Origin of the sequence: Ectopseudomonas composti (assembly GCF_001567565.1) — a bacterium.
GTDB lineage: Bacteria > Pseudomonadota > Gammaproteobacteria > Pseudomonadales > Pseudomonadaceae > Aquipseudomonas > Aquipseudomonas composti_A.
Genome location: NZ_LSSW01000032.1, coordinates 114,543 through 157,459 on the forward strand (window position 1 = coordinate 114,543; position 42,917 = coordinate 157,459).

Annotated in this window: 38 protein-coding genes (1 of these 38 only partly in view); 19 read left to right on the plus strand and 19 right to left on the minus strand. The window is 62.8% G+C overall.

Annotated elements, in window-relative coordinates:
* Both PCLY_RS23190 and PCLY_RS23195 read right to left on the minus strand, forming a co-directional pair.
* Nucleotides 1-349 carry the 5' portion of a glycine cleavage system transcriptional repressor gene (locus tag PCLY_RS23190; RefSeq protein WP_061242747.1) on the minus strand. 170 nt of this gene lie to the left of the window's left edge, so only the first 349 of its 519 coding nucleotides appear in the window; it begins with the start codon at nucleotides 347-349; the stop codon falls past the left edge of the window.
* Nucleotides 350-383: 34 nt separating this feature from the next.
* Nucleotides 384-833, minus strand: coding sequence for a GNAT family N-acetyltransferase (locus tag PCLY_RS23195; RefSeq protein ID WP_061242749.1), 450 nt, complete (start codon nucleotides 831-833; stop codon nucleotides 384-386).
* Between the two features lie 302 nt (nucleotides 834-1,135).
* Here PCLY_RS23195 and PCLY_RS23200 point away from each other — a divergent pair, with 302 nt between their 5' ends.
* Nucleotides 1,136-3,313 carry a malate synthase G gene (locus PCLY_RS23200; RefSeq protein WP_061242751.1) on the plus strand — a complete coding sequence of 726 codons (2,178 nt, stop codon included), beginning with the start codon at nucleotides 1,136-1,138 and terminating at the stop codon, nucleotides 3,311-3,313.
* Between the two features lie 56 nt (nucleotides 3,314-3,369).
* Here the strand turns inward: PCLY_RS23200 and PCLY_RS23205 are convergent, their stop codons facing one another.
* A complete protein-coding gene (locus tag PCLY_RS23205) occupies nucleotides 3,370-5,433 on the minus strand; it encodes an LTA synthase family protein (RefSeq protein ID WP_061242754.1) in 2,064 nt (687 codons plus the stop codon).
* A gap of 165 nt (nucleotides 5,434-5,598) precedes the next feature.
* Here PCLY_RS23205 and PCLY_RS23210 point away from each other — a divergent pair, with 165 nt between their 5' ends.
* Nucleotides 5,599-7,530, plus strand: coding sequence for a putative nucleotidyltransferase substrate binding domain-containing protein (locus tag PCLY_RS23210; RefSeq protein WP_061242756.1), 1,932 nt, complete (start codon nucleotides 5,599-5,601; stop codon nucleotides 7,528-7,530).
* A complete protein-coding gene (locus PCLY_RS23215) occupies nucleotides 7,527-8,228 on the plus strand; it encodes a 3'-5' exonuclease (protein ID WP_061242758.1) in 702 nt (233 codons plus the stop codon). The genes PCLY_RS23210 and PCLY_RS23215 overlap by 4 nt, the downstream gene beginning before the upstream one ends.
* 48 nt (nucleotides 8,229-8,276) lie before the next feature.
* On the opposite strand, the gene trhP is transcribed toward PCLY_RS23215, so the two are convergent.
* The 4 genes from trhP to PCLY_RS23235 all read right to left on the minus strand — a co-directional run bounded on the left by trhP (nucleotide 8,277) and on the right by PCLY_RS23235 (nucleotide 12,370).
* The gene (trhP, locus tag PCLY_RS23220) at nucleotides 8,277-9,584 is read right to left on the minus strand and encodes a prephenate-dependent tRNA uridine(34) hydroxylase TrhP (RefSeq protein WP_061242760.1); all 1,308 of its coding nucleotides are present in this window, start codon (nucleotides 9,582-9,584) and stop codon (nucleotides 8,277-8,279) included.
* Between the two features lie 152 nt (nucleotides 9,585-9,736).
* Entirely contained in the window at nucleotides 9,737-10,243 is a 507-nt protein-coding gene (locus PCLY_RS23225) for a hypothetical protein (protein WP_061242762.1), read from the minus strand.
* A gap of 91 nt (nucleotides 10,244-10,334) precedes the next feature.
* Nucleotides 10,335-12,104, minus strand: a complete 1,770-nt coding sequence (locus PCLY_RS23230) for a sodium:solute symporter family protein (RefSeq protein WP_061242765.1) — start codon at nucleotides 12,102-12,104, stop codon at nucleotides 10,335-10,337.
* Nucleotides 12,105-12,109: 5 nt separating this feature from the next.
* Complete coding sequence (locus tag PCLY_RS23235) at nucleotides 12,110-12,370, minus strand: DUF4212 domain-containing protein (RefSeq protein ID WP_061242767.1); 261 nt, start codon at nucleotides 12,368-12,370, stop codon at nucleotides 12,110-12,112.
* Nucleotides 12,371-12,617: 247 nt separating this feature from the next.
* On the opposite strand from PCLY_RS23235, the gene PCLY_RS23240 reads away from it, so the two are divergent.
* Nucleotides 12,618-14,753, plus strand: a complete 2,136-nt coding sequence (locus PCLY_RS23240; RefSeq protein ID WP_061242768.1) for a TonB-dependent siderophore receptor — start codon at nucleotides 12,618-12,620, stop codon at nucleotides 14,751-14,753.
* Between the two features lie 110 nt (nucleotides 14,754-14,863).
* Here the strand turns inward: PCLY_RS23240 and PCLY_RS23245 are convergent, their stop codons facing one another.
* Genes PCLY_RS23245 through creD form a run of 4 tightly spaced genes read right to left on the minus strand, consistent with a single transcriptional unit; the run spans nucleotide 14,864 to nucleotide 17,494 of the window.
* Nucleotides 14,864-15,652 carry a PA3715 family protein gene (locus PCLY_RS23245; protein ID WP_061242770.1) on the minus strand — a complete coding sequence of 263 codons (789 nt, stop codon included), beginning with the start codon at nucleotides 15,650-15,652 and terminating at the stop codon, nucleotides 14,864-14,866.
* Complete coding sequence (locus tag PCLY_RS25085) at nucleotides 15,588-15,800, minus strand: hypothetical protein (protein ID WP_197432232.1); 213 nt, start codon at nucleotides 15,798-15,800, stop codon at nucleotides 15,588-15,590. The genes PCLY_RS23245 and PCLY_RS25085 overlap by 65 nt, the downstream gene beginning before the upstream one ends.
* Nucleotides 15,797-16,099 (minus strand): hypothetical protein, encoded by a 303-nt coding sequence (locus PCLY_RS23250; RefSeq protein WP_061242772.1) that lies wholly within the window; start codon nucleotides 16,097-16,099, stop codon nucleotides 15,797-15,799. Before PCLY_RS23250 ends, PCLY_RS25085 begins: the two co-directional genes overlap by 4 nt.
* A 51-nt stretch (nucleotides 16,100-16,150) precedes the next feature.
* Complete coding sequence (creD, locus tag PCLY_RS23255; protein WP_061242774.1) at nucleotides 16,151-17,494, minus strand: cell envelope integrity protein CreD; 1,344 nt, start codon at nucleotides 17,492-17,494, stop codon at nucleotides 16,151-16,153.
* Nucleotides 17,495-17,664: 170 nt separating this feature from the next.
* Between creD and PCLY_RS24935 the strand changes: the two genes are divergently transcribed.
* The 8 genes from PCLY_RS24935 (at nucleotide 17,665) to PCLY_RS24700 (ending at nucleotide 25,329) form a co-directional block, all read left to right on the plus strand.
* Nucleotides 17,665-18,228, plus strand: coding sequence for a hypothetical protein (locus tag PCLY_RS24935; RefSeq protein ID WP_061242776.1), 564 nt, complete (start codon nucleotides 17,665-17,667; stop codon nucleotides 18,226-18,228).
* 233 nt (nucleotides 18,229-18,461) lie between these two features.
* Nucleotides 18,462-20,093, plus strand: a complete 1,632-nt coding sequence (locus tag PCLY_RS23265) for a VRR-NUC domain-containing protein (RefSeq protein ID WP_061242778.1) — start codon at nucleotides 18,462-18,464, stop codon at nucleotides 20,091-20,093.
* Complete coding sequence (locus PCLY_RS23270) at nucleotides 20,090-22,390, plus strand: ATP-dependent DNA helicase (RefSeq protein ID WP_061242780.1); 2,301 nt, start codon at nucleotides 20,090-20,092, stop codon at nucleotides 22,388-22,390. The genes PCLY_RS23265 and PCLY_RS23270 overlap by 4 nt, the downstream gene beginning before the upstream one ends.
* A 291-nt stretch (nucleotides 22,391-22,681) precedes the next feature.
* Complete coding sequence (locus tag PCLY_RS24940; RefSeq protein WP_156458651.1) at nucleotides 22,682-23,188, plus strand: hypothetical protein; 507 nt, start codon at nucleotides 22,682-22,684, stop codon at nucleotides 23,186-23,188.
* Between the two features lie 88 nt (nucleotides 23,189-23,276).
* Nucleotides 23,277-23,705, plus strand: a complete 429-nt coding sequence (locus tag PCLY_RS25480) for an LIC_13387 family protein (protein WP_463440387.1) — start codon at nucleotides 23,277-23,279, stop codon at nucleotides 23,703-23,705.
* Nucleotides 23,706-23,783: 78 nt separating this feature from the next.
* Entirely contained in the window at nucleotides 23,784-24,197 is a 414-nt protein-coding gene (locus tag PCLY_RS24945) for a hypothetical protein (protein ID WP_156458652.1), read from the plus strand.
* A 100-nt stretch (nucleotides 24,198-24,297) separates the two neighbouring features.
* Nucleotides 24,298-24,663: a VOC family protein gene (locus PCLY_RS23275; RefSeq protein WP_061242782.1), complete on the plus strand. Its 366-nt coding sequence runs from the start codon at nucleotides 24,298-24,300 to the stop codon at nucleotides 24,661-24,663.
* Between the two features lie 315 nt (nucleotides 24,664-24,978).
* Nucleotides 24,979-25,329, plus strand: a complete 351-nt coding sequence (locus tag PCLY_RS24700) for a VOC family protein (protein WP_082768143.1) — start codon at nucleotides 24,979-24,981, stop codon at nucleotides 25,327-25,329.
* Between the two features lie 169 nt (nucleotides 25,330-25,498).
* On the opposite strand, the gene creC is transcribed toward PCLY_RS24700, so the two are convergent.
* The 6 genes from creC to PCLY_RS23305 form a co-directional block, all read right to left on the minus strand.
* The gene (gene creC / locus PCLY_RS23280) at nucleotides 25,499-26,920 is read right to left on the minus strand and encodes a two-component system sensor histidine kinase CreC (RefSeq protein ID WP_061242784.1); all 1,422 of its coding nucleotides are present in this window, start codon (nucleotides 26,918-26,920) and stop codon (nucleotides 25,499-25,501) included.
* A gap of 12 nt (nucleotides 26,921-26,932) precedes the next feature.
* The gene (gene creB / locus PCLY_RS23285; RefSeq protein WP_061242786.1) at nucleotides 26,933-27,613 is read right to left on the minus strand and encodes a two-component system response regulator CreB; all 681 of its coding nucleotides are present in this window, start codon (nucleotides 27,611-27,613) and stop codon (nucleotides 26,933-26,935) included.
* A gap of 207 nt (nucleotides 27,614-27,820) precedes the next feature.
* On the minus strand, nucleotides 27,821-28,258 hold the full coding sequence (locus tag PCLY_RS23290; RefSeq protein WP_061242789.1) for a CBS domain-containing protein: 438 nt from the start codon (nucleotides 28,256-28,258) through the stop codon (nucleotides 27,821-27,823).
* Nucleotides 28,259-28,321: 63 nt separating this feature from the next.
* On the minus strand, nucleotides 28,322-30,352 hold the full coding sequence (locus PCLY_RS23295; protein ID WP_061242791.1) for a methyl-accepting chemotaxis protein: 2,031 nt from the start codon (nucleotides 30,350-30,352) through the stop codon (nucleotides 28,322-28,324).
* 162 nt (nucleotides 30,353-30,514) lie between these two features.
* A complete protein-coding gene (rloA2, locus tag PCLY_RS23300; protein WP_061242793.1) occupies nucleotides 30,515-31,024 on the minus strand; it encodes a retropepsin-like aspartic peptidase RloA2 in 510 nt (169 codons plus the stop codon).
* 122 nt (nucleotides 31,025-31,146) lie between these two features.
* A complete protein-coding gene (locus PCLY_RS23305; RefSeq protein ID WP_061242795.1) occupies nucleotides 31,147-32,385 on the minus strand; it encodes an HD-GYP domain-containing protein in 1,239 nt (412 codons plus the stop codon).
* 192 nt (nucleotides 32,386-32,577) lie between these two features.
* On the opposite strand from PCLY_RS23305, the gene PCLY_RS23310 reads away from it, so the two are divergent.
* From PCLY_RS23310 to aauR, 7 genes are all read left to right on the plus strand, one after another.
* Complete coding sequence (locus PCLY_RS23310; RefSeq protein ID WP_061242797.1) at nucleotides 32,578-33,468, plus strand: acyltransferase; 891 nt, start codon at nucleotides 32,578-32,580, stop codon at nucleotides 33,466-33,468.
* A 266-nt stretch (nucleotides 33,469-33,734) separates the two neighbouring features.
* Nucleotides 33,735-34,643, plus strand: coding sequence for a glutamate/aspartate ABC transporter substrate-binding protein (locus tag PCLY_RS23315; protein ID WP_061242799.1), 909 nt, complete (start codon nucleotides 33,735-33,737; stop codon nucleotides 34,641-34,643).
* 296 nt (nucleotides 34,644-34,939) lie between these two features.
* Nucleotides 34,940-35,686, plus strand: a complete 747-nt coding sequence (locus tag PCLY_RS23320) for an amino acid ABC transporter permease (RefSeq protein ID WP_061242801.1) — start codon at nucleotides 34,940-34,942, stop codon at nucleotides 35,684-35,686.
* Nucleotides 35,683-36,351 carry an amino acid ABC transporter permease gene (locus tag PCLY_RS23325; protein ID WP_197432234.1) on the plus strand — a complete coding sequence of 223 codons (669 nt, stop codon included), beginning with the start codon at nucleotides 35,683-35,685 and terminating at the stop codon, nucleotides 36,349-36,351. The genes PCLY_RS23320 and PCLY_RS23325 overlap by 4 nt, the downstream gene beginning before the upstream one ends.
* Entirely contained in the window at nucleotides 36,348-37,082 is a 735-nt protein-coding gene (locus PCLY_RS23330) for an amino acid ABC transporter ATP-binding protein (RefSeq protein ID WP_061242805.1), read from the plus strand. The genes PCLY_RS23325 and PCLY_RS23330 overlap by 4 nt, the downstream gene beginning before the upstream one ends.
* 100 nt (nucleotides 37,083-37,182) lie before the next feature.
* Nucleotides 37,183-39,051 (plus strand): sensor histidine kinase, encoded by a 1,869-nt coding sequence (locus PCLY_RS23335; RefSeq protein WP_061242807.1) that lies wholly within the window; start codon nucleotides 37,183-37,185, stop codon nucleotides 39,049-39,051.
* A complete protein-coding gene (gene aauR, locus PCLY_RS23340) occupies nucleotides 39,048-40,367 on the plus strand; it encodes a two-component response regulator AauR (RefSeq protein ID WP_061242809.1) in 1,320 nt (439 codons plus the stop codon). Before PCLY_RS23335 ends, aauR begins: the two co-directional genes overlap by 4 nt.
* Before the next feature lie 191 nt (nucleotides 40,368-40,558).
* On the opposite strand, the gene fdhA is transcribed toward aauR, so the two are convergent.
* Nucleotides 40,559-41,758, minus strand: a complete 1,200-nt coding sequence (fdhA, locus tag PCLY_RS23345) for a formaldehyde dehydrogenase, glutathione-independent (protein ID WP_061242811.1) — start codon at nucleotides 41,756-41,758, stop codon at nucleotides 40,559-40,561.
* A gap of 233 nt (nucleotides 41,759-41,991) precedes the next feature.
* Nucleotides 41,992-42,855, minus strand: coding sequence for a formyltetrahydrofolate deformylase (gene purU, locus PCLY_RS23350; RefSeq protein WP_061242813.1), 864 nt, complete (start codon nucleotides 42,853-42,855; stop codon nucleotides 41,992-41,994).
* Between the last annotated feature and the right edge of the window lie 62 nt (nucleotides 42,856-42,917).

Consider the following 42,917-nt stretch of genomic DNA (forward strand, 5'->3'; position numbering starts at 1 on the left):
CCAGGTTGACGCCCTGCTCTGCCAGCACACGGGTGATGTCACGAACGATGCCCGGCCGATCATTACCCACCAGCTCCAGGCGAATCGCGGTGAAGCGCCCACCCGGCTCACTGCCACTGGCCGCCAGCTGCACACGAATGCCCTGCGCGCTGAGGGCTTCGAGTTCCTTGATCAGGCCGCCATGGGCCTCGGCCGGCACATCCACTCGCACGATCCCGGCGAACTGCCCGGCCATGCGCGCCATGCGACTCTCCAGCCAGTTGCCGCCATGATTCGCGACACAGCCGGCCAGACGCTCGACCAGGCCGGCTTGGTCCTCGGCAATCACCGTCAGTACCAGATGATCCATGTACTACCTCACTCGTTCACAGGGTTCGAAAAGGTCAGCCGCGTAGCGACAACCAATAGGTGAAGAACTGTTCGTCACGCACGTAACCAAGTCGCTCATAAAGGCTCTGGCCGGCCAGGTTGGTTTTCGCCGTTTCCAGCTGCAGACCGCAGGCGCCGGCCGCCTCGGCAAACGCGCGAGCGGCATTCATTAGCGCCTCGCCAATGCCTGAGCGGCGCGCGTTTTCGTCGACATACAGATCACTGAGCAGCCAAGCCGGTTCCAGCGCCAACGACGACTGAAACGGATAGAGCTGCACGAACCCCTGGGCGGCGCCCTGCTCGTCTCGGGCGATGAACAGCTGCGAATCCCCGCGCTGCAGGCGTTGCTCGAGGAAGGCGGCAATGTCCGCCTCGTCCCTCGGCACCTGATAGAAACGCAGATAGCCGGCGAACAGACGAGTGAGATCAGCGAGGTCGGCAGCAACAACAGCGGATACCGGCATGACAGGCTCCAGGATGGCTGAAAGGCAGTATAGGCGAGGCGGCGTAGGCCATATCGCGGCGTTTGTCAGCAGCCAAATCAATTAATCGTGTACGTTTTTACGTATTTTATGGAACAATAGCGAACTTTTTTGAACACACAGCGTGCTTTATGTGACCGCAAATAGTCTTTTGGTCGCAGACTGACGCAACCCCGCTGCATTTCCCCAGGATCTTGATGTAGTATGCCGCGCTTTGGACTACAAGACGGAAAACCCGTCCCAAAGCGGCTATTGAGTAGAGCTCAGAGAGAGTGAGGCAAGTGATGACTGAACGCGTTCAAGTCGGCGGCCTGCAGGTCGCCAAAGCCCTGTACGACTTCGTGAACAACGAAGCCATTCCCGGTACCGGCCTCGCTGCCGACAAGTTCTGGGCCGGTGCCGCTGCGGTCATCAAGGACCTGGCACCGAAGAACCGTGCCCTGCTGGCCAAGCGCGACGAGCTGCAGGCGCAGATCGATGCCTGGCACCAGGCGCGCAAGGGTCAGGCTCATGACGCGGCTGCCTACAAAGCCTTCCTGCAAGAGATCGGTTATCTGCTGCCGGAGCCGCAGGACTTCCAGGCCACCACCGCCAACGTGGACGAAGAGATCGCCCGCCTGGCCGGCCCGCAGCTGGTGGTGCCGGTGATGAACGCGCGCTTCGCTCTGAACGCTTCCAACGCCCGCTGGGGCTCGCTGTACGACGCGCTGTACGGCACCGACGTGATCAGCGAAGAGGGTGGCGCCGAGAAGGGCAAGGGCTACAACAAGGTACGTGGCGACAAGGTCATCGCCTTCGCCCGCGCCTTCCTCGACGAAGCCGCGCCGCTGGCTGCCGGCTCGCACGTCGACTCTACCGGCTATGCCATCGTCGACGGCCGCCTGGTCATCGCCCTCAAGGGTGGCAGCAACAGCGGCCTGCTTGACGACGCGCAACTGGTCGGCTTCCAGGGCGAGGCCAATGCGCCGATCGCCGTGCTGCTCAAGCACAACGGCCTGCACTTCGAGATTCAGATCGACGCCTCCAGTCCCATCGGCAGCACCGACGCCGCTGGCGTGAAGGACGTGCTGATGGAAGCCGCGCTGACCACCATCATGGACTGCGAAGACTCCGTCGCCGCCGTCGATGCCGACGACAAGGTCGTGGTCTACAAGAACTGGCTGGGCCTGATGAAAGGCGACCTGGCCGAGCAAGTGTCCAAGGGCGGCCAGACCTTCACCCGCACCATGAACCCGGATCGCGTCTACACCCGCCCGGACGGCTCCGAGCTGACCCTGCACGGCCGTAGCCTGCTGTTCATCCGTAACGTCGGCCACCTGATGACCAACCCGGCCATCCTCGACGCCGAAGGCAACGAGATTTCCGAGGGTATCCAGGACGCGTTGTTCACCAGCCTGATCGCGGTGCACAACCTTAACGGCAACACCAGCCGCAAGAACACCCGCACTGGCAGCGTCTACATCGTCAAGCCGAAGATGCACGGCCCGGAAGAAGTCGCCTTCACCAGCGAAATCTTCGCCCGCGTCGAGGATGTGCTGGGCCTGGCCCGCAACACCCTGAAAGTCGGCATCATGGACGAAGAGCGCCGCACCACCGTCAACCTCAAGGCGTGCATCAAGGCCGCCAGCGAGCGCGTGGTGTTCATCAACACCGGCTTCCTCGACCGCACCGGTGACGAGATCCACACCTCCATGGAAGCCGGCGCAGTGGTGCGCAAGGCCGCCATGAAGAGCGAAGCCTGGATCGGCGCCTACGAGAACAACAACGTCGACGTCGGCCTGGCTACCGGCCTGCAGGGCCGCGCGCAGATCGGCAAGGGCATGTGGGCCATGCCCGACCTGATGGCCGCCATGCTCGAGCAGAAGATCGCCCACCCGCTGTCCGGCGCCAACACCGCCTGGGTACCGTCGCCGACCGCCGCCACCCTGCACGCCCTGCACTACCACAAGGTCGACGTGTTCGCCCGTCAGGCCGAACTGGCCAAGCGCACCCCGGCTTCGGTGGACGACATCCTGACCATTCCGCTGGCCAAGGACACCAACTGGAGCGAAGAGGAAATCCGCAACGAGCTGGACAACAACTCGCAAGGCATCCTCGGCTACGTGGTGCGCTGGATCGACCAGGGCGTCGGCTGCTCCAAGGTGCCGGACATCAACGATGTCGGCCTGATGGAAGACCGCGCCACCCTGCGCATCTCCAGCCAGCTGCTGGCCAACTGGCTGCGCCACGGCATCGTCAGCGAAGCGCAGGTGGTCGAAAGCCTCAAGCGCATGGCGCCGGTGGTGGATCGTCAGAACGCCGGCGATGCACTGTACCGCCCGATGGCCCCGGACTTCGACAGCAACGTCGCCTTCCAGGCCGCGCTGGAACTGGTGGTCGAAGGCAGCAAGCAGCCCAACGGCTACACCGAGCCGGTGCTGCACCGCCGCCGCCGCGAGTTCAAAGCCAAGAACGGCCTGTAACTCGCCAATGAAAAAACCGCCTCATCGAGGCGGTTTTTTATGCCCGGCGCCTGCCCTCAGTGGCTGCCCGCGGCCTGCCGCGCATGCGCGCCCGTGGTGTTGTTGATCAGGCTGTCGGTGGCGGTCTGCTCGAATGCCGAGAGCTTGTGCTCCAGCCCGCTGCGCAGTTGCGCGTCATCGATCACCTCGCCGCCGGCATCGCGCCCCAGCCAGTAACGGTACAGATGCGCGTCGCGATCACGCGGCTTGACCAGGATGTGCTCGCCACTGACCAGGGCCACGGTCGGATCGCTGCCCGACGGTTTGATCACCGCCACACCGGCATCGTCTTGCGGCAGGCTGAGCAGGTCACGGCCCCAGCATTGCTGCTGGGTCGGCTCGCCCAGACGACCCATGATGGTCGGCACCACGTCGATCTGACTGCCGACGATATCGCGGCTGTTGCCGAAGGTTTCCTGCACGCCGGGACCGATCATCAACAGCGGAATGCTGAAACGCGACAGGTCCATCTCGGTGATCTGCTCGTCGTTGCCGAAGCCATGGTCACCCAGAATCACGAACAGGGTGTCCTTGAAGTAGGGCTCCTGGCGCGCCTTGGCGAAGAACTGGCCGAGCGCCCAGTCGGCGTAGCGCATGGCGGTCAGGTGCTCGTCCAGCGAGCCGTGGCCGGTGACGCGCTCCACCGGCAGGTTCTCCGGCAGCGCATAGGGCGTGTGGTTGGACAGGGTCTGCAGTAGCGCATAGAAGGGCTTGCCCTGCTTGTCCAGGCTGGCCAGTTCGGTGGCCGCGCGGTCGAACATGTCCTGATCGGACACGCCCCAGGTCGGGTCGATGAACACCGGGTCGACGAAGTCCTCACGGCCGACGAAGTTGCGCATGCCCTGGTTGGCGAAGAAGCCCGACTGGTTGTCCCAGGCGAAACTGCCGTTGTAGACGTAGACGTCATCGTAGCCACGGGCGCTGAGTTGCTGCGGCAGCCCGGAGAACTGGTGGCCGCCCTCGGGCATGCGCATCAGGTACTCGAACCCTGGCAGGTTGGGGAAGCAGGCCATGGTGGCGAACATGCCCTGGTGGGTATGGGTGCCGTTGGAGAAGACGTGCTGGAACAGCAGGCCCTGCTTGGCCAGGGCGTCGAAGTTGGGGGTGATGCCGTCGGCATTGCCCATCGCGCCGATGTAGCGGCCGGCCATGCTCTCCATGAGGATCACCACCACGTTGCGCACCTGCGGCAGGCGCCCGGCGGCCGGTGGCGTGGTGATACGGCGGATCGCCGCCTGGTCGGCGTCGATCAGGCGGTCGTTCGGTGTCAGCAGCAGCGTGCGCGTCGCCTGCAGCGCCTCGGCATCCGGCAGCGTTGCCTTCCAGCGGTTGTCGCCCTGGTCGGAGAAGAAGTAGCTGGCGGCGCTTACCAGAGTCAGGGTGCCATTGAGACCGAGGTGGTTGGCGAACATCGACTCGGTGGTATAGGCATCGCCCCAGCGCAGCGGCGGGCCGGAGCGCAAGGTGCCACGCGCCGCCACCACGCTGACCAGCAGCACCACCACGAACACCGCGGTACGTGCCGGCCAGTGCGGTGCCTGCGCATTGCCCTTGGCCCGCGTGGCGCGCTCGATGCGGCGGAACAGCCAGGCCAGCAGCGCCGTGGCCAATGCCCAGGCCAGAAGCAGGCGCAGCACCGGAAAACCATTCCAGATCATGCTCGACACCGTGCCCAGGTCTTCCTGCATGTACTGGAACACCAGGCTGTTCAGGCGCTGGTGGAATTCACGATAGAAGTTCAGCTCGGCCACGGCGAAGAACAGGCAGAGACTGGTGGCAACCGTCAGCCAGGCCACATGCAGGCGCCGCGCGCGCATCGCCGTGACGCTGAGCAGTGACAGCGTCAGAGGAATGCACAGGTAGACGATCAGACGCAGGTCGAAGCGCGCGCCGTTGAAGAAGGCCTCGACGAAGGTACTGGTCGGCGTGTTGGCGATCAGCGCGTGGTTGTAGGCCAGCAGCCCCAGGCGGGCCAGGGCGAACAGCAGCAGCATGCACAGTGCGCTGCCGAGGATGAAAGCCAGGTGACTAGCAACACTGACCTGCGCCGCCTTGCGGGCGGCTGGTACGGATGACTGCATGGATATGCCTTGCTCTTTACGAAATAGGAGGGCCGGAGCAGTCTGCCTGGGTACAGGTCAAAATTTCGTCAAATGTCCGTTCCATGCACCCTACTTAGGTGCAATGGGCAACGCGGCCAGCCACAGACACACTGACAATATCCCGAAACTGCGAGGCGCAAGCCCATGAGCAAGGCCGACGCGATGGCCGACGCGGGCAAGACTGCGGTGCTTCAGAACATCCACGGCACCATGGAGTTCCTGCAGAAGTTCCCGCCTTTCAACCAGATGGACACCGCTCACCTGGCGTTTCTGGTCGAGCACTGTCAGCTGCGTTTCTATGCCGAGGGCGACTCGATCATCAAGCCCAGCGATGGCCCGGTCGAGCATTTCTACATCGTCAAACAGGGCCGCGTGCACGGCGAACGCCCGCACAGCGCGAGGCGCGGCACCGAGACCACCTTCGAGATCACCGCCGGCGAGTGTTTCCCCTTGGCCGCGCTGATCGGCGAGCGCGCCACGCGCACCGAACACCTGGCCGCCGAAGACACCTTCTGCCTGCTGCTGAGCAAGCTCGCCTTCGTCAAGCTGTTCGCCGTCTCCAACCCACTGCGTGACTTCGCCCTGCGCGGGGTCAGCAGCCTGCTCGATCAAGTCAACCAGCAGGTGCAGCTACGCGCGGTGGAAACCCTCGGCGCGCAATACTCGCTGGATACCCGCCTGGGCGAACTGGCCATGCGCCAACCTGTTGGCTGTGCACCGGACACGCCGGTGCGTGACGCCGTGCGGCTGATGCACGAACAGCATGTCGGCAGCATCGCGGTACTCGATGCGGCCGACAAACCGCTGGGTATCTTCACCTTGCGCGACCTGCGCCGGGTGGTGGCCGATGGTATCGACCTGACCCAGCCGATCGACAACCTGATGACGCGCAACCCCTTCCATCTGCCACCGGATGCCAGCGCCTTCGACGCCGCCATCGCCATGACCGAGCGGCATATCGCCCACGTCTGCCTGGTGCAGAACGAGAAGCTCTGCGGGGTGATTTCCGAGCGCGACCTGTTCAGCCTGCAGCGCGTCGACCTGGTGCACCTGGCGCGTACCATTCGCCACGCCGGCAAGGTCGAGACCCTGGCCGGGCTGCGCAGCGACATCCGTCTGCTGGTCGATCGCATGCTCGCCCACGGTGCCAGCTCGACGCAGATCACCCATATCGTCACCCTGCTCAACGACCACACAGTATCCCGGGTGATCGAGCTGACGCTCGAGCAACTGGGCGATCCGGGCATCCCCTTCACCTGGCTGTGCTTCGGCAGCGAAGGCCGCCGCGAACAGACCCTGCACACCGACCAGGACAACGGCATTCTCTTCGAGGCCGCGAACGCTAGCGAAGCCGCCGCCATCCGCGAGCGCCTGCTGCCAATTGCCCGCGAGATCAACCAGCGCCTGGCGCAGTGCGGCTTCACCCTGTGCAAGGGCAACATCATGGCCGGCAACCCCGAGCTGTGCCTGTCGCGTCAGGAATGGTCGCGGCGCTTCGCCGGTTTCGTGCTCGAAGCGACCCCAGAGAACCTGCTGGGCTCGTCGATCTACTTCGACCTGCGCACCATCTGGGGCCCTCACGAAGGCTGCGAGCAACTGCGCGAAGAGCTGCTTGGCCGGGTTGCCAGCAACAGCCTGTTCCAGAAGATGCTGGCCGAGAACGCCTTGCGTCAGCGACCACCGGTCGGGCGTTTCCGCGATTTCGTGGTGGCGCGCTCCGGCGCCGACAAGGACACCCTCGACCTCAAGGTGCAAGGCCTGACGCCTTTCGTCGATGGCGCGCGCCTGCTGGCACTGGCCAATGGCGTCCGCGCCGTCGGCACCCTCGAACGCCTGCGCGCACTGATCGGCAAAGGCGTGATCGATGCGCTGGATGGCGCCGCCTACGAAGAGGCCTACCATTTCATTCAGCAGACGCGCATGCAGCAACATCAGTTGCAGGCACGCGATGAGCTGCCCTACTCCAATCGGGTCGATCCCGACCACCTCAACCACCTGGACCGGCGTATCCTGCGCGAGTCGTTCCGCCAGGCGCAGCGCCTGCAGAGCAGCCTGGCCATGAGGTATCAGCTATGAGCAAGTTCACCTGGTTCAGCGGCCGCGGCCCGGCCCTGACCCAGCAGCAGTTGCAGCGCCGCCAGGCGCTGAGCGCCCCGGCAGCGTTCGACGAGCGCCCGCTGCATCAACAGCGCTTCGTCGTCCTCGACCTGGAAACCACCGGCCTGAACATGCGCCGCGATCAGGTGCTGGCCATCGGCGCGGTGGTGATCGACAACGGCGCCATCGACTTCGCCGAACAGTTCGAATGCACCCTGTGCCGTGCCGATCACCAGGCCAGCGCCAGCACCCTGATTCACGGCATCGCCCCCAGCGCAGTGGCGCGTGGCGTCGACCCGGCCGAGGCCTTGCTGGATTTCATGGAGTTCGTCGGCAGCAGCCCGCTGCTGGCCTTCCATGCCGGCTTCGACCAGCGCATGCTGGCCCGCGCCCTAAAGCAGAGCCTGGGTTATCGCCTGCAGCATCACTTCTTCGACGTCGCCGAAATCGCCCCCCTGCTCTGCCCACAGGCACGTGTGCGGCGGGGCGGGCTGGATGAGTGGATCGCCGAGTTCGGCCTGCAGGTGCACCAGCGCCATCATGCCAGCGCCGATGCCCTGGTCACCGCCGAACTGACGCTGATGCTGATGAGCAAGGCGCGCCGCCAGGGCATCGACAGCCTCGGCGAGCTGGAGCGTCAGCTGGCCAGCCGGCGCCGCCGCCAGCACGCCATGTGAGCAGGCGTCCCTGATGGATGGGTGAAGCATCATCCGCCCTACCGAAGCCTACAGATCACGCATCAGCAAACCGTACTCCGGCGACACATCCGCCGGCAGCGGCAGGTACAGGACGTGGCCGTCACCCGGCGCCACCTGTTGCGCCTGGCCCCGGGCGTTCTGCAGTTGCCCCAGGGTGAAGCGCAGGTTGCCTTGCGGGGTCATCAGCTCCAGGCCGTCGCCAACGGCGAAGCGATTCTTCACCCGCACCTCGACCTGCTCGCCACGGCGCTCGCCGGTCAGCTCGCCGACGAACTGCTGGCGCTCCGCAAGCGAGCTGCCGCGCTCGTAGTTCTGGTATTCGTCATGCACATGGCGGCGCAGAAAACCCTCGGTGTAGCCACGGTGAGCCAGTGATTCGAGGCTGCCCAACAGACTCGCATCGAAGGGTTTGCCGGCCAGCGCGTCATCGATGGCGCGGCGATAGACCTGCGCGGTGCGCGCCACGTAGAAATGACTCTTGGTGCGCCCCTCGATCTTCAGCGAGTGCACGCCCATGCGCACCAGGCGCTCGACATGCTGCACCGCACGCAGGTCCTTGGAGTTCATGATGTAGGTACCGTGCTCGTCCTCAAAGGCCGCCATTTCCTCACCCGGACGCCCTGCCTCTTCGAGGACGAATGCCTGAGTCGTCGGCGCGACCTGACCGAGAGTCGGATCGACCAGGCGCACGATCTGGCCCAGTTCGTTCTCGGCAGCCGGTGTCGCCTGGTACTGCCAGCGACAAGCATTGGTACAGGTGCCCTGGTTCGGGTCGCGGCGATTGATGTAGCCCGACAGCAGACAGCGCCCGGAATAGGCCATGCACAGCGCGCCGTGGACGAACACCTCCAGCTCCATGCCCGGCACCTGGGCACGAACTTCCTCGATCTCCTCCAACGACAGCTCGCGCGACAGGATCACCCGCGTCAGCCCCTGGCGCCGCCAGAACTCGACACTGGCCCAGTTCACCGCATTGGCCTGCACCGACAGGTGAATCGGCATGTCAGGGAAATGTTCGCGCACCAGCATGATCAGCCCCGGGTCGGACATGATCAGCGCGTCCGGGGCCATCTCGATCACCGGCGCCAGGTCCTTGAGAAAGGTCTTCAGCTTGGCGTTGTGCGGGGCGATGTTGACCACCACGTAGAACTGCTTGCCCTGCGCGTGGGCCTCGCCGATACCGAGGGCCAGGTTGGCATGGTCGAACTCGTTGTTGCGCACGCGCAGGCTGTAACGCGGCTGCCCGGCATACACCGCATCGGCGCCGTAGGCGAAGGCGTAGCGCATGTTCTTCAGGGTGCCGGCCGGCGACAGCAGTTCGGGAAAACGGGGCATGACCGCACGCTCGAAAAATCAGGGGCTGGCGATTCTATGCAGGTGGCGGGGGTGGGTATTGATCTGCGTCTATGAGGCGCCAAAAACGCCCTGGACGGGCAATGGTGCGCCAGGCGCACCATTGTTCCAGCACTCAGCGTGAGGGCTGCCGGTCAGCGACAGACCTGACGGTACAGCGCGTCATCCTTGTCGATGCGTTTGAGCTGAGCCACCTGCGGCTGCTGCTTGTCGTCCAGCGGCAGCAACTCGGCGGTGGTGCAGTTGAGCAGATGCGCCTGATGCGAAACGTGGTCGACGTGCTGCTTCTCGAAACGATAGAGCATGAATTCAGCCACTTGTGCATCCGCCACCTGCTTACGCACGACGCTCTTGCTGTCGAGCACGGTGAAGGCGGTGACCATCGGCACGAAGTAGCTCCACGGGCGCCAGAACACATGACCCGCTTCGGTCGCGACCACGACCGACTCCTGGGGCTGACGCGCCAGCTGATGCTCGAACCAGGAGTACTCGTAGAACACCTGATAACCCAGCATCCCCAGGCCACCGAACAGTGGCACGATCCACCTCGGCAGCTTGTTACGCATCAGTTTGCGCAGCAGCAGAGCGATACCGGCAGCGCCGAGCCCCGATACCACGATGGCAAGCAAAGTCCACAACATAAGGCGGTTCCCGAAAAAAGACGGGCCTCCAGTGGAGGCCCGTCTGTCAGACCCTGGACCATCGGCTGATGGTGTCAGGCCAGGATTATGCTCAGTGGCTCAGAGCGGCACCAGCACCTTTGGGGGTACGCACGCTTTCCACCAGGTCCTGGATTTCCTGCGGCGGTTCGGCGGTGACCATCGACACGGCGTAGGCCACGGCGAAGTTGATCAGCGCACCGACGGAACCGAAGGAAGCCGGGGAAATACCCATGAACCACTGGTCCGGGGTGTTGGCCAGCATGTTGGTGCCCGGAATGAAGAACCAACCCAGGTAGGTGAAGATGTACACCAGCGTGATGGCCAGACCGGCGATCATGCCGCAGATCGCACCCTTGTCGTTCATCCGCTTGGAGAAGATCCCCATCATCAACACCGGGAACAGCGACGCTGCCGCGATACCGAAGGCCAACGCCACCACCTGCGCGGCGAACCCTGGTGGATTCAAGCCCAGATAGGTCGCCAGTAAAATCGCGCAGGCCATCGATATTCGCGCCGCCCTCATCTCGTTCTTCTCGCTGATCTTCGGATTGATCAAGGTCTTGATCAGGTCATGACTGATGGCCGAAGAGATCGCCAGCAACAATCCCGCCGCCGTCGACAGCGCTGCCGCGATGGCACCGGCCGCGATCAGACCCACGACCCAGCCAGGCAGGTTGGCGATTTCCGGGTTGGCGAGAACCAGGATGTCGTTGTTGACGGTCAGCTCGTTACCGTTCCAGCCACGCTCCTGAGCGGTCGCGGTGAAGGCCGGTGCGGCATCGTTGTACATCTGGATGCGGCCGTCGCCGTTCTTGTCTTCCCACTTGATCAGACCGGTGGTTTCCCAGGTCTTGACCCACTCCGGACGCTCTTCATAGGACAGCGCCGGTGCCGAAGTACCTTCCGGGTAGATGGTGGTCATCAGGTTCAGGCGCGCCATCGAGGCCACGGCTGGAGCGGTGAGGTACAGCAGGGCGATGAAGATCAGCGTCCAGCCAGCGGACCAGCGGGCATCGGCCACGCGCGGTACGGTGAAGAAGCGAATGATCACGTGCGGCAGACCGGCAGTACCGATCATCAGCGACATGGTGAACAGCACCATGTTCAGCTTGTTGTCGACATCCGCGGTGTAGGCCGCGAAGCCCAGATCACGCACCACGGCATCGAGTTTCTGCAGCAGCGGCAAGCCGGACTCGACATGGTCACCGAACAGGCCCAGCGGCGGAATCGGGTTACCGGTCAGCTGCAGGGAGATGAAGATGGCCGGGATGGTGTAGGCGATGATCAGTACCACGTACTGAGCGACCTGGGTGTAGGTGATGCCCTTCATGCCGCCGAATACGGCGTAGGCGAAGACCACGGCCGCGGCGATCCAGATACCGGTGGAGTTGCTCACTTCGAGGAAGCGCGAGAAGGCAACACCGGCACCGGCCATCTGACCGATCACGTAGGTCACCGAGATGATCACCAGGCAGATCACCGCAGTCAGGCGTGCGCCACGACTGTAGAAGCGATCACCGATGAAATCCGGCACGGTGAACTTGCCGAACTTGCGCAGGTACGGCGCCAGCAACATCGCCAGCAGCACATAACCGCCGGTCCAGCCCATCAGGAAGGTGGAGTTGGCATAACCGCCGGCGGCGATCAGGCCCGCCATGGAAATGAAGGAGGCTGCGGACATCCAGTCAGCGGCCGTCGCCATGCCGTTGGTGACCGGATGCACACCACCGCCGGCGACGTAGAACTCCTTGGTGGAGCCGGCACGCGCCCAGATGGCGATGCCGATGTAGAGCGCGAAGGACGCCCCCACGAACAACATGTTGATTGCGAATTGGCTCATGACCACTACTCCTCGACGCCAAATTCTTTATCGAGTTTGTTCAGTCTCCACGCGTAGTGAAAAATGAGCCCGATGAAGAAGAGGATTGAGCCTTGCTGCGCGAACCAGAATCCGAGGTCGGAACCGCCGACGGCGATTCCAGCGACCATCGGACGCAGGATCATGGCGAACCCGTAGGAAACCAGCGCCCAGACGATCAGGCTCCAGGTGATGAGCCGCACGTTGGCCTTCCAATAGGCCGCGGCATTTGCTTTTTCAGAAGTCATAGACGCCTCCGGTTATTGTTATTCTGATGCACCTTCAAGCTAGCAGCAGGCCAGCACTCGCCGACAGATAGACATTGGTAGTAGCCGCATCGCGACGTGCCGGGCAGTGAGTGCAAAGGCTGAAAACCGTAGAAGAAAAATGGCGACGTTCAGGGCGAGCTCCGCAACAAGAATGCATTTGATAATGATTATCTAAAACACTAGAATCCCGGGCCCTCACCTACCATCCGCCCCAAGGATTCACGCCATGCGACGCCTGGTCGTACCGCTTCTCACCCTTCCTGCTCTCGCCAGTCACAGCGCCTTCGCCAGCAGCACCCACGAAACGCCGCTGGCCCTCGAAGAAATGCAGATCACCGCCCCGAGCGAGCGGGCCGACGGCCCGGTGGATGGCTACCGGGCAAGCCGCTCCGCCAGTGCCACCCGCACCGACACGCCGATTCACGAGATCCCGCAGTCGATCAGTGTGGTGCCGGAGCAGGTGGTGCAGGACATCGGCGCGGTACGCCTGGAAGATGCACTCGACTACGCCGGCGGCGTGGAACGCGGCAACAACTTCGGCGGCCAGGGCCTGACCGAGTTTCTGATTCGCGGTTTCAACAGCCAGGAGTTCTACCGCAACGGTTTCGCAGTGAACCGCGGCTACCCCAACATGCCCGACGCCAGCACCATCGAGCGCCTCGAAGTGCTACGCGGCCCGGCGGCGATGCTCTATGGCCGCAGCGACCCCGGCGGCACCTTCAATATCGTCAGCAAGCAGCCGCAGGCCGAACGCCGCACCGTGCTGGGCAGCCAGGTCAACAGTGAAGGCCTGCGTCGCGGCACGCTGGACACCACCGGCGCGCTGGATGAGCAGGCCGATTTCACCTACCGCCTGAATCTGGTGGCCGAAGGTGGCGACAGCTTCCGCGACGACGTCGAGAGCGAGCGCTACAACGTCGCCCCGGTGCTGCGCTGGCAGCTCAATGAAGACACGGCCATCACCCTCGAGGGCGACTACCTGCACAACCGCCACCCGCTCGACCGCGGCGTGACCCGCTATGCCAACCAGCAGCACAAGCTGCCGCGTGATCGCTTCCTCGGCGAGGAGTCGGCCGGCAAGCTGACCAACGAGAACGCCACCACCCAACTGCGCATCGAGCACCTGCTCAATGACAGCTGGACCCTGCGTGGCGGCGTGCAGTATCTCGATGGCGAGATCTACGGCGGCGCCGTGGAAAACAACAGCAACAGCTACCGCGGCGGCCTGGCCGCTGGCAGCAGCGTCGTCGGGCGCAACTACAACGAACGCTGGCTGAACTGGAACGACGTCAACGCCCAGATCAATGCCGAAGGCAACTTCGACCTCGGCGGCTTCGCCCACACCCTGCTGGTGGGCGTGGAATACGACAAGTTCAACTACAACTCGCTGATCATCCGCTCGGCAGGCGGCGGCGCTTACCCTATCGACCTGTACAACCCGGTGCATGGCCAGCCACTGCCGGCGCTGACCCGCACCACCACGCACGACGCCGAGACGCTGAAGTCCTACGCCTTCTACCTGCAGGATCAGATCGCCCTGACCGAACGCCTCAAGGCCCAGCTCGGCGCGCGCATCGAGCGTTTCGAGCAGAGCTACGTGGACAAGCTCAACGCCGGCGGCAACTGGGAGCAGGCGCACAACGCCGTCACCCCGCGCTTCGGCCTGATCTATGACCTGACCGACGAGCTGGCGGTGTTCGCCAACACCTCGCGCTCGTTCAAGCCCAACCGTGGCGCCGACCGTTTCGGCAGCGCCTTCGACCCGGAAAAAGGCGTCGCCCATGAACTCGGTATCAAGTACGACATGGCCGACCGCGACCTGAGCCTGACCGCGGCGCTGTTCCATATCGTCAAGGAGAACGTGCTGACCAGCGACCCGCTGGACACCACCCGCAGCGTCGCCGCTGGCGAAGTGCGCAGCCGTGGCTTCGATATCAATGTGGCCGGCAACATCACCCCACAGTGGCGGGTGATCGGCGGCTATGCCTATGTCGACGCCGAAGTGACCGAAAGCACCAGCGCCACCATGCCGGTGGGCTCGCGCCTGGCCAACGTACCGCGCCACAGCTTCAACCTGCTCGACACCTACGAGTTCGACAGCGGCGCACTGGCCGGTCTGGGCCTGGGCATCGGCCTGAAGTACGTCAGCCAGCGCCAGGGGCAGACCAGCAACGACACCTTCGACATGGACGGCTATGGCCTGGTCGACCTGCTGGCCTACTACCCACTGACCGAGAACGTGCGCCTCAATCTCAACCTGAACAACGTGTTCGACAAGCACTACGAAGAACGCGCCTGGAACGTCTGGTCCTACCCGGGCGAGCCGCGCACGCTGCAGGCGGGGATTTCGGTCAGCCTGTAAGCACGAGCACCAGGTGAACGCGGTTCACCTGGCTTGCTACCTCGTAGCCCGGATGCAATCCGGGGATGGCCTGTTGCGCCGTTCCCGGATTGCATCCGGGCTACGTGCTTTCAGAGCGGGTCAGAGGCCAGCTCGATCGGCAGCAGGTAGCGCTCTTCGTCATACTCGATGGGCAGTTGGTAGCGATGGGTGCTTTCCTCGACGGCCTGGCATTGGTCATCGACCAGGGCCATGCGCCGTTCGACGCGGGTGTCCTTGAGCTGCAGGTCGCGATAGCCCTGATTACCGATCCGCTCGGTGATGACGACCAAGCCCTTGGTCTCACTGAATTCTCCGGCGCAATGGGTATCCAACTCGCCCCAGTAGGTATAGACCGGCAACTCGCTCAACAGCGGGCGCAGATGTTGCGAGTTCAGTTCATACAAATGCAGTCGGGTTTCGTAGAAGGGATTGGCGCTTGAGTTGTTACGACGCGATAAGCGCACCCCAAACGCCAGATCATCCCCACGCAGCCGATAAGCTGCAGTGTCGAAGCTCATCTCGTCGATGAAGATCGCATCCCAGTCCAGCCGATTGGGCTCCACTCGCTGCGCCACGAGATGTTGCCGGGCGTTGTCGAACACCAGCACCTGCAGATCCGCCTCGCCATGAGTGTCGTGCTGCGCACGCACCAGGGGCACAGCGATCAGGGTCAGTTCAGGCCGCGCCGGCCATACCTTGCAGATGGTTCGTTCGGCATCCACCCGATAGTGCCCACGCTGGTCTTCGAGCGCCTCGCCGGCCGCGTGGCCCGGATGGGCCATTTCGATCCAGCCAGGCAGTTGCTGGCGGCAATCATCGGCCAGCGCCACGCCGGCCGTCAGCAGGCTGGCCAATGCCAGCGCGCACAGTCCTTTCATCCTTGAGCTCCTCCACGTCATCCCGGCGCGAGTCTACGCGGCCGCCTGCCCACTGCCCATGACGCGCATCGCGAAACAGCCAGGCAATGCGCAGCGCCAACTGATGCCCGGCACGCGCCTCTTCGCGCAAACCGATATGCCCGCTCATGGCCGATACCACAGGCGCATGAAGCCCAGCGCCAGCAACAGGCCGACCTGGCCCAGCGCCGCGCACAGCGACAGGAACGAGCGCAGCGTGCCGTTATTCGCCGCATCCTGGATACCGGTCAGGGCATTCCAGAACCCTTCCGGCAACAGCATCAGGCTCAGGCTGGCAAGCGGCTTGCCGGTCAGCAGCAGGCCATCGATCAGGTTGAACCAGCCGCAGAACATCAGGCCGATGAGGATCATCACCGCCACCACCAGACCGAGGCCCAGGCAGGCGGAAAATTGCATGAGAAGACGCATGGGGATCACCTCCGATAGAAGGCGCGGCCTGCACTGACCGCGCCAGTCAATTCAGGCTTGCGGACCGCTACGGCCGACGCCGTACCAGTCCAGTTTGCGGGTCAGCACCATCACGCTGCCGAGTACGCCGAACACCAGCAGCGAACCCATCAGCAGGGCGTAGTCCTCGGCGTTGAGCAGGCCGTAGAGCATGGCGTACAGAGCGGCCAGCAGCGCGCCAAAGCCCAAGCCGCGTCGCCAACTGTGCAGCACGTAGCTGACGTAGAAGCCGATCAGGCCGACGCAGGCCCCCGCCGACAGGCCATAGGCCAGGGTGAACGGCAGGTGCTCGGACAGCGACAGCAGCAGCAGGTAGAACAGCGCCAGCGACAGGCCGACCAGGGTGTACTGCACCGGGTGCACGGCCAGGCGCTTGAGCACCTCGAAGAGGAAGAAGGTGGCGAAGGTCAGGGCGATGAACAGCAGCGCATATTTGATCGCCCGGTCGGTCTTCAGGTACTGATCGACCGGGTCGACGAAACTGACTCCGAAGTTGCGGCCGAACAGCTCCTGGCAACGATCACCGCCCACGCAGTCGCGCAGTGCCTCCTCCAGATTGGTGGCGAAGAAGCTGGTCTGCCACTCGGCGCTGAACCCTGCGGCGCTGATCTCACGGCTGCTTGGCAGGTACTCACCGACGAAGCTCGGGTGCGGCCAGTCGGAGTTCAGCTTGACCCGGCTATCACGCCCGACCGGTACCACCGAGAGCTGCTCGGTGCCCTGCAGCTTGAGGTCGAAGGCGAATTCCAGCGTTTGTCCACCCTGGGCATCCAGGGCCGGGATCGGCGCATGCACGCCAGCGCCGAAATTATCGTCACCACTGCCTGGCGCGAAGCTCAGGGTCTGGCCATTCAGGCGCAGTTGCAGGTCGTTGCTGATGCCACGGATATCGCTGATGCCGACCGAGAGAAAGGGTTTTTCGAAACGGTAGAAGCCCAGGTCGTCGCCCAGCCCGAGGCGCGCCGGCAGGCGGAATTGGCCACTGACCTGGCTGTCGCTGCGGTACAGGCGCGCCTGATAGATGCCACGGGCACGCAGCTCGGTGCCGACCTGCCCCTCGAGCACGAAGCGCTCCGGCAGGAAGTACAGACGACCTCGGCGCTGGCGCTCCTCGGTATAGCGCTCGCCGGTCTTCTCGTTGGTCTTCCACTCGTGAGTGGTCTTGATATACGGCAGCACCAGGATCGGCCCGGTGATCTGCTGGCGGTAGCTGGAACTGCGGGCGATATCCTGCAGCACCTCGTAGCGCAGGCCTTGGCGCTCGTCGACCAGGCCATCGATCATCAGCAGGGGAATCATCAGGAGCAGGATCAGCAGAGCGATGGCGCCCAGCTTGAAGCCCAGTGTGCGAGTCATGGTACGGCTCTCCGTAGCGAGTGAAAGTACGGCAGAGTCTGGGCAAGGGCGGTGTGAGGCGTGTGGGGCAAGCGTGGAGATTGTGTGGAGAATGGGTGAAAGAGAAAGGGCGCCGATTGAGGGCGCCCTTTCTAACTGCAATGCGGCATAAGACTGCTCCCGCGTGACGGATGCCCGGATCAGCTGATACGGCTGGCACCCACGCGGTCGGCGCCGTCTGCGGCTACGCGATTCGCACCCACGCGGTCAGCGCCATCGGCGGCTACACGGTTCGCACCCACGCGGTCAGCACCATCGGCGGCTACACGGTTCGCACCAACGCGATCAGCACCATCGGCGGCTACATGATTCGCACCAACGCGGTCAGCGCCATCGGCGGCTACACGGTTCGCACCAACGCGGTCAGCGCCATCGGCGGCTACACGGTTCGCACCAACACGGTCGGCACCATCAGCAGCTACACGGTTCGCGCCGACACGATCGGCACCGTCTGCAGCTACACGGTTCACACCAACGCGATCAGCACCATCTTCAACGATACGGAAGCGCTCCTGAGTACGCTCGGCACCGCCTTCAGCGACGCGGTTGGTGCCGACACGATCAGCGCCATCTTCGGCGACTACAGGGGCAACGGACTGTTCGGTGGAAACCTGCGGCAGGGCGAAAGCGCTGGCGGAAAGAGTGGCGATGACGAGGCTGGCGAGGATTTGCTTTTTCATGGTCGTTCTCCGTAAGAGGGGGTGAGTAACTGGCTACGGAGCTCATGTTACGCACGCCCCAGAACGGCAAAAGGCACATCTCGGGATAGTGACAATCGATGCCATCGATACCTGAAAAAGTGCTTATCGATCAGCCAGATAGTCATCAGCAACGACCATACTGAAGCTCTCTTGCCTTTTGTCTGCCCGACAGCGCAACGGGTGAACGGCACTGGCATCTGTATAAAAAACCAGTGAAACTTCGCCCCATGCTCGCCCTCGACGCTCCCGAACTCTATTACCTGGCCAACTTCCGCAAGGCCCTTGCCTGGCTCGACGCCCATCACCGCGACCTGATGGATGATGCCGAGCGCGCCTTCGTCGCCGATTTCCCCCAGTTGCCATTGCCTGCTCAGGCGCTGCTGGTGCGCCTGGTGATGCGCAAGGGCGTGCACTTTCGCGCCAGCAAGCTGCGCTATGCCGAGATTGGCGACATACCGACTGCAGCCGCCCCGCTGCTACAACTGGGCTGGCTGATCGACTGCGCCGCGCTAAGCTTCGACGAACTCGGCGCCCTGCTGCTCAAGGACGAACTGGCCGCGCATTTCGCCAGCGATCTGCCGCGCAGCAACCTGAAGAAAAGCGAAGCGCTCGACCATCTGCGCGAGCTGCACAGCGAACCCCGTAGCCTCGGCGACTGGTGCCCGCAACTGCACGAGCGCCTGCTGAGCCTGGCCATCGGGCCACTGTGCGACCGCCTGCGCCTGATGTTCTTCGGCAACCTGGCGCAGGACTGGTCGGAGTTCGTGCTCGCCGACCTGGGCATCTTCCGCTACGAGCAGGTGCCGCTCACCCCCGGTTCACGCGGCTTTCGCCAGCGCCAGGACGTCGACGACTACCTGCACCTGCGCCTCTGTCGCGAAGCCTTCGAGGCCGGTATGGCGGTGCCTGAAGTGCTGCAGCAACTCGGCGATTTCTCCAGCGACAGCGCGCATATCAACGAACGCCACCAGCGCCTGCTGCTGCAACTGGCGCAGCATCTGGAACGGGCCGGCGAGCTGGACTCGGCGCTGGCGTTATATCGCGACACCCGCGCGGTCGGCTCGCGGCAACGGCAGATCCGCGTGCTGGAGCGCCTGGGCCAGGATGCCGAAGCGCTGACCCTGGCCGAACAGGTGATCGCAGCGCCGCACAATGCCGAAGAAGCGCAACTGGCCGAGCGCGCACGCACGCGCCTGCGCAAACGCCTCGGCCTGCCGCCCGCGGCCAAGGCGGCAAAACTGATCGAGAGTCGCCTCGACCTGCGCCTGCCGCGCGCCGCCAGCGTCGAGCTGGCCGTGGCCATGCACCTGGCCGAACCGGATGCGCCGGTGCATTACGTGGAGAACACGCTGATCTGCGGGCTGTTCGGCCTGCTCTGCTGGGAAGCGATCTTCGCCCCACTGCCCGGCGCCTTCTTCCACCCCTTTCATACCGGCCCGGTGGACCTGCACCGCGCCGACTTCCACGCCCGCCGCAGCGAGCTGTTCGCCGCCTGCCTGGCGCGTCTGGACGACGGCAGCTATATCGAAGCCATACGCCGCACCCACACCGAGAAGTTCGGCATCCAGTCACCTTTCGTGTTCTGGGAGCTGCTCGACGCCGAGCGCCTGGAACAGGCGCTGACCTGCTTGCCGCCAGCCCATCTGGCCGCCTGGTTCCGCCGCCTGCTGGCCGACATCCGCGAAAACCGCGCCGGCATGCCCGACCTGATCCAGTTCTGGCCCGCCGAGGGCCGCTACCGGATGATCGAGGTGAAAGGCCCCGGCGACCGCCTGCAGGACAACCAGAAACGCTGGCTGGCGTTCTGCGCCGAGCACGGCATGCCGGTCAGCGTCTGCTACGTGGAGTGGAGCGATTGAGCCTGCGCATCGCCGTGCGCGAGCTGTGCGAGTTCACCGCCAAGGAAGGTGACCTCGACCTGCGCTTCACCCCCTCGCCCACCGCACAGGAGGGCATGGCCGGTCACGCCACGGTGGTCGCCCGGCGCGGCCCGGATTACGTTTCCGAGCTGCCGCTGATCGGCGAGTTCGAGGGGCTGACCGTCAGTGGCCGCGCCGACGGTTTCGACCCCGAGTTTCGCCTGCTGGAGGAGATCAAGACCCATCGCGGCGACATCTCGCGCATCCCCGCCAACCATCGCCTGCTGCACTGGGCGCAGGTCAAGATCTACGGCTGGCTGCTGTGCCAGGAGCTGAGCTTCGAGGAGCTGGATCTGGCGGTGGTCTACTTCAACGTCATCACCCAGCAGGAGACGGTGTTCCGTGAGCGCCACAGCGCCGCGTCACTGGGCGAGTTCTTCGCCCTGCACTGCCGCCGCTATATCGACTGGGCGCGGCAGGAGCAGGCCCACCAGCAAGCGCGCAACCAGGCGCTGGAGAGCTTGAGCTTCCCCTACGGCGAATTCCGCCATGGCCAGCGGCAACTGGCCGAAGCCGTGTACCGCGCCGCGCGCGATGGCCACTACCTGCTGGCGCAGGCCACCACCGGCATCGGCAAGACCCTCGGCACCCTGTTCCCGCAGCTCAAGGCCATGCCCGGCCAGCAACTCGACCGCCTGTTCTTCTTGAGCGCCAAGACACCCGGGCGGCGCCTGGCACTGGATGCCCTGCAACGCCTGCGCGAACCGGATACGCCGCTGCGCGTGCTGGAACACGTCGCCCGCGACAAGGCTTGCGAGCACCCGAGCAAGGCCTGCCATGGCGACTCCTGCCCGCTGGCCAAGGGCTTCTACGACCGCCTGCCAGCGGCGCGCAGCGCGGCGCTCAAGGAGCGCTGGCTGGATCAGCAGGCCGTGCGCAATATCGCCATCGCTCATGGCGTATGCCCCTATTACCTGAGTCAGGAGCTGTGCCGCTGGAGCGACGTGGTGGTGTGCGACTACAACTACTACTTCGACCTCGGCGCCCTGCTGCACAGCCTCACCCTGATCAACCAGTGGCGCGTCTGCCTGCTGGTGGACGAAGCACACAACCTGGTGGAACGCGGGCGCGGCATGTACAGCGCCGAACTGGATCAGGCGCGCTTCAAGGCCATGTGTCGCGACGCGCCGAAGCGCCTGAAAAGCGTGCTGGAACGCATCGACCGCCACTGGGACCAACTGCACCGCGAGCAAGCGGTGCCCTATCAGGTCTACCCGCTGGCGCCGGACTTGCTACTCGCCGCGCTGGGCAAGGCGGTCAGCGCCATCACCGACCTGCTGACCGACCAGCCCGAAGGCAACGCAGGCGAACTACTGAGTTTCTATCTAGACGCCATGCTGTTCTGCCGATTGGCCGAAAGCTTCGGCCCGCACTCGCTGTTCGACATCAATCGCATCGAGGCCGGCAACGGCCGTAGTTATTCAACCTTGTGCATCCGCAATATCCTGCCGGCGCCCTTTCTCGGCCCGCGCTTCGAGGATGCCCACAGCGCCACGCTGTTCTCCGCCACCCTCAGCCCCAGCCACTACTACCTCGACCTGCTCGGCCTGCCGATCGAGACTCAGTGCCTGGACGTCGCCTCGCCGTTCAGCGCCGAACAACTGCACGTGCAGGTGGTACGCAACCTGTCCACCCGCTACCAGCACCGCGACGCCTCACTGGCGCCGATCTGCCAATTGATGGCGCGCCAATATGCCGAACGCCCCGGCAACTACCTGGCTTTCTTCAGCAGCTATCAATATCTGGAACAAGTGCTACAGGAGCTGCGCCGCGACCACCCGCAGATTCCGATATGGACGCAATCACGGCAGATGGACGAAGCCGCGCGTCAGGGCTTTATCGAACGCTTCCAGATCGGCGGCCGCGGCATCGGTTTCGCCGTGCTCGGCGGCGTATTCGGTGAAGGCGTGGATCTGCCCGGCGAACGTCTGATCGGCGCCTTCGTCGCCACCCTTGGCCTGGCCCAGCTCAACCCGATCAACGAAGAAATCCGCCAGCGCATGGACGCCCTGTTCGGCAATGGCTACGACTACACCTACCTCTACCCCGGCTTGCAAAAGGTGGTGCAAGCCGCCGGCCGGGTAATCCGCACGCCGGAAGATCAAGGCGTGCTCTACCTGATCGACGACCGCTTCGCCCGCCCCGAAGTCCGCCGCCTGCTGCCGACCTGGTGGCAGGTGGAGCTGCTGCGCTTGCCGCACAAAGCCCCCACACCCGAAGCGCAACCCGACCTGTAGGATCGGCTGGGCGGCATTCCGTTTTATCCGCGATCATTGCGGCCTGAAAGCCGTAGCCTGGATTGAGCGTAACGACACCCGCGAGGAAGATCGGGAGCACCTGCAAGACACGCCTGAACACGACTTGCCAGAGGTTATCCGACATGGTGTATAACCTGCCAAACACCCCCACCGCCTCGCTGCAGCCTGCGAGATAGAGAAGGATTTCGAGAATGACCAGGAAGGTTATCCACCAAACCCCAGCAGCAGGTTATGCACCATTTGGTGTCTATTTATAGTTATAGGACTACCGTGCGTATTGCTTTAATAATTCTCATGGCCATCACAGCTAGCGGATGCATATCTGCAGATTATAAATATGGCGACTATTGGGTACTTGATGAAAAAGGCCAAAAATTTGATAAAGCTGTTACTGAGCAGTGCGCAAGCAATAAAATAAAAACCAACGGCGCAACAGCGACTTCAAGCCAAATAATCGCACCATATTTTATTCCGCTATTTTATCTTTCACAAAAATCTGACAAAAAAATAGTTGTAACCCTAGAAAATAAAAACTGTCCGTCGCTCTCAATCAAGAGCGACGACAAGAACGTTTTAGCTTACACAGCCGACTCTCTAAACAGCGAACACTGCCATATATACATCACACAGCCAAAGCACGCCAATAGAATCACAATTAACACATTAAACCCAAAATACGACTGCGAAAAATTCACAATAAATTTAGTTAAGAAAAGCTTCTTCTGTGTTCGACAAACAGAGTTTGGAGGCTCTCCAGGCTGTGAAAAATCCCTATAACAAGTGGTTCAAATCGTTCGCTTCGCTCGCTGGGACGGGCTAAAGCCCGCCCCTTAACCAAACGTCATGCACATACAAGGAATTTCGCGTGCTCACAAAATACTTATACATCGCAGGCTGCATACCATTCCTTGCACTTGGCATCCTGCATACGGTCTACACAATCACAGACACGTACAAGCCTAAAAAGCTAATACCATACAAATCTGGCGTTATGAGCCTCATGAAAGAGTCGACCTTAGCTATAACAAAAGAAACAAATATGTGGCGTGCATGGGTTGGCTTTAATATCAGTCACGGCATCGGCATACTATTTTTCTCACTCACTTATTTATATTTATCAACCTTCTATACTTCCTTCTTGGAAAGCTCCCTCTTTTTCATGAGCGCTGCGCCAATCATTTCATTAACATATTTCATACTGTCTAAAAAATATTGGTTTAGCATACCCGCCATAGGGTCAGCTATCGGTCTACTGTGTTTCGTTGCAGGGGCATTGACGCAGGTATATGCATAACATGTTGTTTAAGCCGTTCGCTTCGCTCACTCGGGACAGGCTAAAGCCCGCCCCTTAAACAAACGCTAGGCATTAGCAATGCACGAGATCCTTCAACTCATATTAGATTGGCTAAGCACCAAGCAAGGGAGCGGCCCGCGAAACGGCTATGGCTGGGAAATAATTGTTATTACTGCTTTTGCCGTGGGCGGCCTTTTAAAAGCACGTGAAAATCATTCGAAAAAAATCTCACTTAAATATAGAACATCCCAGAAACTATTAAATAACGACCTGACCGCAGATATCCTTTCAGGTAACGGAAAAAATTCAACTCACATCAGTGCCAAGCTAGAAAAAATTGGAAACAGCTATATAGTTACAACTTATGATGCAGCCAGTCCAGAAGCAGGGAGAGTCCAAGAATTCTGCAACCTTGATGAAGTAGAAAAGTTTCTGGAGAAAGAAACCATCTTCAGATTATCGGACTTCAGTGAATCTCGCCGAGTAGCCTAACACCTAGTATTCAAACCGTTCGCTTCGCTCACTGGGGCGGGCTAAAACCAAAAGTTAGGCCGCAGAGGACGTCCAACACTAATCCGCACGGGAGAGATGCATGTTTGATCACTTGGGTATCGGGGTTACCAGCCTGGCCGAAAGCAGGTCCTTCTTCCTGAAGGCATTGCAACCACTGGGCGTCTCCGTCGCCATGGAAGGGCCTCACAGCGTTGGAATCGGCCGCAACGGCAAGCCGTCGCTCTGGCTCTGCGAGTCCTCGGAGAAGCCTACTCATCTCCACATCGCCATCACGGCCCAGAATCGCATGGAAGTAGGTGCGTTCTATGAGGCTGCGCTGGCCGCAGGCGGAAAGGACAACGGTCCTCCTGGGCTGCGTCCGCATTACCATGCGAACTACTACGGCGCGTTCGTCATCGGCCCAGATGGACACAACATCGAAGCGGTTTGTCATCTACCGGCCTAGGGCCTGTTCAAGTGTACGCAAACATTTGCGTGTCTTGAGCAGCCGTCGCTCATGGCCGACGCCCACTCGCACGGATCGCCATCGACGGTCCAGCTCTAAAGATCAGGCAAAAGGAACATATTTTTTAGCCATATCAACGCTATGGAGAGGTTGCGTTGATGACATAAAAACAGGGAAAAATCGAATATGAATAAATCCCCTTTTCGCTCAATTAATATCATATAACAAGGGATTCAATTCGTTCGCTGGCACTGGCTAAGGCCCGCCACTTAACCTAGGGTTACAGCGCACAGCACGCTACCAAGGGTCGACTCGATGAAGGTAAAAAGAATAATTTCAAATGTGGCGACAGCAGACACAGATGAAGCCAGTAAATTTTATGAACGCGTCTTCGACCTCAAACTCATCATGGATCACGGCTGGATAAAAACTTTTACTTCCGGTGAAAAAATGGAAGTACAGATCAGTGTCGCTTATGAAGGCGGATCAGGAACACCCGTTCCGGATTTATCTATAGAGGTAGACGATCTTGACCTTGTGCTGGAGCGAATAACCGCTGAAAACATTCACATCGAGTACGGCCCCGTATCAGAACCTTGGGGCGTTCGCAGGTTTTATGTTCGTGATCCATTTGGAAAACTAATAAATGTGCTTCAGCATGAATAGCGCAAGATTTGCGCTGCAAAAAATGGCCACTCTGCAGTTCGCGCGGCAATTGATCTCGGGAATCAAAATCTAGGCATGCAGGCCCGGCGCTCAGCAAATAGCCCGGACAATCACTACGCAGCTAAACAGCCCGGAAGCTTCGCGGCTGAAGCGGCTCCTACAGCGCAATCTAGGCGGGTAATGCCAGCAGCACTTCCACACCACCTTCGACATTACCAATCTGCAGTTCGCCACCATGCAACTCGGCCACTTCCTGCACGAAGTTCAGCCCCAGTCCGGTGCTCTTGCGGCCGCCGTTGGGGCGCGGCAGTGAGTAGAAGCGCTCGGTCAGGCGCTCAAGTGCGTACTCGGGAATGGCATCGCCCTGGTTGAACAGGCGCAGCTCGACGCGCTCGCCCTGGCGCTCGGCGGTGATGCGGATAAGCCCGCCGGGCGCGGTGAAGTCCAGGGCGTTATCCAGCAGGTTGGCCAGCGCCTGGCGCAGCAGGAAACGCTCGCCGCGCAGACTGAGGCCTGCGGGTACAACCTGATCGATCTGCAGATTGGCGGCGGTGATACGCGCCTGCTGCGCTTGCAGCAGCTCGTCGACCAGTGGCGCCAACGGCACCGTCACGCGCTCTTCCAGCCCCTGACGTTGTTCAACCTGGGCCAGGTGCAGCAGGCGTTCGATGAGGTTTTGCAGGCGCGCGCTTTCCTGCTGGATATTGGCCACGAAGCGCTGACGCTGCTCGGGCGGCATGTCGCCGTCGAGCAGTTCGGCGGCGCCACGGATCGCGGCCAGCGGGCTTTTCAGTTCGTGAGTCAGGGTATGTACGTAGCGCTCGACATAGGCCTTGCCTTCCAGTTCGGTACGCATACGCTCGACCGCCACGGCCAGTTGCCCCAGCTCGCCGCCGCGCACTTGCGGCGCCTCGGCGCGCTGCCCTTCGCTGACCGCCTGGGCATAGCGGGTGAGCTTGCCCAGCGCCGCGCTGAGCCACCAGGAGAGCGCCGCACCGATCAGCAGGCCGAGGCCGATCAACCCGGCGCCGAGCCAGCCCAGGCGCGTTTGCGAGCGCTCGATATAGGGCTGCAGGGTGCGGTTGGGCTTGGCCACCGAGACCACGCCGATAATCCGTTCGCCGTCCTTGATCGGCGCCGCCACGTACATCACCGAGGAGTCTGGGTCGTTCGGGTCTTCACGGGTCGAGCGCGCGCCGTACTGACCGCGCAGGGTCAGCAGCACGTCGTTCCAGCGCGAATAGTCCTGACCAATGGCCTGGCCGGTGGAGTCGAGCAGGACGATGCCCTGGTCGTCGGTGACGTAGATGCGGTGATTGACCTCGGCCTTGGTCAGCCCCCAGATGGTCGCCTGTGGCTGGCGCTGACCATAGGCCGCCAGCGCATCGTTCAGGCGCCCCTGGCCCAGAGTGCCGGCCTTGACCTCGTCACGCAGGATCTCGGCCAGCAGGTTGGCGGTGTCGACCAGGGTTTCCTCGGTGCTCTGACGCACGCCGGGGCGAATCTCGTCCATCACCGTGCTCAGCACGAACCAGCCGGCCAGGCCGACGAACAGGAAGTAGACGAGGAAGATGCGTACGCCCAGCGGCATGGAAGAGCCTCTCTAGGTCTCTGGCTCGTAGCTGTAACCGAGGCCGCGATGGGTCTGGATCGGCTCTTCGCTCGGAGCGATGGCGCGCAGCTTGGCGCGCACACTCTTGATATGACTGTCGATGTTGCGCTCGTAGCCGGCTTCGCTGGCCACGCCGAGGGCATCGAGCAATTGCTCACGGGAATAGACCCGGCGCGGCTGGCCAAGCAGCGTGCGCAGCAGGCGAAATTCGTGGCGGGTCAGGCTCAGTGCCTGGCCGTGGTAGTGAATGCGAAAGGCTGCATCGTCGACCTGGAACAGGTTCGACACGCTGGCCGCCGGCACTTCACGCGGGGCAATACGCTTAAGGATGACCTTGACCCGCGCAGCCACCTCGCGCGGGCTGAAGGGTTTGACCACGTAGTCGTCGGCGCCGATTTCCAGGCCCACCACGCGATCGATTTCCTCGCTGCGCGCGGTAAGGAAGATCACCGGCACCTCGGAGAAACGGCGCAGGCGTTTGCACACTTCGAAACCGCTGATATCGGGCAGGCCAACGTCGAGAATGGCCAGGTCGAAGGCGCCGTCTTCCAGCAGCGTCAGCGCTTCGCCGCCCAGGCTCGACCAGTGCGTGACGAAGCCTTCGGCCTGCAGGGCATAGACCAGCGTATCGGCAATCGCGGCTTCGTCTTCGACTATGAGTATCTGCGGCATCGGGCGTCCTGCACCTGGGGGCGACGGCAGGAGACTGCCGGGGGCCGGGGCGTGCGTCAAGGCTCAGGCCTGGTATGCGCCTACGCACGAGCTGCGGATTGCATCCGGGCCAGGTTGGCGCCTGGCCATTATCGCGAATGAATTCGTGCCGACACGAAGCGGATGCTCCCGGATCAGGTTCGGAACCGGGAGCGAGCGGGCGGAGGCTCAGTGCTCGCCGCGAATGTACTGCTCCAGCTGGCGGATCAGGTCAGCCTGCTCGGCGATGGTTTCCTTGACCAGGTCACCGATGGAAAGCAAGCCGATCAGCTCACCTTCAGCCAGCACCGGCAGGTGGCGAAGACGGCGTTCGGTCATCAGCTCCATACAGTGCTGCAGGCTGTCGCGTGCGCCGACGGTGATCACGTCGCGGGTCATGATTTCGCTGACCTTGGCGCCCAGCATGGAGCGCTCGGCCAGGGCGACCTTGCGCACGTAGTCACGCTCGCTGACGATGCCCACCAGGCGCCCGCCGGACATCACCACCAGGGCGCCGATGCCCTTCTCTGCCATGATGCGCAGGCCGTCGAGCAGGGAATCATCTGCGTCGATGCTGTAGAGAAGGGCGTTTGACTTGGTTCTGAGGACTTCGGCAACCGTTTTCATGCTGGGGCTCCGTGTTGTTTGCATTGTTTTTAGCAGAGTTGGCCAGCCAGGTCAGCCTCGACCTCAGTCGAGACTGAAGCGTCCGGTATTTTGCGCCAACCCCTGGCTGCCCCTGCGCAGCTGTTCCGCGGCGCTGCTCACGGCCTGGGCGCCATCGAGCAGTTGGCCGGCGGCCTGATCGACCTGCTGGATATTGCCACTGACCTCATCGGCGGTGGCCGCCTGCTGCTCGGCGGCCGTGGCGATCTGCGCCAGGCGGTCGCTGACGCGCTGCACCGAATCGACGATGTTCTGCAGCTCATCGCCCATGGCCAACACGCTGCCGATGTCGCCATCGGCCTGACTGCAGGCTTCCTCCATCAGGGTGACCGACTGGCCGACCACGCGCTGCAGGTTGTCCACGGTCTGGGCGATTTCCTGGGTCGAGTCCTGGGTGCGTTTGGACAGCGAGCGCACTTCGTCGGCGACCACGGCGAAACCGCGACCGGCCTCCCCCGCACGCGCCGCCTCGATGGCAGCGTTGAGCGCCAGCAGGTTGGTCTGCTCGGCGATGCCCTTGATCACCTCGACCACACGGTTGATCTGCTGGGTCTGGTCACGCAGTTGTTGCAACGCCGCCGCGCTGTCGCCCAGGCGAGCGCTGAGGTGGCGCATGCTGGCACTGGTGCGCTCGCTACGCTGGTTGCTGCCGAGCGCCACCTCACGGGTCTGCTGCGCCTCCAGCGACGCCTGCTCGCAGCTCTGCGCCACGCTCTGCGCCGTGGCAGCCATCTGCGTCGCCGCGGTGGCGATCTGGCTCATCTGCGCTTGCTGCTGCTCGACGGCGTCGAGCGCATCGCGCGCCTGGCCACCGAGTAGCTGTACCGTGCCTTCCAGCTGCTGGCTTTCGTGGTTGACGCCCTGCAGCGAGTCGCGCATCTGCTCGACGGCGGTATTCAGTGCCTGGGCGATGGCAGCCAGATCATCACGACCGTTGACCTCCATGCGCACGCGCAGGTCGCCATCACGCAGCCTCCGGGCAGCATCGATGATGTTGCTGGTGCTGATGCGGATCGAAGCGTTCAGGCACATCAGCACGTACATCGCCAGCAGGGTCAGAACGCTGAAAGCACCGACCACCTCGATCATCGACCACAGCGCCCGCTGCCGGTAGTGGCCGAGGCTGGCGGAAAACTGCAGATAGAGCGCTTGCTGCAGTCCTTGCAGCTGAGTTTCCAGGCTTTCGACGCGCTGGACGAACTGCTCGGGCGTCAGCGCCATGGGGCTGGACTCGAACATGTCGCGGTCGATCTGGGCGAGGAATTCGTCGAACGCCTTGAGCGAGGCATCGAAGGGCTCGCTCAGTTGGCGCATGGCTCGCGGCGCCTCGCGCGACAGGGTGATCTGCGCCTTGACCAGCTGCGCCCTTTGCTCGTCCAGGTTGCGCCGCAGATCGCGGATCAGCACACGGCTCTGCAGGGTGAAGTGCTGCGAGACCACGGCGCCGTGGCCCTGAGCGGCGAAGGTGCCGAGCTGTTCGAGCAGGCGCGGCATGATGTAGGTGATCTGCTCCATCATCAGGTAGGTATCGAGGCGCGGATCGAGGATCAGCGCGCTGTCGGTTGCCACCTGCTCGCGCAGGGCGATCAGCGACAGCAGCGCCTTCTGGTAACGCTCCAGCGCATCGGGCAGGGGAACCTTGGTCAGCCCGGCGGCGCGCAAACCGTCGCGCTCGTCCTGCAAGGCCTGAAAATGCTGGCGCGCCTGGTCGCTGATCAGCTCGCTCTGTAGCGGCTCGGCCGCTTGCTGCAGCGCCTCGTCGAGCTTGCCTTCGCGCTGCAGCAACAGGCCCTGCGCGGCATCCTCGGTGCCTTTCCAGCGTGCCAGCAGGGTGCGCTGGGCGATCAGCTCTTGCTGCACCTGCGCCATGCGCTCCAGCGCTTGCGCACCTTCCACTTCAGAATCCACGGACTGCAGGCGCGACAGGTAGTCACTGCCGATGATCCACAGCGCGTAGCCCAGCGGAAGCGCGAACAACAGGAACACCAGCTGGAACTTGCGAGCAAAACTGAAACGCTGCAACAGCCGTACACCCGGCTTGAGTACTCCCGTCATAGCGACACCTCAACGACCTAAAGGGCCTACAGGCCTGGAAAGCATCTATACGAAGCAAAAAACAGGCCCGACGCCCCTTAGAGCAAGGAAGTGGTCACTGGGCACTCTCGCCGAGTGTACTGGCCAATGGGTATTAGCCTTTCCCGAAATGCGACAATTAACTCAGCATTGGGGACGATCGCGGGTGTAGCGTTCGGCAGGATCCACTGCCGCACCAAGATCGCGCATGGCACTGGCGCCAATCAACAGCGGGTAGCTGAAGGTACTGCGGTCGGTCAGGTTGACCTCGATGGTGCGCTCTTCCTCGCCCAGGCAGATCGGCATTTCGACCACCGGGCGCTGCGAGTAGGCGACTTCCTTGGCCTCGGTGTCACCTTCCTCGGTGCGCTTCTTGATCTCGGCGATGCGTACCAGCGGGTGCTCGTAAACCGTGTTCTCGGCGCCGTCGACAGCCAGGCGAAAGCGTACCCAGTCCTCGCCGTCGCGCTTGAAGGGTTCGATGTCCTTGGCTGACAGCGAGGCGGTCATCGCGCCGGTATCCATCTTGGCCTTGAGGGTCTGGCCCAGAGCGGGGAGCTTGATCAGTTCGTAGCGGCCGTAAAGGTCCGGTTGTTCATCGGCCATGGCAGGCAGACTGATCGCGGCGGCCAGCAGAAGCAGAGCGTATTTCAAGGTTCGGTCCTCTCGTTTGCGGTGACCGAACCTCCGACTGCTGCGCGCCTGTCATGTTCCGCCGAAAGCGTTACAGCGTGCTGCATGCGCCAGGTATTTTCTAACCGGGTGTTGCACCCGAACTAGCGACCGCGCCCCTCCAGCTCCATCCCGGACCACAGCTCGTCGAGCCGTTCGAAGCCCCATTCCTCGGCCGATTCACGGCCGACGATGCGGTCCTGATCGGTGATCTTGCTCAGGTCCACGACGCTCTGCGGCAGCGGCAGACGCGACTTGGCCGAGAAGAACACCTTGACCCTGGGCGCCAGCAACGCCTTGGGGTTCTGCTCGATGACCACGGCCAGGCGCCCGCTCTGCAAGCGCACCAGCGCGCCGACCGGGTAGATGCCGACGGTCTTGACGAAAGCCTGGAACACCACCTCGTCGAAGTGCCCCTTCCACTCGGCCATCTTGCGGATCGACTCGGCCGGGTCCCAGCCCTGCTTGTACGGACGGTTCGAGGTGATGGCGTCATACACGTCGCAGACCGCGCCCATCTTCGCCAGCAGGCTGATCTGTTCGCCCTGCAGGTGATGCGGATAACCGCTGCCGTCGACCTTTTCGTGGTGATGCAGACAGACATCGAGCACCAGAGCGCTGACCTGCTTGCTGGCGATCAGAATGCTGCCCCCCTCCTCCGGGTGCTTGCGTATCGCGGCGAACTCGCTGTCGCTTAGCTTGCCGGGTTTGTCCAGCAGGTCCTGCGGTACCGCCATCTTGCCAATGTCATGCAGCAGGCCGGCCAGGCCGGCCTCGCGCACGGCAGCCTCAGGCAGGCCGAGTTGCCGCGCCAAAGCAATCATCAGCGCACACACGGCCACCGAGTGCATGTAGGTGTATTCGTTGCTGTGCTTGAGCCTTGCCAGGCTGATCAGCGCATTGGGATGGCGCATGACCGACTTGGAGATCTCCTCGACCAGCAACTCCGCCTGCTCGAACTGCAGCGCCTGGCCCATGCGCGCATCGCTGAACATTTCCATTACCGCCTGCTTGGAGCGCGCGCAGAGCTTCATTGCCTGCTCCAGCTCCTGCTCCATGGACAGCACCTTGACCTTGGGTGGTTCGATGGCCGCCAGAAGACGCGCCTGCGCCTCACACTCCACCTCGGCCTCGGTTGCAGCCTGTACACCTGCCGCGACATCCTCACCCTTGCTGACATCGATCCACAATTCGCTGATCGCGCTGTCGCGAATGCGGGCGAGATCCTTGTCGGAGTTGAGAACGAACTTGGACTTCCAGAACGGGTGATCCATCCAGGAACCGCAAAACTCTTGGATATACATGCCGATACGCAGATCGGCCACTGCAATGCGTTTCAACATCGAGTCAATCCAGAACAGGTTGGCGGGAGGGTCCGCGGCCAATGCCCGTGCATTGTCGGACAATCCACTTAGATTTCACACTGACCAGCATCAAGGCCTTGCCAGTTAATAGCCATAGGCTATCAGTCGTAATTTTGAGACAAATTCTGCAGGTGCTTATGATGGTAGCTTCGCGCCTGCCGAGGAGTTGATATGCGCCCCCTGCTGACCGGCCTACTCAATATAGCTCTACTGCTGAGCAACACCCTGCTGCTGATCGGCCCGCTGCTGCTGATCGCCCTGGGCAAGTTCGTCCTGCCGGGACAAACCGCGCGTCGCGCCTGCTCGCGCGGGGTGATGTGGGTGGCCGAATTCTGGGCGGAAAACTGCAAACGCACCTTCGCTCTGCTCACCCCGACGCACTGGGACATTCGCGGCAACGCCGAACTGCGCCGCGATGCCTCCTATCTGGTGATCAGCAACCATCAGTCGTGGGTCGACATTCCGGCACTGGTGCAGGCGTTCAACCGCAAGACGCCCTATTTCAAGTTCTTCCTCAAGCAGGAGCTGATCTGGGTGCCGCTGCTCGGTCTGGCCTTCTGGGCCTTGGACTATCCCTTCATGAAGCGCTACTCCAAGGCCTTCCTGGCGAAGAATCCGCATATGCAGGGCAAGGATCTGGAGATCACCAAGGCCGCCTGCGAGAAGTTCAAGCACCTACCAGTCACCGTGGTCAACTATCTGGAGGGCACCCGTTTCACCCCAGCCAAGCAGGCCCAGCAGCAATCGCCCTATCGCTACCTGCTCAAGCCCAAGGCCGGCGGCGTGGCCTTCGTCCTCGCAGCCCTTGGCGAACAGATCGACGCGGTGCTGGACGTCACCCTGGTCTACCCCGGCAAACGGGTGCCCGGGTTCTGGACGCTGCTCAGCGGCCAGGTCCCCGAGGTGATCATCGACATCCAGACGCGCGAACTCGACCCGAGCTTGTGGCAGGGCGATTACGAGAACGACCCCGCGTTTCGCCAGCAGATGCAGCGTTGGGTATCGGAGCTGTGGCAAGCCAAGGACAACCGAATCGATGAGTTGCGCAACGAACGCAGCTGACAGGTCGAGGGGGCGCGCTCACAGCAGCGGCGTCATTCGGATTTCCGAACGCACAGCCCGGCAATAGTCGGAACGGCGAACGGAAACATCAGCCGCCTCGCTCGAGCAACAGAACAAAATCAATATAAAACAAACATTTATCTTAAATTCGAACACCTCGAAAGTGCTGGCATGCAACCTGCTCAAGTCACTTCAGGAATGCGATAGACATTCCCTGAGCAAAGTGGCGTGACCGCGCCATCACAACAACATCGAGGACTCGATTCATGCGTACCTTCCACCGTGTACTGGGCGTGGCCATCGCCGCAGCTGTTCTTTCCACTCCAGTGATCGCCGAGGAGCTGACCGGCACCCTGAAGAAGATCAAGGACTCCGGCACCATCACCCTGGGCCATCGCGACTCGTCCATTCCCTTCTCCTACTTCGGCGACAACTCGCGCCAGCCGATCGGCTACTCCCACGACCTGCAGTTGAAAGTGGTCGAGGCGCTGAAGCAGGAACTGGGCATGCCTGACCTCAAGGTGCGCTACAACCTGGTGACCTCGCAGACCCGCATCCCGCTGGTGCAGAACGGTACCGTGGACCTGGAGTGCGGCTCCACCACCAACAATATCGAGCGCCAGCAGCAGGTCGACTTCTCCGTTGGCATCTTCGAGGTCGGCACCCGCCTGCTGACCAAGAAGACCAGCGGTATCAAGGATTTCGAAGACCTCAAGGGCAAGAACGTGGTGACCACCGCCGGTACCACCTCCGAGCGCCTGATCAAGTCGATGAACGCCGAGAAGAAGATGGGCATGAACGTGATTTCCGCCAAGGATCACGGCGAGTCCTTCCTGATGCTCGAATCCAACCGCGCCGTCGCCTTCATGATGGACGACGCCCTGCTCGCCGGCGAAATGGCCAAGGCCAAGAAGCCGGACGACTGGGCCGTGGTCGGCACCCCGCAATCCTTCGAGATCTACGGCTGCATGGTGCGCAAGGGTGATGCGGGCTTCAAGCAAGTGGTCGACAAGGCCATCAGCGCCACCTTCGCCTCTGGCGAGATCAACGGTATCTACGACAAGTGGTTCCAGCAGCCCGTACCACCGAAGGGCCTGAACCTGAACTTCCCCATGAGCGACGAGCTGAAGAAGCTGATCGCCGAACCGACCGACAAGTCTGCAGAACAGATCTGACGGTGATGCGCCGCCACGCTCACGAGGCGTGACGGCCCGGGGACTCCGGGGAAGCCACTGGCTTCCCCAACCTAATTTCTGACGAAGCCGAGACCGTCCGCCTGAGCGGACAGGGGCAGCCGTTGCCCGCTCTCACGCTTCGTCATCGTAGCCGTACTGACGATCTGGCGAGCTGAAGCCGCTTGACTCGCGTTGCTCACCCTCCGGGCCAGCCTGCGGCTGTTACTCCCGTTGGTCGTAGCAACGCAGCAGAGCCGACGCACAGCAGATCGCATCCTCACCCGAGGGAACCCGCAATGAATTACAACTGGGACTGGGGCATCTACTTCAAGTCCACCGGTATCGGCAGCGAGACCTATCTGGACTGGTTCATCACCGGCCTGGGCTGGACCATCGCCATCGCCCTGGCCGGCTGGATCATCGCCCTGGCGCTGGGCTCGCTGCTCGGCGTGATGCGTACCTTGCCAAACCGCTGGCTGTCCGGCCTGGCCACCGCCTACGTGGAAGTCTTCCGCAACGTGCCGCTGCTGGTGCAGCTGTTCCTCTGGTACTTCCTGGTGCCGGACCTGCTGCCCGAACCGCTGGAACTGTGGTTCAAGCAGGATCTCAACCCGGCCACCTCGGCCTACCTCTCGGTGGTGGTGTGCCTCGGCCTGTTCACCGCCGCCAGGGTCTGCGAGCAGGTACGCACCGGCATCGAGGCGCTGCCCAAGGGCCAGACCGCCGCGGCCTACGCCATGGGTTTTCGCCTGCCGCAGATCTACACCAACGTGCTGCTGCCGCAGGCCTACCGCATCATCATTCCGCCGCTGACCAGCGAGTTCCTCAACATCTTCAAGAACTCCTCGGTAGCGTCGCTCATCGGCCTCATGGAACTGCTGGCGCAGACCAAGCAGACCGCCGAGTTCAGCGCCAACCTGTTCGAGGCCTTCACCCTGGCCACCCTGATCTACTTCACCCTGAACATGAGCCTGATGATGATCATGCGCATGATCGAGAAGAAGGTCGCCGTGCCGGGCCTGATTTCCGTAGGGGGTAAATGATGGATTTCTCCGCGATCCTCCCGGCCCTTCCGGGCCTGTGGGACGGCATGCTGGTGACCCTGCAACTGATGGTACTGGGCGTGCTTGGCGGCGTAGTGCTGGGCACCCTGCTGGCGCTGATGCGCCTGTCGCACAGCAAGTTGCTGGCGAACATTGCCGCCGCCTACGTCAACTACTTCCGCTCCATCCCGCTGCTGCTGGTGATCACCTGGTTCTACTTCGCGGTGCCGTTCATCCTGCGCTGGATCACGGGTGAGGACACTCCGGTCGGGGCGTTCAGCTCGTGCCTGGTGGCCTTCGTGATGTTCGAGGCGGCCTACTTCTGCGAGATCGTCCGTGCCGGTATCCAGGCCATCCCCAAGGGGCAGATGGGCGCCGCCTCGGCCCTGGGCATGACTTACGGGCAGAGCATGCGCCTGATCATCCTGCCGCAGGCCTTCCGCAAGATGACCCCGCTGCTGCTGCAGCAGAGCATCATCCTCTTTCAGGACACCTCGCTGGTGTACACCGTGGGCCTGATGGACTTCCTCAACGCCGCTCGCTCGCGTGGCGACATCATTGGCCAGCCCCATGAATTTCTGATCTTCGCCGGCCTGGTCTACTTCACCATCAGCTTCGCCGCCTCGCGCCTGGTCAAGCTCCTGCAAAAAAGGTTAGCCGTATGATTTCCATCCAGAACGTCAACAAGTGGTACGGGGACTTCCAGGTGCTGACCAATTGCAGCACCGAGGTGAAGAAAGGCGAAGTGGTCGTGGTGTGCGGGCCGTCCGGCTCGGGCAAGTCGACCCTGATCAAGTGCGTCAACGCCCTGGAGCCCTTCCAGCAGGGTGACATCGACGTCGACGGCACGTCCATCGCCGACAAGAAGACCAACCTGCCCAAGCTGCGCTCGCGCGTGGGCATGGTGTTCCAGCACTTCGAGCTGTTCCCGCACCTGACCATCACCGAGAACCTGACCATCGCCCAGATCAAGGTGCTCGGCCGCAGCAAGGCCGAGGCCGAAAAGAAGGGCCTGGCCCTGCTCGACCGCGTCGGCCTGGCTGCCCATGCGCACAAACACCCTGGCCAGCTCTCCGGTGGTCAGCAGCAGCGCGTGGCCATCGCCCGCGCCCTGGCCATGGATCCGGTGGTGATGCTGTTCGATGAGCCGACCTCGGCGCTCGACCCGGAGATGGTCAACGAAGTACTCGACGTGATGGTGCAACTGGCCCAGGAAGGCATGACCATGATGTGCGTGACCCACGAGATGGGGTTCGCACGCAAGGTCGCCGACCGGGTGATCTTCATGGACGCCGGGCAGATCGTCGAAGACTGCCCCAAGGAGGAGTTCTTCGGCGACATCAACGCGCGCTCCGAGCGCGCCCAGCAGTTCCTGGCGAAGATCCTCCAGCACTGACTAGCCAGCCGGGGTGCGCCACGCGCACCAATGCCCACGCACCACAGCCGGTGCGCGCGGCGCACCCTGGGTGTTGGCAACTGGCCAGTTCAGGACGACTATGATGCAATGCCTGTCCGCCAGTCCTCGCGCCAATCTGATCGTGAAACCGCGTCTGCTCCGTCACCTGTCGCTGATTCTGCTGTTCCTGCTGCTGGTGCTCGGCTGCGGCTACGCCGGCTATCACATCAGTGACCGCAACGGCATCCGCGCGCTGGCCGAAAACGGTGAGCGCCAGCTGGAGCTCAATGCGCGCGCGGTGGAAAGCGAAATCACCAAATACACCTACCTGCCCAGCCTGCTGGAGCTGGAAGGCAATGTCTCGCGCCTGGCGCTGTCACCCACCGCCTACCGCCGGCATCACGTCAACGTGTACCTGCAGGGGCTCAACGAGCGCGCCGGCAGCCTCGCCATCTACGTGCTCGACCCGGACGGCCGGGTGATCGCCACCAGCAACTGGGACAAGGCCGACAGCTATCTCGGCGAAGACCTGTCCTTCCGTGCCTACTACCAGGAGGCCATCAAGGGCCGCCCGGGCCGTTTATACGGCCTTGGCAGTACCACGGGCGAGCCCGGCTACTACCTGGCCCATGGCCTGCGCGACGGTGATCGCATCATCGGCGTGGCGGTGGTCAAGGTGCGCCTCGACACCCTCGAGGAGCGTTGGCAGCGCGCCCTGCTGGACGCCTACGTCAGCGACGAGAACGGCGTCATCATCCTCGCCAGCGACCCGATGGTGCGCCTCAAGACCGTGCGCCCGCTGGACGATGCCACCAAGGAACGCCTGGCGCGAAGCCTGCAGTATCACTGGGCAGCGCTGGAAGAGTTGCAGCTGTTCAATCGCTCGCTAATGGACGACGGCATCGAGCGGGTCAGCTTCGCCACCGGCGGCGTACCCACCGACTACCTGCTGCAGACCCGCCGCCTGGAACACACGCCCTGGCACCTGACCCTGCTCAGCCCCTTGCAGGAACAACGCAGCGCAGCCATGAGCCATGCCATGCTGGCGGCCGTGGTGACGGCTCTGCTGGCCTTTCTGCTGATTGCCTGGAACGAGCGGCGCAAGGTGATCGCCACCCGCCTGGCCGCCCGCGAGGCGCTGCAGGCGGCCAACGATGAGCTGGAGCGCAAGATCACCGAGCGCACCGCCGACCTGCAGGCCAGCAACGAACGCCTGCAAGCCGAGGTTCGCGAGCGCAAGCAGGCCGAAACCACCCTGCGTCAGGCCCAGGACGAGCTGGTGCAGGCCGGCAAGCTGGCGGTGATCGGGCAGATGTCCACCAGCATCGCCCACGAGTTGAATCAGCCGCTGGCGGCCTTGCGCACGCTGTCGGGCAATGCCGTGCGCTTTCTCCAGCGTGGCGCACTCGACGTCGCCAGCAGCAATCTGCAGAACATCGGCGAACTGGTCGACCGCATGGGCAAGATCACCGCCAGCCTGCGTGCCTTCGCCCGGCGCACCGGTGACAACGGCGAGGCCTCGCTGCTGAAGGCCGTGGATGCCGCCACCATGCTCCTGCAGCCGCGCCTGCAACGTACCAGCATGACCATCCATCGCGACTTCGCGGAAGCGCGCCTGGCCATCGAGCAGATCCGCCTGGAACAGATCCTGGTCAACCTGATCAGCAACGCCCTCGACGCCATGCGCGAGCAGGTCGACCGCCAGCTATGGCTGAGCGGCAGCGCTGATGCCAACGGCTACCAGCTGGAGGTCCGCGACAACGGTCCCGGCATTGCACCGGAAACCCGCGTGCACCTGTTCGAGCCGTTCTTCACCACCAAGCCTGGCGAACAGGGCCTGGGCCTCGGCCTGACCCTGTCCGCCAGCCTGGCCGCCGCAGCAGGCGGCAGCCTCACCGTACGCCACCCGGACGAAGGCGGTACCGCTTTCATCCTCAGCCTGCCCTACCCGCCGGAGCCCAACACATGAGCGAGAGCCTCACCGTTCTGATCGTCGAAGACGATCCCCATGTGCTGCTCGGCTGCCAGCAGGCGCTGGCCCTGGAAGATATCGACAGCATCGGCGTGGCCAGCGCCGAGGAAGCCCTGCAGCGCGTCGACGAGGATTTCGCCGGCATCGTCATCAGCGACATCCGCCTGCCTGGCACTGATGGCCTGGAGCTGCTCACGCGTCTCAAACAGCGCGACGCCAGCCTGCCGGTGGTGCTGATCACCGGCCACGGCGATATCGGTATGGCCGTCAGCGCGATGCGCGATGGCGCCTATGACTTCATGGAAAAACCCTTCTCCCCCGAGCGTCTGGTCGACGTCGTGCGCCGCGCGCTGGAACAGCGCAGCCTGGCCCGCGAAGTCAGCGCGCTACGGCGCCAGCTGGCCGGGCGCCAAGCGCTGGAGCAGCGCATCATCGGTCGCTCGCCGGCCATGCAGCAGCTGCGTGAACTGATCGCCAACGTCGCCGATACCAACGCCAACGTGCTGATCGAGGGCGAAACCGGCACCGGCAAGGAACTGATCGCGCGCTGCCTGCACGACTTCAGCCGACGCCAGAGCAAACAGTTCGTCGCCCTCAACTGCGGTGGCCTGCCGGAGAGCCTGTTCGAGAGCGAGATATTCGGCCACGAAGCACACGCCTTCACCGGCGCCAGCAAGCGCCGTATCGGCAAGATCGAGCACGCTGACGGCGGCAGCCTGTTTCTCGACGAGATCGAGAGCATGCCGCTGGCCCTGCAGATCAAGCTGCTGCGCGTGCTGCAGGAGCACAGCCTGGAACGCCTTGGTTCGAATCAGTCGATCAACGTCGACTGCCGGGTGATCGCGGCCACCAAATCCGACCTCGACGAGTTGGGCAAACGCGGCGAGTTTCGTAGCGACCTCTACTACCGCCTCAACGTGGTGACCCTGGAGCTGCCACCACTGCGTGAGCGCCGCGAGGACATCGCGCTGCTGTTCGAACACTTTCTGCAACTCGCTGCCTTGCGCTTCGATCGTGGCGTGCCGGAACTGGATCGGCCCACCCTGGCCGCCCTCACCGCGCACGACTGGCCCGGCAACGTGCGCGAACTGCGGAACGTCGCCGAGCGCTTTGCCCTCGGCCTGCCGGTGTTCAAGAAAAGCGGCCAGGCCGACAGCAATGCGCTGGGCTTCAACGAGGCCGTGGAGGCCTTCGAACGCAACCTGCTGGGCGCGGCCCTGGAACGCCACGACGGCAACCTAAGCCAGGCGGCGCAGGCACTGGGGCTGGCCAAGACCACGCTGTTCGACAAGGTCAGGAAGTACGGGCTGTAGGCGCGCGAAGGCAACGGCCGGCAATAGCTGCCACCAGGTAAAAGGCTCGGCGCGCGAAGGCAGCGCGAAAAAGAAAAGGGAGCCCGTAGGCTCCCTAAAAAAGGCGCTAACCAATACGCCTTTGCCGTGTAAACAGGCGCACCGCCACCTCGCATAGCCCGGACCAGGGGCTACGCGAATTGCCTACGCCATCACGCCGCGCTGAAGGTCTTGTGCGGGTCGATGACGAATTTCTTCGGCACACCGGCATCGAACTCGCCGTAGCCGCGTGGTGCATCTTCCAGGCTGATGACCTCTACGCCGACGATATCGGCGATGTTGAGGCGGTCCCACATGATGGCCTGCATCAACTGACGGTTGTACTTCATGACCGGGGTCTGACCGGTGTGGAAGCTGTGCGACTTGGCCCAGCCGAGGCCGAAGCGAATGCTCAGGCTGCCGATCTTGGCGGCGGCATCGACCGCACCCGGATCTTCGGTGACGTACAGACCCGGAATACCGATCTGGCCGGCAACGCGGGTGATCTGCATCAGCGAGTTGAGCACGGTGGCCGGAGCCTCGTGCTTGGCGCCTTCATGACCGTGACCACGAGCCTCGAAGCCTACGCAGTCGATGGCGCAATCCACTTCCGGCTCGCCCAGCAATGCGGCGACCTGCTCGTGCAGCGGAGTGTCCAGCGACAGATCGGCGATCTCGAAGCCCTGGGCCTTGGCGTGCGCCAGACGAGCCGGGTTGAGGTCACCGACGATGACCACAGCAGCACCAAGCAGGCGAGCCGAAGCGGCAGCGGCCAGACCGACAGGACCGGCACCGGCGACGTAGACGGTGCTGCCCGGGCCGACGCCCGCGGTGACGGCGCCGTGGTAGCCAGTCGGCAGAATGTCGGACAGGCAGGTCAGGTCACGGATTTTCTCCATGGCCTTGTCGCGATCCGGCAGCTTGAGCAGGTTGAAGTCGGCGTAAGGCACCAGCACGTATTCGGCCTGGCCACCGGTCCAGTCGCCCATGTCGACGTAGCCATAGGCACCGCCGGCACGCGCCGGGTTGACGGTCAGGCACACACCGGTGTGCTGTTCCTTGCAGCTGCGGCAGCGACCGCAAGCGACGTTGAAGGGAACGGAAACCAGATCACCGATCTGCAGACGCTCGACGTCGCGGCCCTTCTCGACCACCTCGCCGGTGATCTCGTGACCCAGCACCAGGCCGACCTGAGCAGTGGTACGACCGCGCACCATGTGCTGGTCGGAGCCGCAGATGTTGGTGGAAACGACTTTCAGGATGACCCCGTGCTCGATCTTCTTGCCGCGCGGGTCCTGCATTTTCGGGTAGTCGATCTTCTGTACTTCGACCTTGCCCGCACCGAGATAAACCACACCACGATTACCAGACATACGTAACTCTCCTTTCTTTTTGTGGACACAAGACGCGACCGATGCCGCGCGGCCTTGCACTGGAGCTTCTTTCGTCTGTTGCCGGTCACCGCCTGTGAAGCCTGGCAGGGCGGTGGCCGAAATATTCCCCGGCTTGCATCCGGGCTACTCTGCACTCCCCTTGGGGGGGCGAGGCGGGACGAGCGGTTACCCGCGTCAGCCCACCTTAAATCCGTGTTTCTCCTCGACGCCCATCAGGCATTGAGCACGACCGTGCGGTTGGCGTTGAGGAACACGCGGCGGTCGATGTGGTAACCCACTGCTCGCGCCAGCGTCAGACATTCGATGTCACGGCCCTTGGCGATCAGGTCTTCAGGGTAGTGCGCGTGATCCACGGCCTCCACGCCCTGCGCAATGATCGGCCCTTCGTCGAGGTCGTTGTTGATGTAGTGCGCCGTGGCGCCGACCAGCTTGACGCCCTTCTGGTAGGCCTGGTGATACGGTTTGGCGCCCTTGAAGCCGGGCAGCAGCGAGTGGTGGATATTGATCGCCCAGCCGTCCAGCTTGCGGCACAGCTCGGGCGACAGCACCTGCATGTAGCGGGCGAGCACCACCAGTTCGGCACCGGTCTCCTCGATCACCTTCAGCACCTTGCGCTCCTGCGACGGCTTGTCGACCGGGTCGAGCGGAAAATGGTGATAGGGAATGCCATGCCAGCGCGCCAGCGGTTCGAGATCCGGGTGGTTGGACACCACCGCCACCACGTCCATGGCCAGTTGGCCAATGCGCTGACGATAGAGCAGGTCGTTCAGGCAGTGATCGGCCTTGGACACCATCAGCACCACCTTGGCGCGATAGCCCGGCGGCGTCAGCTCGACCTGCATGCCGAACGGTGCCAGGCGCTCGGCCACGCCCGCGCGAAAGGCCGCCTCGTCGAAGCCCTCGGGCTGACGAAACTCGACCCTGATGAAGAACCGCGACGACAGCCGATCATCGAAGCTGTTGTGTTCGGTGACGTAGCAACGCTGCTCGAACAAAAAGCGTGTCACCGCATCCACGGTGCCGAGCACGCTCGGGCAATGGGCGGTGAGAATCCAGGTATCGGGGGTGCGGCTCATAACAAACTCCGATGATTTTCACCCCTCTCCCGCTTGCGGGAGAGGGGCCGGGGGAGAGGGCT

Bases quoted from the DNA above. Each gene is read 5' to 3' on its own strand.
- PCLY_RS23305 (WP_061242795.1), bottom strand. From the start codon at position 32,385: ATGTTGAAACGCATTGCAGTGGCCGATCTGCGTATCGGCATGTATATC.
- PCLY_RS24945 (WP_156458652.1), top strand. From the start codon at position 23,784: ATGCACGAGATCCTTCAACTCATATTAGATTGGCTAAGCACCAAGCAA.
- fdhA (WP_061242811.1), bottom strand. From the start codon at position 41,758: ATGTCTGGTAATCGTGGTGTGGTTTATCTCGGTGCGGGCAAGGTCGAA.
- PCLY_RS23275 (WP_061242782.1), top strand. From the start codon at position 24,298: ATGTTTGATCACTTGGGTATCGGGGTTACCAGCCTGGCCGAAAGCAGG.
- aauR (WP_061242809.1), top strand. From the start codon at position 39,048: ATGAGCGAGAGCCTCACCGTTCTGATCGTCGAAGACGATCCCCATGTG.
- PCLY_RS23245 (WP_061242770.1), bottom strand. From the start codon at position 15,652: ATGAAAGGACTGTGCGCGCTGGCATTGGCCAGCCTGCTGACGGCCGGC.
- PCLY_RS23335 (WP_061242807.1), top strand. From the start codon at position 37,183: ATGATGCAATGCCTGTCCGCCAGTCCTCGCGCCAATCTGATCGTGAAA.
- PCLY_RS23235 (WP_061242767.1), bottom strand. From the start codon at position 12,370: ATGACTTCTGAAAAAGCAAATGCCGCGGCCTATTGGAAGGCCAACGTG.
- PCLY_RS23205 (WP_061242754.1), bottom strand. From the start codon at position 5,433: ATGCAGTCATCCGTACCAGCCGCCCGCAAGGCGGCGCAGGTCAGTGTT.
- PCLY_RS23250 (WP_061242772.1), bottom strand. From the start codon at position 16,099: ATGCGTCTTCTCATGCAATTTTCCGCCTGCCTGGGCCTCGGTCTGGTG.
- PCLY_RS23240 (WP_061242768.1), top strand. From the start codon at position 12,618: ATGCGACGCCTGGTCGTACCGCTTCTCACCCTTCCTGCTCTCGCCAGT.
- PCLY_RS23210 (WP_061242756.1), top strand. From the start codon at position 5,599: ATGAGCAAGGCCGACGCGATGGCCGACGCGGGCAAGACTGCGGTGCTT.
- creC (WP_061242784.1), bottom strand. From the start codon at position 26,920: ATGCCGCTGGGCGTACGCATCTTCCTCGTCTACTTCCTGTTCGTCGGC.
- PCLY_RS23310 (WP_061242797.1), top strand. From the start codon at position 32,578: ATGCGCCCCCTGCTGACCGGCCTACTCAATATAGCTCTACTGCTGAGC.
- PCLY_RS23265 (WP_061242778.1), top strand. From the start codon at position 18,462: ATGCTCGCCCTCGACGCTCCCGAACTCTATTACCTGGCCAACTTCCGC.
- PCLY_RS23330 (WP_061242805.1), top strand. From the start codon at position 36,348: ATGATTTCCATCCAGAACGTCAACAAGTGGTACGGGGACTTCCAGGTG.
- creD (WP_061242774.1), bottom strand. From the start codon at position 17,494: ATGACTCGCACACTGGGCTTCAAGCTGGGCGCCATCGCTCTGCTGATC.
- creB (WP_061242786.1), bottom strand. From the start codon at position 27,613: ATGCCGCAGATACTCATAGTCGAAGACGAAGCCGCGATTGCCGATACG.
- purU (WP_061242813.1), bottom strand. From the start codon at position 42,855: ATGAGCCGCACCCCCGATACCTGGATTCTCACCGCCCATTGCCCGAGC.
- PCLY_RS24700 (WP_082768143.1), top strand. From the start codon at position 24,979: ATGAAGGTAAAAAGAATAATTTCAAATGTGGCGACAGCAGACACAGAT.
- PCLY_RS23290 (WP_061242789.1), bottom strand. From the start codon at position 28,258: ATGAAAACGGTTGCCGAAGTCCTCAGAACCAAGTCAAACGCCCTTCTC.
- PCLY_RS23195 (WP_061242749.1), bottom strand. From the start codon at position 833: ATGCCGGTATCCGCTGTTGTTGCTGCCGACCTCGCTGATCTCACTCGT.
- PCLY_RS23315 (WP_061242799.1), top strand. From the start codon at position 33,735: ATGCGTACCTTCCACCGTGTACTGGGCGTGGCCATCGCCGCAGCTGTT.
- PCLY_RS24935 (WP_061242776.1), top strand. From the start codon at position 17,665: ATGCCCGGATCAGCTGATACGGCTGGCACCCACGCGGTCGGCGCCGTC.
- PCLY_RS23230 (WP_061242765.1), bottom strand. From the start codon at position 12,104: ATGAGCCAATTCGCAATCAACATGTTGTTCGTGGGGGCGTCCTTCGCG.
- PCLY_RS25085 (WP_197432232.1), bottom strand. From the start codon at position 15,800: ATGAGCGGGCATATCGGTTTGCGCGAAGAGGCGCGTGCCGGGCATCAG.
- PCLY_RS23225 (WP_061242762.1), bottom strand. From the start codon at position 10,243: ATGTTGTGGACTTTGCTTGCCATCGTGGTATCGGGGCTCGGCGCTGCC.
- PCLY_RS23325 (WP_197432234.1), top strand. From the start codon at position 35,683: ATGATGGATTTCTCCGCGATCCTCCCGGCCCTTCCGGGCCTGTGGGAC.
- PCLY_RS23320 (WP_061242801.1), top strand. From the start codon at position 34,940: ATGAATTACAACTGGGACTGGGGCATCTACTTCAAGTCCACCGGTATC.
- trhP (WP_061242760.1), bottom strand. From the start codon at position 9,584: ATGCCCCGTTTTCCCGAACTGCTGTCGCCGGCCGGCACCCTGAAGAAC.
- PCLY_RS23200 (WP_061242751.1), top strand. From the start codon at position 1,136: ATGACTGAACGCGTTCAAGTCGGCGGCCTGCAGGTCGCCAAAGCCCTG.
- PCLY_RS23295 (WP_061242791.1), bottom strand. From the start codon at position 30,352: ATGACGGGAGTACTCAAGCCGGGTGTACGGCTGTTGCAGCGTTTCAGT.
- PCLY_RS23215 (WP_061242758.1), top strand. From the start codon at position 7,527: ATGAGCAAGTTCACCTGGTTCAGCGGCCGCGGCCCGGCCCTGACCCAG.